This window comes from uncultured Zhongshania sp., assembly GCF_963975605.1.
Classification (GTDB): domain Bacteria; phylum Pseudomonadota; class Gammaproteobacteria; order Pseudomonadales; family Spongiibacteraceae; genus Spongiibacter; species Spongiibacter aquimaris.
This window is the reverse complement of the sequence record NZ_CAXBHN010000009.1, coordinates 57,672-115,342: the sequence shown is the minus strand read 5'-3', so window position 1 is coordinate 115,342 and position 57,671 is coordinate 57,672. Positions and strand designations below refer to the sequence as shown.

At 50.1% G+C, this 57,671-nt stretch carries 50 protein-coding genes (2 of these 50 cut by a window edge); 8 read left to right on the top strand and 42 right to left on the bottom strand.

The window, feature by feature from the left end:
- From AAC007_RS10015 to rluD, 4 genes are all read right to left on the bottom strand, one after another.
- A protein-coding gene (locus AAC007_RS10015; protein WP_339676413.1) for a DUF4331 domain-containing protein crosses the window boundary here: on the bottom strand, window positions 1–693 show its 5' end (the start). It extends 879 nt beyond the left edge of the window; the window shows 693 of its 1,572 coding nt (coding positions 1–693); the start codon lies at window positions 691–693; the stop codon falls past the left edge of the window.
- Between the two features lie 111 nt (window positions 694–804).
- Window positions 805–3,393: an ATP-dependent chaperone ClpB gene (gene clpB / locus AAC007_RS10010; protein WP_339676411.1), complete on the bottom strand. Its 2,589-nt coding sequence runs from the start codon at window positions 3,391–3,393 to the stop codon at window positions 805–807.
- 121 nt (window positions 3,394–3,514) lie between these two features.
- On the bottom strand, window positions 3,515–4,291 hold the full coding sequence (pgeF, locus tag AAC007_RS10005) for a peptidoglycan editing factor PgeF (protein WP_339676408.1): 777 nt from the start codon (window positions 4,289–4,291) through the stop codon (window positions 3,515–3,517).
- 51 nt (window positions 4,292–4,342) lie between these two features.
- The gene (gene rluD / locus AAC007_RS10000) at window positions 4,343–5,299 is read right to left on the bottom strand and encodes a 23S rRNA pseudouridine(1911/1915/1917) synthase RluD (RefSeq protein WP_339676406.1); all 957 of its coding nucleotides are present in this window, start codon (window positions 5,297–5,299) and stop codon (window positions 4,343–4,345) included.
- Between the two features lie 97 nt (window positions 5,300–5,396).
- Here rluD and AAC007_RS09995 point away from each other — a divergent pair, with 97 nt between their 5' ends.
- A complete protein-coding gene (locus tag AAC007_RS09995) occupies window positions 5,397–6,263 on the top strand; it encodes an outer membrane protein assembly factor BamD (protein WP_339676404.1) in 867 nt (288 codons plus the stop codon).
- A gap of 592 nt (window positions 6,264–6,855) precedes the next feature.
- Here the strand turns inward: AAC007_RS09995 and AAC007_RS09990 are convergent.
- Both AAC007_RS09990 and AAC007_RS09985 read right to left on the bottom strand, forming a co-directional pair.
- The gene (locus tag AAC007_RS09990) at window positions 6,856–8,481 is read right to left on the bottom strand and encodes an FAD-dependent oxidoreductase (protein WP_339676402.1); all 1,626 of its coding nucleotides are present in this window, start codon (window positions 8,479–8,481) and stop codon (window positions 6,856–6,858) included.
- Window positions 8,482–8,744: 263 nt separating this feature from the next.
- Window positions 8,745–10,373: an NAD+ synthase gene (locus tag AAC007_RS09985; protein ID WP_339676400.1), complete on the bottom strand. Its 1,629-nt coding sequence runs from the start codon at window positions 10,371–10,373 to the stop codon at window positions 8,745–8,747.
- Window positions 10,374–10,521: 148 nt separating this feature from the next.
- Here AAC007_RS09985 and AAC007_RS09980 point away from each other — a divergent pair, with 148 nt between their 5' ends.
- Both AAC007_RS09980 and AAC007_RS09975 read left to right on the top strand, forming a co-directional pair.
- Window positions 10,522–12,111 (top strand): ATP-binding protein, encoded by a 1,590-nt coding sequence (locus tag AAC007_RS09980; RefSeq protein ID WP_339676398.1) that lies wholly within the window; start codon window positions 10,522–10,524, stop codon window positions 12,109–12,111.
- Window positions 12,112–12,138: 27 nt separating this feature from the next.
- The gene (locus AAC007_RS09975; protein WP_339676396.1) at window positions 12,139–13,497 is read left to right on the top strand and encodes a sigma-54 dependent transcriptional regulator; all 1,359 of its coding nucleotides are present in this window, start codon (window positions 12,139–12,141) and stop codon (window positions 13,495–13,497) included.
- Between the two features lie 41 nt (window positions 13,498–13,538).
- Here AAC007_RS09975 and AAC007_RS09970 read toward each other — a convergent pair whose 3' ends face one another.
- The 12 genes from AAC007_RS09970 to AAC007_RS09915 form a co-directional block, all read right to left on the bottom strand.
- A complete protein-coding gene (locus AAC007_RS09970) occupies window positions 13,539–17,429 on the bottom strand; it encodes a hypothetical protein (RefSeq protein WP_339676394.1) in 3,891 nt (1,296 codons plus the stop codon).
- A gap of 38 nt (window positions 17,430–17,467) precedes the next feature.
- A complete protein-coding gene (locus AAC007_RS09965; RefSeq protein ID WP_339676392.1) occupies window positions 17,468–18,022 on the bottom strand; it encodes a hypothetical protein in 555 nt (184 codons plus the stop codon).
- The gene (locus tag AAC007_RS09960) at window positions 18,019–19,113 is read right to left on the bottom strand and encodes a PilW family protein (RefSeq protein ID WP_339676389.1); all 1,095 of its coding nucleotides are present in this window, start codon (window positions 19,111–19,113) and stop codon (window positions 18,019–18,021) included. Before AAC007_RS09960 ends, AAC007_RS09965 begins: the two co-directional genes overlap by 4 nt.
- On the bottom strand, window positions 19,110–19,682 hold the full coding sequence (gene pilV / locus AAC007_RS09955) for a type IV pilus modification protein PilV (RefSeq protein ID WP_339676388.1): 573 nt from the start codon (window positions 19,680–19,682) through the stop codon (window positions 19,110–19,112). Before pilV (AAC007_RS09955) ends, AAC007_RS09960 begins: the two co-directional genes overlap by 4 nt.
- On the bottom strand, window positions 19,682–20,134 hold the full coding sequence (locus AAC007_RS09950) for a GspH/FimT family pseudopilin (RefSeq protein WP_339676387.1): 453 nt from the start codon (window positions 20,132–20,134) through the stop codon (window positions 19,682–19,684). Before AAC007_RS09950 ends, pilV (AAC007_RS09955) begins: the two co-directional genes overlap by 1 nt.
- The gene (locus AAC007_RS09945; protein WP_339676386.1) at window positions 20,122–20,526 is read right to left on the bottom strand and encodes a type IV pilin protein; all 405 of its coding nucleotides are present in this window, start codon (window positions 20,524–20,526) and stop codon (window positions 20,122–20,124) included. Before AAC007_RS09945 ends, AAC007_RS09950 begins: the two co-directional genes overlap by 13 nt.
- A gap of 128 nt (window positions 20,527–20,654) precedes the next feature.
- On the bottom strand, window positions 20,655–21,101 hold the full coding sequence (locus tag AAC007_RS09940) for a type IV pilin protein (protein WP_339676385.1): 447 nt from the start codon (window positions 21,099–21,101) through the stop codon (window positions 20,655–20,657).
- Window positions 21,098–24,910: a PilC/PilY family type IV pilus protein gene (locus AAC007_RS09935; protein WP_339676383.1), complete on the bottom strand. Its 3,813-nt coding sequence runs from the start codon at window positions 24,908–24,910 to the stop codon at window positions 21,098–21,100. The genes AAC007_RS09940 and AAC007_RS09935 overlap by 4 nt, the downstream gene beginning before the upstream one ends.
- 28 nt (window positions 24,911–24,938) lie before the next feature.
- Complete coding sequence (locus tag AAC007_RS09930; protein WP_339676382.1) at window positions 24,939–25,481, bottom strand: PilX N-terminal domain-containing pilus assembly protein; 543 nt, start codon at window positions 25,479–25,481, stop codon at window positions 24,939–24,941.
- Window positions 25,478–26,521 (bottom strand): PilW family protein, encoded by a 1,044-nt coding sequence (locus AAC007_RS09925; RefSeq protein WP_339676381.1) that lies wholly within the window; start codon window positions 26,519–26,521, stop codon window positions 25,478–25,480. Before AAC007_RS09925 ends, AAC007_RS09930 begins: the two co-directional genes overlap by 4 nt.
- A gap of 10 nt (window positions 26,522–26,531) precedes the next feature.
- A complete protein-coding gene (pilV, locus tag AAC007_RS09920) occupies window positions 26,532–26,969 on the bottom strand; it encodes a type IV pilus modification protein PilV (protein ID WP_339676380.1) in 438 nt (145 codons plus the stop codon).
- Window positions 26,969–27,478, bottom strand: a complete 510-nt coding sequence (locus tag AAC007_RS09915) for a GspH/FimT family protein (RefSeq protein ID WP_339676378.1) — start codon at window positions 27,476–27,478, stop codon at window positions 26,969–26,971. The genes pilV (AAC007_RS09920) and AAC007_RS09915 overlap by 1 nt, the downstream gene beginning before the upstream one ends.
- Window positions 27,479–27,628: 150 nt before the next feature.
- On the opposite strand from AAC007_RS09915, the gene AAC007_RS09910 reads away from it, so the two are divergent.
- Window positions 27,629–28,132 carry a GspH/FimT family pseudopilin gene (locus tag AAC007_RS09910; RefSeq protein ID WP_339676376.1) on the top strand — a complete coding sequence of 168 codons (504 nt, stop codon included), beginning with the start codon at window positions 27,629–27,631 and terminating at the stop codon, window positions 28,130–28,132.
- Window positions 28,133–28,137: 5 nt separating this feature from the next.
- On the opposite strand, the gene ispH is transcribed toward AAC007_RS09910, so the two are convergent.
- The 13 genes from ispH to AAC007_RS09845 all read right to left on the bottom strand — a co-directional run bounded on the left by ispH (window position 28,138) and on the right by AAC007_RS09845 (window position 43,483).
- Complete coding sequence (gene ispH / locus AAC007_RS09905; RefSeq protein ID WP_295876849.1) at window positions 28,138–29,085, bottom strand: 4-hydroxy-3-methylbut-2-enyl diphosphate reductase; 948 nt, start codon at window positions 29,083–29,085, stop codon at window positions 28,138–28,140.
- A 62-nt stretch (window positions 29,086–29,147) separates the two neighbouring features.
- On the bottom strand, window positions 29,148–29,600 hold the full coding sequence (fkpB, locus tag AAC007_RS09900; RefSeq protein ID WP_339676375.1) for an FKBP-type peptidyl-prolyl cis-trans isomerase: 453 nt from the start codon (window positions 29,598–29,600) through the stop codon (window positions 29,148–29,150).
- A 24-nt stretch (window positions 29,601–29,624) separates the two neighbouring features.
- Window positions 29,625–30,146, bottom strand: coding sequence for a signal peptidase II (gene lspA, locus AAC007_RS09895; RefSeq protein WP_339676374.1), 522 nt, complete (start codon window positions 30,144–30,146; stop codon window positions 29,625–29,627).
- Window positions 30,139–32,961, bottom strand: a complete 2,823-nt coding sequence (gene ileS, locus AAC007_RS09890; protein ID WP_339676373.1) for an isoleucine--tRNA ligase — start codon at window positions 32,959–32,961, stop codon at window positions 30,139–30,141. The genes lspA and ileS overlap by 8 nt, the downstream gene beginning before the upstream one ends.
- Window positions 32,962–33,023: 62 nt before the next feature.
- Window positions 33,024–33,953, bottom strand: a complete 930-nt coding sequence (gene ribF / locus AAC007_RS09885; protein ID WP_295876365.1) for a bifunctional riboflavin kinase/FAD synthetase — start codon at window positions 33,951–33,953, stop codon at window positions 33,024–33,026.
- 136 nt (window positions 33,954–34,089) lie between these two features.
- Window positions 34,090–35,682, bottom strand: coding sequence for a murein biosynthesis integral membrane protein MurJ (murJ, locus tag AAC007_RS09880; RefSeq protein ID WP_339676371.1), 1,593 nt, complete (start codon window positions 35,680–35,682; stop codon window positions 34,090–34,092).
- Window positions 35,679–36,290 (bottom strand): NUDIX domain-containing protein, encoded by a 612-nt coding sequence (locus tag AAC007_RS09875; protein ID WP_339676369.1) that lies wholly within the window; start codon window positions 36,288–36,290, stop codon window positions 35,679–35,681. Before AAC007_RS09875 ends, murJ begins: the two co-directional genes overlap by 4 nt.
- Window positions 36,291–36,326: 36 nt before the next feature.
- Window positions 36,327–37,343 (bottom strand): aspartate carbamoyltransferase, encoded by a 1,017-nt coding sequence (locus AAC007_RS09870; RefSeq protein WP_296435939.1) that lies wholly within the window; start codon window positions 37,341–37,343, stop codon window positions 36,327–36,329.
- Between the two features lie 18 nt (window positions 37,344–37,361).
- A complete protein-coding gene (locus tag AAC007_RS09865; RefSeq protein WP_296435940.1) occupies window positions 37,362–39,167 on the bottom strand; it encodes an ABC transporter transmembrane domain-containing protein in 1,806 nt (601 codons plus the stop codon).
- An 85-nt stretch (window positions 39,168–39,252) separates the two neighbouring features.
- Window positions 39,253–39,516, bottom strand: coding sequence for a GIY-YIG nuclease family protein (locus tag AAC007_RS09860; RefSeq protein WP_295876380.1), 264 nt, complete (start codon window positions 39,514–39,516; stop codon window positions 39,253–39,255).
- On the bottom strand, window positions 39,513–40,952 hold the full coding sequence (gene sbcB / locus AAC007_RS09855; protein ID WP_339676364.1) for an exodeoxyribonuclease I: 1,440 nt from the start codon (window positions 40,950–40,952) through the stop codon (window positions 39,513–39,515). The genes AAC007_RS09860 and sbcB overlap by 4 nt, the downstream gene beginning before the upstream one ends.
- 107 nt (window positions 40,953–41,059) lie before the next feature.
- Window positions 41,060–42,577: a fumarate hydratase gene (locus AAC007_RS09850; RefSeq protein WP_219044301.1), complete on the bottom strand. Its 1,518-nt coding sequence runs from the start codon at window positions 42,575–42,577 to the stop codon at window positions 41,060–41,062.
- 114 nt (window positions 42,578–42,691) lie between these two features.
- The gene (locus AAC007_RS09845) at window positions 42,692–43,483 is read right to left on the bottom strand and encodes a hypothetical protein (protein ID WP_296435944.1); all 792 of its coding nucleotides are present in this window, start codon (window positions 43,481–43,483) and stop codon (window positions 42,692–42,694) included.
- 240 nt (window positions 43,484–43,723) lie between these two features.
- Between AAC007_RS09845 and AAC007_RS09840 the strand changes: the two genes are divergently transcribed.
- A complete protein-coding gene (locus AAC007_RS09840) occupies window positions 43,724–44,377 on the top strand; it encodes a urate hydroxylase PuuD (RefSeq protein ID WP_219044303.1) in 654 nt (217 codons plus the stop codon).
- Window positions 44,378–44,439: 62 nt separating this feature from the next.
- Here AAC007_RS09840 and AAC007_RS09835 read toward each other — a convergent pair whose 3' ends face one another.
- From AAC007_RS09835 to AAC007_RS09795, 9 genes are all read right to left on the bottom strand, one after another.
- Window positions 44,440–44,805 (bottom strand): CoA-binding protein, encoded by a 366-nt coding sequence (locus tag AAC007_RS09835; protein ID WP_339676359.1) that lies wholly within the window; start codon window positions 44,803–44,805, stop codon window positions 44,440–44,442.
- Window positions 44,806–44,869: 64 nt separating this feature from the next.
- A complete protein-coding gene (locus tag AAC007_RS09830; RefSeq protein WP_339676357.1) occupies window positions 44,870–45,415 on the bottom strand; it encodes a hypothetical protein in 546 nt (181 codons plus the stop codon).
- A 143-nt stretch (window positions 45,416–45,558) separates the two neighbouring features.
- Window positions 45,559–45,975: a potassium channel family protein gene (locus AAC007_RS09825; RefSeq protein WP_295876395.1), complete on the bottom strand. Its 417-nt coding sequence runs from the start codon at window positions 45,973–45,975 to the stop codon at window positions 45,559–45,561.
- Between the two features lie 14 nt (window positions 45,976–45,989).
- On the bottom strand, window positions 45,990–46,925 hold the full coding sequence (locus AAC007_RS09820; RefSeq protein ID WP_339676354.1) for a D-hexose-6-phosphate mutarotase: 936 nt from the start codon (window positions 46,923–46,925) through the stop codon (window positions 45,990–45,992).
- 39 nt (window positions 46,926–46,964) lie between these two features.
- Window positions 46,965–47,594 (bottom strand): class I SAM-dependent methyltransferase, encoded by a 630-nt coding sequence (locus AAC007_RS09815; RefSeq protein ID WP_295876401.1) that lies wholly within the window; start codon window positions 47,592–47,594, stop codon window positions 46,965–46,967.
- 250 nt (window positions 47,595–47,844) lie between these two features.
- Window positions 47,845–50,625 (bottom strand): thrombospondin type 3 repeat-containing protein, encoded by a 2,781-nt coding sequence (locus AAC007_RS09810; RefSeq protein WP_339676352.1) that lies wholly within the window; start codon window positions 50,623–50,625, stop codon window positions 47,845–47,847.
- Between the two features lie 237 nt (window positions 50,626–50,862).
- Window positions 50,863–52,518 carry a chaperonin GroEL gene (gene groL, locus AAC007_RS09805; RefSeq protein ID WP_339676350.1) on the bottom strand — a complete coding sequence of 552 codons (1,656 nt, stop codon included), beginning with the start codon at window positions 52,516–52,518 and terminating at the stop codon, window positions 50,863–50,865.
- Between the two features lie 58 nt (window positions 52,519–52,576).
- Entirely contained in the window at window positions 52,577–52,867 is a 291-nt protein-coding gene (locus AAC007_RS09800; protein ID WP_219044311.1) for a co-chaperone GroES, read from the bottom strand.
- 232 nt (window positions 52,868–53,099) lie between these two features.
- A complete protein-coding gene (locus tag AAC007_RS09795) occupies window positions 53,100–53,609 on the bottom strand; it encodes an FxsA family protein (protein WP_295876414.1) in 510 nt (169 codons plus the stop codon).
- A 179-nt stretch (window positions 53,610–53,788) separates the two neighbouring features.
- Between AAC007_RS09795 and AAC007_RS09790 the strand changes: the two genes are divergently transcribed.
- The 3 genes from AAC007_RS09790 to AAC007_RS09780 are packed head-to-tail and all read left to right on the top strand — an operon-like array spanning window position 53,789 to window position 55,829.
- On the top strand, window positions 53,789–54,808 hold the full coding sequence (locus AAC007_RS09790; RefSeq protein WP_339676344.1) for a phospholipase A: 1,020 nt from the start codon (window positions 53,789–53,791) through the stop codon (window positions 54,806–54,808).
- Between the two features lie 28 nt (window positions 54,809–54,836).
- Window positions 54,837–55,487, top strand: coding sequence for a carbonic anhydrase (locus AAC007_RS09785; protein ID WP_295876422.1), 651 nt, complete (start codon window positions 54,837–54,839; stop codon window positions 55,485–55,487).
- Between the two features lie 33 nt (window positions 55,488–55,520).
- Window positions 55,521–55,829 carry an MGMT family protein gene (locus AAC007_RS09780; protein WP_339676342.1) on the top strand — a complete coding sequence of 103 codons (309 nt, stop codon included), beginning with the start codon at window positions 55,521–55,523 and terminating at the stop codon, window positions 55,827–55,829.
- On the opposite strand, the gene rrtA is transcribed toward AAC007_RS09780, so the two are convergent.
- Together rrtA and AAC007_RS09770 are read right to left on the bottom strand one after the other, a co-directional pair.
- On the bottom strand, window positions 55,797–56,420 hold the full coding sequence (gene rrtA, locus AAC007_RS09775; RefSeq protein ID WP_339676340.1) for a rhombosortase: 624 nt from the start codon (window positions 56,418–56,420) through the stop codon (window positions 55,797–55,799). The two genes, AAC007_RS09780 and rrtA, sit on opposite strands and share 33 nt — an antisense overlap.
- 111 nt (window positions 56,421–56,531) lie before the next feature.
- On the bottom strand, window positions 56,532–57,671 hold the 3' portion of the coding sequence (locus tag AAC007_RS09770) for an MFS transporter (protein ID WP_339676338.1). 369 nt of this gene lie beyond the right edge of the window; the window shows 1,140 of its 1,509 coding nt (coding positions 370–1,509); its start codon lies off the right edge, out of view; the stop codon is at window positions 56,532–56,534.

Sequence of the window (57,671 nt, the reverse complement as noted above, 5' to 3'; positions counted from 1 at the left end):
AAAGCCTTCTTGACGCTGCCCTACAAACAAACGCCCCGGAGTCGAACAGCCAGGTATGGCGACGTCATAAATAAACTGATCGGCGTAACTTGCGTACTGAGGAATCGTGTTGGTCCCGATATTGTCTACTGGTTTAGTGAATGTGCTTACGCTGCCACCTGAAGCAGTAACTGGATTACTAGCACCTGTGCGTCGGTCACCGCTCACCACGTTGACTGTGTATGTTTCTACCACGTTGAGTAAACCAGTTCCATTACCAGAACCACGACCTACTGCTGCTAATGGCACCTGAACCTCGGCGCCATCTGGGCCAATTGCTATGCCGCCATTATTAATCAAATCCTCTGCATTGGCTTGGCCGTAGGCGTTATTGAATTTAAATTGGAAGGTGAGGTCTTCAACGGCATCGCCGTCGTTATCGATATGAATCTCGTAAAGCGCAGTGGGATCCATGGTGAAATAGTTGGGCCCGCCGTAAGAATCTTGTAGCGGTTGGTAGTTGGCGATCAAGGTCACAAAATCGCCACGATCCGCTTCATAGCTGCGGAACATATAGAAATCGGTGCCATCAACCTTGGGCGATCCCGCAATAAATGGCGCCTCTCGGTGACTGGATGCTAGGGCAAATGAACTGATGATACTTGCGCTGAGTAATGACAGTGCGAAAACCTGCCCCCGTTTAGATATTTTCATTTTTACACCTCGGTTATTATGTATTGACCGCCATTTGTACGCGGCCCCACACAACACAGATCACTAAAATAAAAATATCCTTGCGGCGGCAGTCAGCTCACCCGACAAAACCTACTGCAAGCGCGGCACCTTAAATACAATATTTTCGTCTTCCACCGTCGCCGTAATAACTTGCCCCGGAGTAAACTCGCCTTTTAATATCCGCTGCGCGAGGGGGTTTTCAAAGCGCTGCTGAATAGCCCGCTTCAATGGCCTCGCGCCGTAAACTGGATCAAAACCGACATCGGCAAGTCGATTCATGGCCTCATCGCTCACCTCTAGACGCAACTCGCGCTCAGCAAGCCGCTTATTCAAAATCTCTAATTGAATACCGGCAATCGCTTGCACCTGAGTTCTGTCCAGGGGCTCAAATACCACTAGCTCGTCGACTCGGTTTATGAACTCCGGACGGAAATGCCCGGAAACCACATTTAAAACGGCCTCTCTCATTTTATCGTAACCACTCGCCGCCAATGTCATTTCCTGAATCACATCTGAGCCAAGGTTTGAGGTCATCACTATCACGGTATTTCGAAAATCCACCGTCCGGCCTTGACCATCGGTTAAGCGGCCGTCATCTAGAACCTGCAATAAAATATTAAACACATCGGGATGGGCCTTTTCGACCTCATCCAATAGCAACAATGAATAGGGGCGCCTGCGCACAGCCTCGGTCAAATAGCCACCCTCCTCATAGCCAACGTAACCTGGAGGCGCACCGATTAAACGAGCGACTGAGTGCTTCTCCATAAATTCAGACATATCGATGCGCACCATCGCGTCTTCACTATCGTAAAGAAACATCGCCAGGGCTTTGCACAGTTCCGTTTTACCGACACCGGTTGGCCCTAAGAACATAAAGGAGCCGTTGGGGCGATTCGGATCACTCAAACCTGCCCGCGACCGCCGCACTGCATTCGAGACCGCATCGACCGCTTCAGTTTGCCCAATCACGCGGCGATGCAATTCGTCTTCCATACGCAATAATTTGTCTCGCTCCCCTTCCAGCATTTTGCTAATGGGAATGCCTGTCCAGCGCGACACCACCTCTGCCACCTCTTCTTCGGTGACCTTGTTTCGCAATAGCTGCATGTCACCGTGATCTTCCTTATCGGCGTCAAGTAGCTGCTTTTCTAAACCGGGAATAACGCCGTACTGCAATTCTGACATGCGCGTGAGATCGCCAGCACGGCGAGCGTTATCCATATCCATCTTGGCTTTTTCTAGATCCACTTTAATTTGCGCAGAACCTTGCAAGGCCGCCTTTTCTGCCTTCCAAATTTCTTCTAAATCAGCGAACTCTTTGCCAACCTTTTCGATATCAATATTTAATTTTTCTAATTGCTTACGAGCCGAATCATCGTCTTCTTTTTTGACCGCCTCGCGCTGAATTTTCAATTGAATTAAGCGTCGCTCAAGCCTATCCATCACCTCTGGTTTGGAATCAATTTCCATGCGAATACGGCTCGCCGCTTCATCGATTAAATCGATGGCTTTGTCCGGCAGCTGACGATCGGTGATGTAGCGCTGGGATAATTTCGTCGCAGCAATGATCGCCGAATCGGTAATATCGACACTGTGATGCACTTCATAGCGTTCTTTTAATCCGCGCAAAATAGCGATGGTATCTTCCTCAGAGGGTTCGTCTACCAAGACCTTCTGGAACCGTCGCTCAAGTGCCGAGTCTTTTTCAATAGACTGGCGATATTCATTTAAAGTTGTGGCGCCAACGCAATGTAACTCACCACGTGCGAGCGCGGGCTTGAGCATATTACCGGCGTCCATTGCCCCCTCCGCCTTACCGGCGCCAACCATGGTATGCAACTCATCAATAAATAAAATGACCCGACCTTCTTCTTTGCCGAGTTCATTTAAAACCGCCTTTAAACGCTCTTCAAAATCACCGCGAAACTTGGCGCCTGCCAACAGCGCTGCCAAATCCAACGACAGTACGCGCTTGCCCTTTAAGCCTTCTGGGACTTCACCATTAATAATACGCTGCGCCAAGCCTTCAACAATGGCGGTTTTACCCACCCCCGGCTCCCCAATCAATACTGGGTTATTTTTGGTTCTGCGCTGCAAAACTTGAATGGTGCGGCGAATTTCATCATCGCGCCCGATCACGGGATCGAGTTTGCCCGATGCGGCACGCTCGGTGAGATCAATCGTATACTTATCTAATGCCTGCCGAGACTCTTCTGCCGAGGCGTCGTTCACCGGCTGACCGCCGCGCACTTTATCTATGGCGGCAACTAGCGCAGGTTTAACAACGCCGTTGTCAGTGAGTAATTTTGCCGTCTCGCCGCCGACCTCGAGCATGGCCAACAAAACCAATTCACTTGATATATAACTGTCTTGGCGTTGCTGCGACAGCTTATCGCAAACATTAAATACTCTTGCCAAGGTTTGTGACACGTGGACATCACCGCTCGCGCCCTGCACCGTGGGCAAACGGTCTAACTCAGCGGCGACTTTCTGCTCCAACGCTGGCAAATTTGCGCCCGACTGCCCAAGTAATGGCCGCGTGCTACCACCCTGCTGTTTTAGCAGGGCAGACAATAAATGTACGGCCTCTATATATTGATGATCTTTCCCCAGCGCGAGCGATTGCGCGTCGGCCAGCGCGGTTTGCAATGAATTAGTGAAACGATCAGCACGCATGTCAGGTTCTCCAAAAAATCGATGAAACGACGAAGTGATACTTCGCCCTCCCTGAACTATAAATGGGGCGTTAACAAATGAAATTCAAGGCTAGATAGAATAAGGGGAATTAACTACGGGACTATTTGATATAGATCAAACTAAGCTGACGACCGGTTTGACCATCGCGACGAAAGGAATAAAAACGATTGGCATCTGCAAAGGTACACATATTGCTGCTACCGACCCAGGCTACACCCAACTTTTGGAGTTGAGCGCTAGCAAGCGCATTGAGATCGGCGTAAAAATGTCCCGCTCTTTGCACCGATGGCGTAAATGCTTGGGTGATTTGCTCCGCGGACACTGCGCCAAAATTATCAATAAATGCCTGATACACCTCAGCGCCAACTTCAAAGTGCGCGGCAGAAATCGCGGGCCCAATCCACGCCATAAGTTCTTGCGGCGGGCAATCGAAGGACTTCACCGTATTTGCCAACACACCTGCACACAAGCCTCGCCAACCGGCGTGTGCAGCGGCCACCTGACCACCATCTAGGCGACAAAATAAAACCGGCAGACAATCTGCCGTCATGATTCCGCATGCGAGTCCGGACTGCGCTGTAATCGAGGCATCAGCAATAATGGGAGCTGGGCTCGCGCCGCTGGCACAATGTACGTCAACGCCGTGCACTTGTTGCAACCAGCCAATGGATTGCAGTCCGTCGCAAACGTCGAGCAGTCCGGCACGATTTTGCTGTACGCTAGCGGCATCGTCATCAACATGATCGCCCAAATTGAAGCTCGCGTAGGCCCCACCGCTAGCACCAACAAGACCTGCTGGCGCTAGCCGTGTCGTTGCCAAGGCGACAATATTTGCGGGTGCCGGCCAATCGGGCTTTATGAAGTCGTCTATGATCACTTTTCTACTCGGCTCAAATTGAACGCGCCAGAACCCTAACGCTGAGAGAATCTAGCGGACATCTTCCGTTGCCAATACCGCCAACAGGGCTTTCATATCTTCGGGCAAAGGCACTTCCCACGACATGGTATCGCCACTGATTGGGTGTTCTAACTCCAATTTGCGCGCATGCAGTGCCTGCCGGCCAAAACCACGCAGCGTGGTGATCAGCAAATCGGTTGCGCCCTTGGGCAGGCGTGGACGCCCCGCATAGAGCGGATCACCCAATAAAGGGTACTTAATATGAGCCATGTGGACGCGGATTTGATGGGTGCGTCCCGTTTCTAGAAAACAGCGGATATGGGTGTGATTTAAAAAACGGCGCGTCACCCGATAGTGAGTAACGGCTTCCTTTCCACCCACTTGTGACACCGCCATTTTTGTACGTTGACGTGGATGCCGGCCCATGGGCTCGTCAACCGTACCACCGCCTGTCATGGTGCCAAACACCACCGCGTCATATTCACGGTGTACTTCCCTCGCCTGCAGTTGCGCAACCAAGCTGGTGTGCGCTTCCAGGGTTTTAGCGGCAATCATCAGTCCGGTGGTGTCGCGATCAAGGCGGTGGACAATACCGGCACGGGGGACTTTATCGATTTCCGGGAAATGATTGAGCAGCGCATTCAGCAGGGTGCCGTCAGGATTACCGGCACCGGGGTGGACAACCAAGCCCGCGGGCTTGTTAATCACCAGAACATGATCATCTTCATACACAATATTAAGGTCGATTGGCTCCGCTACCGAGCGAACCTCAACCTGCAGCTCCGCCTTCAATACCAGCGTATCGCCCTCCAGCACCTTGTCGCGGGTGCGGCGAACATCGCCATCTACGGTTAACTCACCGCTTTTTATCCAGGTTTGCAGCCGCGAGCGCGAATACTCGGGGAACAACTGCGCCGCCACTTGGTCGAAACGCTCACCATTGAGGGCGTCGGGGACGATTTCCTGTCGATCAATTATCTCGGTCATATGTGATTCTTTATACCATCATCCGGCTGTGTTTAAATAGCAGGCCCTCGCCATGGCAAGGGGTCGTCGGGGATCTTCCGCTATTTGGAAAAATTACATGAAAGCTGTCGTAAAAGTCGTTGTACTACTATTTATTACCGTTTTGATCGCCGCCTGCGCTGGCGAACAAGACCGCCCAGATTTGTCCGAACGGGAAATCTATGAAACGGCGCAAGGCTACCTGAAAAGCAAGAACTTTGCATTGGCTGTCGATAATTTACAGCTGCTGGAAAGCCGCTACCCATTTGGGCCCTACGCTGAACAAGCACAACTCGAAATCATCTACGCCCATTACCGCCGAGGCGATAATGAGGCCGCCGTGGCCGCCGCAGACCGCTTTATACGCCTGCACCCACAGCATCAAAAAGTGGACTACGCCTATTATATGCGCGGCTTGGCAAACTACACCGATGGCGAGGGCTTTTTAGAGCGTTTTATCCCCACCGATATGACCCAGCGCGACCCAGGATCGACCATTCAATCCTTTGATGACTTCCGCCAGTTGCTGCAACGCTTCCCAGACAGCGAATACGCAGATGACGCCAAAGCCCGCATGATTCAATTGCGCAACCGCCTGGCCCGTTATGAAATCAACGTGGCCAACTATTACTTCAAACGCAAAGCTTACTTAGCAGCAACTAACCGCGGTCGCTATGTCATTGAAAACCTACCGCAAACACCCGCAATACCGGACGCACTCGCGGTAATGGTACAGGCTTACTTGTTGCTGGGAATGAACGATTTAGCGGATCAGTCTTTATCTGTGCTGCGCAAGAATTTCCCTGATCACCCTTCACTGGACAAAAAGGGCAACTTTATCAGCCAAGTTGGTATTGAGCAGGAAGGGTCGTTTGTGAACAAGGCCACGCTGGGCTTGTTTGACCGTTACGAGCCGCCGAAATTTGATAACAGAGAAGAAGATTGAGACCTTGCTATACGCCGGAGGACTGACGTCTGGCGTCTGACGTAAAACCGCAAAGCCCGAGGTGTATTAATAATCTCGGGCTTTTTTTATAGATCGGTAGGGGCCTAGAAATAGCCCTTCGCCTAAACTGCGAGCCATTGCCCCGACGTCAGACTTCCACCCAGCTCATCTGCTTTTGACCTTTCGTCAGACTTCCGACCCCCGACGTCCGGCTATTTCCCCAGCAGCATCTCTCAGCTAGATGCCGTAGGACTGGCGCCGGACGTGTAAAACCGCAAAGCCCGAGGTGTATTAATAATCTCGGGCTTTTTTATTGACTCAGAAAGAAACCAAGAACAACCCCGCAGCCTGAACTGCGAGCTTTTCATCAGACACCAAACTTCCAGCCTGCTCATTTGCTTTTGACCTTGCATCAGGCTTCAGACCCCCGACGTCCGACTGTCTCCGCAGCAGTATCTCTCGGCTAGATGTCGGAGGACTGGAGTCTGGCATGTAAAACCGCAAAGCCCGAGGTCTATTAATAATCTCGGGCTTTTTTATAGATCAGTAGGGCTCTCGGAATAGCTGCGCCGGTTGAGCTACCGGCCGCTCGTCAGACATCCGACTCCCGACGTCCAGCAGTCTCCTCAATATACTCCTGCAATTTAGCCTCTGCCTCTTCGCCAAACAAGATCTCGCAGGCTTCTTTTAAACCTGGGGCCTTGATAATTTCCTCGCGACGCACCACCAGTGAAATCTTGGAGCGGCGACGTAAAAAGTCATCCAATTTGCTAATCATTTCACGCCGGGCGGCATGCTCAATCTCACAGCGCAGATACTCGGCGTTTTCAATCAACAGCTCAGCACAGCTGGGATCTTCGCGAATCATTTCCAACATTTCTATTGCGCTGCGACCGTAGCGCCGCCACAGGCGCTGGGTTAGCGGCTCGGACGAGGACGGATCGGTCATCTCATCCAGCCCCATTAACTTAGCCTGATGCATAAATTCTTCTTTAACGCTGTTGCTGGGCTCGCCATACCAGCACTTTTCCGGGTATGGCACCGCAACACCCAGCTTGGCAACAACATCAGACACCTCATCGCCAACATTCAGGCAGTCGGTCAGCTTGCCGCCAAAAATACTCAGGTGTTTGTCTTTGTGGCTTATGTCGATGGCGTGCTTGCGCGACAGTTTGACCCAATCCGCAACCCCGTCCTGACCTTTTAGCGCGAGAGGGCGCACCCCGCAGCGCTCGGCTATCACATCGTCCACCGTTAGCGGTCGCTCTAGATTTAGCAGGGCGTTAACGTTGTCTAGCACAAACTGACGATCCGCCGCCGTCATCTCTACCTCGGGGCTGGCCTCTTGGGTATCGGTGGTGCCAATACAGGTTTTCGGTCCCATTGGAATCACAAAAAATAGACGCCCATCACTGGCGAAGAAGGTAAGAATTCGCTGGGTGTCAGATACGCGGTCAACAATGAGATGAACGCCTTTAGAAAACAAGTGACGGTGTTCTGTGTGCTGCCCGGTGAGCTGGTTATGCGTGTCGACGTAGGGTCCGCAGGCGTTTATTAACACACGGCTGCGCACTGTAAATGTCTCGCCGCTGAGATTGTCTTTCAGACGCGTACGCCACAAGCCCCCTTTACGCTCAGACCCCAAGGATTCCACGTAATTCGCCGCAATACAGCCATAATTTAAGCTGCTGCGTATAAAGTTAAAAACAAAGCGCGCGTCATTGTCGTAAAGGTAACAATCGGAATATTCAAAGCCGCCAGCGGCCTGTGAAGTGTTAATAACACCTTCGCGCTTACTCAAGCCAGCAGCACTTAAATACTTTGGCGCACGGGTCACGAAGCGACCAAAAACCCAGTAGACGATGGTGCCGAGATAGACCAAAAATGCGGGAAAGCGAAAACCTTTTTGAATGGTGGTGAGAAAACGGATTTCTTTCACCGTTGACGGATAGCTGCGCATCAAATGATTGCGACTGCGGCAAAGTTTATCAACTAAAAAGTATTCGTGATTTTCTAAATACTTAATGCCACCCCAGGCCAGGTTTGAGGAGTTAGAGCTGGTTAAACCAGCAAAGTCACCTTTATCAACCAGCGCCACTTTTACGCCCTTGGCAGCCAGGGAGGCAGCCGAAACAGCACCGTTAATACCGCCACCTAAAATAAGTACGTCGAAATAGCCATCGCGTAGTTTACTGACGTTACTTGCCCGTAATTCCATTACAATCCTGACGTTAAGCCAAAGGGTTAGAGGATCAGTTCAATCAAATTTGACTGTGACTACTGAGGTGCTTTCTGACTCCAGCAAGATGGTTCAAATCAATACTGCGACTCTAGGCCCGCTCTTTAATCTGAAAACCAATGTTCTCAAAAGTACTTTAGAGCACTGTGGAGAATAGCAATACGGTGCCAGCCTCTCGCCGGATTAGCCTATATCAGCAGCGCACAATAAAAAACATTGCAAGCTCATTGCGTACAAAGAACTCAGTCGCCGATCACCCACTTTTGAGTAATCGGATAGCGACGATCTCGACCAAAGCCACGCTCGGTAATCCGCGTGCCGATAGGTGCCTGGCGTCGTTTGTACTCGTTCAGGTCCACGAGGCGCAATATGCGATAAACCATTTCCCGATCATAGCCCTCGGCAATGATCGCTTCGGCACTTTCATCTTGCTCAATATAGCGCTCAAGAACCTGATCTAGAATATCGTAGGGCGGCAAGCTATCTTGGTCTTTCTGGTCCGGTGCCAACTCCGCCGAGGGCGGCCGATCAATAACCCGCTGAGGAATAACCGGTGACACAGTATTGCGGTACCTTGCCAACTCGAACACTCGGGTTTTAACCACATCTTTTAATACATCAAAGCCACCGGCCATGTCGCCATACAGAGTAGAGTAGCCGACTGCCACTTCGCTCTTATTACCGGTTGTGAGAACCAAATACCCTTTCTTGTTGGAAATCGCCATTAGCAATACGCCACGACAACGCGCCTGCAGATTCTCTTCCGTTTTGTCGGCGGCCATGCCAGCAAACTCATCACTTAATGCCGCCATAAAGCTATCGTACATTGCTTCAATCGACATCACTTTATAGCTCACACCCTGCACATTGGCTTGGGATTGTGCGTCTTCCATACTCATAGATGCGGTGTAGCGGAAGGGCATCATCACCGCCTCAACTCGATCAGCACCCAGTGCATCAACCGCTATCGCCAAGGTCAAGGCCGAGTCGATACCGCCAGAAAGGCCCAGTACAACGCCGTTAAAGCCGTTTTTGTTAACGTAGTCTCGAACACCCAAAACTAGCGTCTCATAGATATCTTCTAGGACTGGGCGCAAGTCACTGACTTCACCATCGTCGAAGCGCAAACGCCGGCCATCCCAGCGAGCATTCACACAGTTTAGATATTCCACATAGGCGGGACTGCGCGCAATTAACTCGCCCTCAGCAGACACCACCATCGAGGCCCCGTCGAACACCAGCTCATCTTGGCCACCAACTAGGTTGCAATACACAACTGGCATGCCACCTTGCCAAGCGCGCTGCGCCAACAAGGCCTCGCGTTCAATTTGCTTGCCGGCGTGAAAGGGCGACGCACTCAGATTTAGCATTAACTGCGCGCCCTCTGCTTTGGCACCGGCAGTGGGTGCATCTTCCCACACGTCTTCGCAAATACTGATGGCAGTCGGCACGCCGAAGATATCCATTACCAGGGTGTGGCGACCTTCTTTGAAATAACGTTTTTCATCAAAGACGCGGTAATTTGGCAGGCACTGTTTGTGATATTCATTGACCAATTTGCCACCGAAAAACACCCCTGCGGCGTTAAATAAGTCGCCGTCGATCGAACGCGGGTAACCAACAACCACATAGCATTTGGGCGCGTGAGACGCGATGCGCTGCAGTGCGCGCTCAATGCGATGCGCTAAACTCGCACGCAGCAATAAATCCTCAGGCGGATAACCTGTAACCACCAGCTCAGGGAACAAAATCAATTGGGGGTCGTGGCGCGACACCGCTGTTTCGATTGTGGCAATAATCTTATTGGTATTGCCCTCGATATCTCCGACGACGGGATTTATCTGAGCCATTACGATACGCAGGGAGGTCATTAATGCAATTCCATCTATAAAAACGAGGCCTCGCCCAGTCGTCCCGAGCAAAGCACATGAATACAGCTGCATATTCTAGCAAATAAGCGGGAGTGCATCCCCCACTATGGACGTATAAACTACGCTTTGACTAACATCAGGGCATATTATGTCGTTTGCGCAAGAATTCTCCCAGCAACGGGCCATCATGCGAGTGTACAGCGCCTACCGCTTTGTACTCGCCGCAATGATTCTTATCGCCCTGATTTTCGGGCCCGCAAACTCCACCCTTGGCATCACTGCACCAAAATGGTTTGCCATCGCCGTTATTGGCTACGTTATTTTTGCTCTGCTTGCCTTATTTATTCATACCTTATTTAGCCAGCGCTATTCCCAGACTCAACTATTTTTCGAGTTCTTTGTTGATATCGGCGTCATTATGGTAATGAGCTATTGCTCTGGTAGCGCAGACTCTGGTCTACCACTGCTACTCATCGTCACCATCAGCGCGGCTAGCATTATCATGCCTAGCCAGCTCAGCTTGGCCATCGCCGCCCTTGCCACCATATCCACCATCAGCGAAGTTGCGGCGCACACTTTAAGTGAGCGGGTATCAGCCCAACGCTTTATCGTCGCTGGAATGACGGGCACTGCCTACTTCTCCGCCGCTATCGCAATTCGCTATCTAAGCGCTCGTATCGTAAAAGCCCAGCAGTTGGCCGAACTACGCCGCGCCGATATCGAACAACTATCGCGAATCAACCAGCGCATTGTTCAAAGAATGCAAACAGGGATTGTGGTGATGTCCCCAAGCGGACAAATCAAACTCATCAACGCCGCCGCTACTGAGTTACTCGATATCCCAACACCAGTAGTAAACAATAATCACTATGTACCGGCCATTCTTATCGACATGGCCCGAAGCGCAGAGAACTGCGCAAAGGTCATTTCTATTGGGTCTCGACATCTAGATGTGCACGTCAACATGAGCGTGCTTGAACAAAGCAAAGACAGCGATCGCCTACTTTATATCGAAAATATCAGCAAAATTACCCAGCGAGCACAGAATTTAAAGTTAGCATCACTGGGTAGATTTACTGCCAGCATTGCCCACGAAATCCGCAATCCACTCAGTGCTATTAGCCACGCAGCCCAGCTACTGGCAGAGAGCCCCGATCTACAAGCAGCGGACCAACGCTTCGCCGCTATTATTCAAAATCACGCTATGCGCATGAACGATATCATTAAAAATATATTGGAAATGTCGCGCGGCCGCAGCCCTGAGCCAATGCGTTTTAGCTTGAGCACTTGGCTAGAGAAGTTCCTAGATGACTGGCAACCTGTGAGCCACACGCCACTGGATATAGAGTTCGATAAGGCTTTGGAAAATGATGATGTGAACGTCGATCGCAGCCAGCTGATGCAAATTATTTCTAATATCGCAGAAAACGGCGCTCGCCACGGTGCGCAAACCAATGACAAAGCCGTGCTTACTTTTCGCTGCCTGAAAAATCCGAGTTCCGGTGCGGTAAGTCTTGATATCATAGACAACGGTCCCGGCATAAACTCGGAAGACGAAGACAAAATATTTGAGCCCTTTTTCACAACCCAAGAGCAAGGAAACGGCCTAGGCCTCTATCTTTGTCGAGAATTGTGTTTAGCAAATCAAATACATATTTACTATCGTCGAACCGAGTTAGGGGAAAGTTGCTTTCGGCTGCAATTCTCACACCCCGATCGCGGTACGCTTGCCGAATAAAAACGAATATTAAAAGAGCCCATAACAATGCAACAGACTGTGCTAATTATCGATGACGAACCCGATATTCGCGAACTGCTAGACATTACCATTAGTAGGATGGGCTTAAGCACTATCGCCGTCGGCACAGTCAAGGATGCGCTGCAGGCACTGCAATCTGACCCCGCAATCAATCTTTGTTTAACCGACATTAAGTTGCCCGACGGCTCAGGCCTGGAAATCGTCCGCCATATCCAATCGTCAGCCCCCTGCACCGCAGTCGCCGTATTGACAGCCTACGGCAGTACCGAAATTGCGGTAGATGCACTAAAAGCCGGCGCCTTCGACTTTATCAACAAACCAGTTTCCGTCGAACAACTTCGCAATTTAGTGAAAACCGCGCTAAAACTCGGACGCAGAGACACCCAATTTGATGGCAGTAGCAATACTCGCCTACTCGGTGAAACCAACAGTATCGTCACCCTTCGAGAACAAATTATCAAACTTGCACGCAGCCAAGCACCTGTTTATATCAGCGGAGAATCCGGCAGCGGCAAGGAAGTTGTCGCGCGACTTGTGCATGCAAATGGCCCACGCAGCGACGCCCCCTTCGTGCCGGTCAACTGCGGCGCCATTCCCAGCGAATTAGTAGAAAGTGAATTTTTCGGTCACGCTAAAGGCAGTTTTACTGGTGCCTACGATCACAAGGAAGGCCTGTTTGAGGCTGCCAATGGCGGCACGCTGTTTTTAGATGAAGTCGCCGACCTGCCACTAAACATGCAGGTCAAACTACTCCGGGCCATCCAGGAAAAAGCTGTTCGCCGAATTGGCTCCAATCAAGAAATACCCGTCGATGTTCGCATATTAAGCGCCACTCACCGAGACCTAGCCAAAGAGGTCAGCCAAGGGCATTTCCGCAACGACCTGTTCTACCGCATCAACGTCATTGAAGTTAAAGTCCCCAGTCTGCGTGAGCGCGCCAGTGACATACCGTTATTAGCTGAGTTCATGCTAGGCCAAATTGCGCGGGACTGGGAAATTTCTAAACCGAAACTCGACGACAAAGCACTCGCCTCCTTGCAAGCCTATTCCTTTCCCGGCAATGTCAGAGAGCTAGAAAATATTATTGAACGCGCAGCCACTCTCTGCGAAAAAAATATAATAAAAGTACAAGACCTCCAACTTCCGGAAAAACATGTGGGCCACGCAGGTCACTCCGAAAATAGCTCCGCTGCCCATTTACACTCGGCAAGCGGTGACTTGGAAGGTTACCTGGCGGGGATAGAGCAGCAAATCATCAATGAAGCCCTGGAACTTAATCGCTGGAATAAAACCGAATCGGCAAAAATGCTCGGAGTGACCTTTAGGCAATTTCGTTACAAGTTAAAAAAATATCAACTGGATTAAAAAAGGGCGCCAATGGCGCCCTGTCTATTCCGCACTACAGCTTATTTGTAATACCAAAACATACGCTTGCGACCACTGGTAATAGGCTTACCTTCACTTGGTTTAAAGATCGAATCCCCATCTCCGCCAAGCAAGAAGTAACGTATATCCCCATTCAATAAAACCAAACCTGAAATCGCTGTTGGTGGCAAGCCTCCGCCAGCAAACTCCGACTTAACCACCTCTCCTGACAAAATATCAACTTTATATGCAAATGCGCGACCTAGCCCATTGCTACACGTACCAGGAGTAGGTGAGTCCGGCTTATTAGTTGCAAAGTACACCGTCCCTGTTTCGGTCAACGGCGCGTTAACGCCTTTTTCCGACGCTGAATAATTCAAATAGTAGCCAAGGTAGGGCGAGGTACTGCCATCGAAGACATAGGTTTTATCATTGCTAGAATCACAACTAACGCTATTCCCCGTTAAATCACTACTATTAAAACAGGTTAGGGTCGTTTGATTTAACAGATCAGAATCAACAATGGCTGTAAATCCAGCGGCCGATGCCCCCTCGTTTGGATCAATGAGCATATAAAACCGATTCTGCACATTATGCGCAGTACCAGCGGTCGCGGAACCATTAAAAAGAGGATGCTCACGATCGCCAGTTGACGCTACCACAAGATCGAACCCCTCCGTCGGAACCACATCTGGCGGATAGAGCATTTTTCTCGCGTTATTGCCGCTGCCACCCAAGGTCGCAAACTTGGTAAGAATGATCTCCGATGCCGGCGTTGTGGGAACTGGATTCACATAGATATTAGTGGAATCCGATGGGTCAAGGTCGACACGCCAAATATTAGAGGCAACATCAGCCGCATATAGGCGATCTGTGAAGCCATCGCCATCTCTATCCAGCAAGGTTATATCCGCTGGAAATGCACTAGTCAGCGCGCTATTAGTGACACAAACACCCACAACGCCCTCTGTCCCAGAGGTACTGAAACTCGCAGCAGGAACCGCCGCACAATTATTCAGTGCAGCCCAAATTATTTTCCCAGTAATGCCATCCAAGATAACAATACCGCGCCCCATCGTATCTGCCGCAGCCACCGGATCAGCATCTTGCTCCGGAGCATTACCTGCTCCGAATATCAATACAGGTCTCCCGCGGCCACCAATTTTAGTAACCTTAGGCTGAGACCATGTAAAACCTAATTCTGGCAACTGTGTGGTGGTCAACTTCCACATCACCGTCGGAGCCATCGGGTCAGTCACGTTCATTGCGTAGAGTAAACGGCCCCCACGTCGTGCTGACAAATACAGATATTTATCCCCGGCCGTTGCGCCAGTGGTGCGACTGTCCTGGAAGAAAGTTGTCGTACCATCAAAGAAGTAATCCCTAAGCTCTGCGTTTGATGATGCTGGCGTATTCGGAAAGCGAATAGCGGGATCATCGTTAAACTGTCGCGGAAATTGATCAAGAAACTCTGGGGCCACGAAACTCCACAACTCACCACCAGGTCGAACTGTGACTGTGTTTCCGCTATTGCTGATGTTGGCACTACGATTTCCGTTTATAGCGCGGTAAAGCCCATCGTTCGCTCCGTAATACACAACAACACCGATACTCCCGCCGTAATTCACTACTGCAGGCCGCGAATGCAAGACATCACCGTGTATTGACCCGCGCACATTTAAGGAACAGCTGCCATCAGAGCACGGCCCGGCCATTTGTTCATTAGCCGCATTGTCTTCACCGCGCACCCAATTAATAATACTAGCGGTATTTAATGAACTGGTTGACGCAGAGCACTGCACATTGGCGGCAGAGCTGGCATAGACATAGGCGCCAGCGCCCAAGCTAACTGTATAATTATTCGCATCCACATTGGCAAAGCCACTTGTGGAGACGCTCGCACCGGTAATTAAAGACGCATTCAATACCGTCGCAGAACTATTTGTGCCGTTTAATGTACAAGACTGCAGGGCCTGCGCTGACGTTAAACCATGCGCAATTCTCCCCACATTTATCCGGCTTGATACACGAGTCACAGTCGCATTTGTAAATGTGGAATTCGCTGTATTACCGGTACTACCAGTCTTAACAACAAACTGAGTTGCCGACGAAGACTCCACCAAACACGGTGATGAGCTAGTGCAGTTTGAGCTTCCTGCAATACCTGCACCCAACACAACCCGGTCTTCGCTTGTAGAAAAACTAAAGGTCGGCGAACCCGCTGCGTAAGTATACGCACAAGTACGATTACCCGCGTTGCCTCTGGTCTCGCAAACAGCAGTACCTGATATTTGCGCCCGTTTGCCCGCAGTAATTGTGGAGGTCGCACTACTCGATGTAGAAGAAATTATGCTATCTAAGGTACTCACTAAATCACTATTAGACGTTTTAAATTCAGTTAATGCCGCATTAGCGACACAGCCCGAACTCGGACAGGTATAAACACGCCGGGCATCTTGGTTTGCTAAGAAGTCCACACGTAGCATTTGAGCCACACCACCCTTTTGCACCAAATCACCATCGGGTGCATCGAACGCAAAACCATCACCCTCGGGACTATTCTTCCAGAAACCGGTCAGCGGCCATTGTGCTTGATTAGTCGGTGAATTTGTCGTCCAAAAACTTTGCGCACCGTCCACCAAACCGCCGGTAACCGGGTTCACTATCGACTGTGAATTAGTTGTAGGATTGGTCGCATCGGTCAGTACAATGCCACCATTAAGATCAACGCCAAATTGGAATTGCTTTACATTGCCCAGCCAGCGCGGGCCGCCAGATGGATTAGGACGGAACATCGCAATATAAATCTGGTTTTCGAAAGTACCTTGGGTATTTGCGCTCACTGGCAGTGTTGCAGACGAAAAGACACTATTTACGTCTAGTACTTCATTAAAAATTTCGCGGAATATTGCGGCTAAATCTGCATGTTCAGTTGATCTGACTTGATAGGCTTTACCACCACCCACATCCGCAATTGCGCCAAGAAAAACCAGCTCCTCCGCGACCTGAGATTCGACCGCGGGGTCGTACACTGCAATAGAATAAGTGGTAACGTTACGATCAGCTTGAGCGCTATCATCCACATCTACTTTGTGCATGAAGTAAGCCCACTCATCTCCCCAAAAATCATTGGCTGGGTTTTTATTGAAACCGCTGATATTACGTATCGTAGCGTAATTATTATACTCCGCCGTTCCATTCGCATAGCCAAATGCTGAGGTCAACTGATTAAACAGAACTCCACTTGGATTGTTGTTGCCGTCTTTTACACTGGCATTCGCTGCAGTTGCATTGCCAATATAAACCAGAACAGAGTCTTTACATAAACCGCCAGCTGTTGCTAATGAGCTGTAATTTACCCCAGAACACGACGCTGAGGCCCCGAGACCGTTTAACGCCGCCCAACTTTCAGAGATCATATCTCCCATCTCCGACGCGTTAGCAGTGACGCCACTATCAATCGCTTTTAATTTTGCGACAAAGGCATCAATACCGGCAGACGTCAACAAAGTTGGAGGGATGATCAAATACCCACATCCATTGTTACCGTTTCCTAAACTTGTGCCATTCGGATAATTAGTGTCGATCCTGTTTTTGTTAAACACCATCAAACCGACTTTAAGACCGCCCAAATCATCAATGTCGTCTTTAAGCGACAGGACTGCGTTTACCATCGCGCACTGTTCCATACCACCAACAGTGGTCGCGCCAAGTGCTGGAATACCCGCGTTATCACTATAAACGCAGCCGTGAACAGCATTGGCATTCACATTACCACTTGTATGCCACGCCAAAAGGACCGTCTGTGCTTCAGACGACGGCGAATTTCCGACGAAAAGATCGATATCTTCGGCGATCGCTATGCCACCAGATACAAATAAAAATGTGACGGCGGAGATTAAAGTTCTCATCGTGTGATTGATTGCGTGCATGACTACCTCACCATTTTTAAATTCTTAAATGCGCGCCCTTAAAGACACGTTGTTCCTAATGCAGCACGAAGGTAGACACCTTGATGCATTTCTAAATTTGTGCCGGTTACGACATCAGTTACGTTAGCTTGCACATCCCACGTCATTTTGACGCAACCCGAATTTGTTACTGTGGCAATCCCTTCGTCGTCGCGAAAAATATTGGCATCGATATCCTGGGCGGTTCGAATGCAATCTTTATCTTTTGGATAACTCAGTTCAGTACGCAACACTGGAGCAATCCGCAAACAGCTAGGGGGCGGCACAACAGCAACCATATCGGCCACACCGTTGCCATCAAAATCGCTTTGGATATTCGAGTTATTTGTTGGCAGAGGCAGCGAAAAGTTAGCAGGGTTAGAAATATAGGTTTCCAAAGCATTACTGGCAGCCAACTTAGCTTCGACGCGATATTGCTGATTACCCGCAATTTTAAAATTGACATTGCTGCTAGTGAGCATACTAGCCACAATAACACTGAATATACCGAGCATAATCATCACAACAATCAGCACCACACCACGCTGTTGTTTTTCTCGAATCGCACCCATCACTCTCTCACCCCTGCGACGTTTGGCAACATAACGACTGTTGAATACACCTGACGCTTAACGTTGTCACTGTATGGGCCGAGTATCTCCCGCCCAATATTGTATGTTTTAGTATTACTAACATTGCTGCTGGATCGACTACCACGCACTAACATTTTAATTTGAATAGACACCACATTTTGCCAATTTAAGCTGTCAGTTGCCTCCCACTCATAGGTAACACCGGCCGGACACGCCGCAGGCTTGGTATCTACCGTTGGGTTTACAACGTAACAATCAGGTCCGCCATCACCGTCAAGATCGAGACCGTAGTCAAAATGAATATCTTCTACTCCCTCGACCAAGGTGCGAATACCACCACTGCCAGCCCTAAACTCATAACTCTTAAGGCTCGCAATGCCGTCACCCGCGCCAGAGCAGTCATTGCAAGGCGAAATAAAGTACGCATTCACCGTGTAGGGCCACGCTTCAGCCAAGGTCGACAGTGCACCGGTACAACCATTTTCACGAAGGGTTAAGTCTGCTCGATCAGTACTCATTCTGAAACTGAGCGAATCTAAATCACAGCCTGATATCTGAAGATACGGTGTGGTATTTCCGGTGGGAATATTCGCAGCAGTTACTGCTACCGAGTTTGGGTCAACATGACGAACAACGAGAATTTCAGATTTATCCCGTACTTCAGCACTGAAGCAACTAGGTATTGTCAGACCCGGTGCCGAGCTTGCGCTATCATAGGGAAAGGCATTCACCGCTAAGGGCATCTGCACCGGCGTCAATGTGCTATTAAACCCCAAATTCGCCGCCGTTGTTTCACAGGGGCTTGGCGAAGTATAAGTGACCGCGCCGATACCGGGATGGTACTTACCGAAAAAGCCACCTAACGCGACGTCTTCATTAAAAACCTGCAGCGCATAACGCCCGTTCTCAATTTGATCCGAGGTGTTTGCCAGCTCTGTTCTCGTGGTACTCACAGAGGCAACAAGACTAATAATGCCTAGCAGCATAAATGCGCCGAGACCCATGGCAATAAGAAGCTCGACTAAAGACAGACCTCGCTGAGAAGCCTCGACATGATACTCACGCCTAATCATGACAGGTCTCCAATACGAATAATGGCGCTCACAATGCGCCGCAATTTCTCATCGCCGTAGAGATCCTTGCCACAGGTATTATTTTCTGTCGCAGTGACGGTTTCGCTTAAACCTTGCCAAGCGACGGTAATTCGATATGTCTGATCTGCGGCACTTATTTGCTGGACGCAGCCTCTCGCTCCGACCATTGCCCCTACCTTGGCACTGCCAATTTGTTCAGCTGCACCCTGCAGTAAATTATTCCACGCAGTAAGATCCGCATTTGCGATAGCCTGCTGAGAAGCATCGCCAAGTGTACAAGACGTTAAAGCGCTCACGTTATAACCCATGGTTGATCCCGTTGCGCCGTAAGAATAACAAGCGGCGACGGCACGATTAGCATTGATCCTATCGACCATATCTTGCAGGACATTCAAAGCTTGCAAGCGCTGATAGGATTCCGCTTCCTGCTGCACAGTACGCACCATTAAACCGGCCGCGCCCATCAAGCCGACGAGTAATACAACCAAGGCCACCAATATTTCTATTAGTGTAAAACCTGCATTTGTAGAGCGATGACATATTGCCATTAGCAGCTCCCATCATCGGTGATCGTGCTACCGCTTAAAGACACGCGAACACATTTAGCGACACTGTTGCTAGCGGAACTAACTAAGCTGAAGGTGACTGCGCTATCGATACGACCATTACTTCTGAATGCAAAGCTGTCTGCGCTGCCGGTAATATTCACGCCAGAAACTGCGTCTTGCGAGCGTAAGGTATTGCCAGCTGAGATTACTGTCCAACCCTCTACCCAGCCACTGCCCACACGGCTAATTGTGACATCAGCATTTCGTTTGACAGCTTCACTGCGGGCCAGCTGAAATGTTGTGTTTAAATCGCTGGCAACACTGCGCAAGCGTTGGGTACGAATAAAGTCATTAAATGACGGCACCGCAATGCCAGCCAGTATCGCGACAATGCCAAGAGTGACCATTAACTCAAGCAGGGTATAGCCTCGCTGCCGACCTAATCCCAACATCTTGCGCCCCCCGCTGCATGTCCCTTTTGCCCCTGACTGTTCAGAGTGAGCGTGCCACAGCTATCATCACTGGCTTGACCGCTTTTGGGTACCGCTGACACGGTGTAGGTTGGCGGTGTCGCCGCGTTATTCGCCGTGGTGCTAATCGTGAAATTGCTGCTTACCTGGGTAGGCGTCGTTGCCCCCAAATCCGCCATACTCGTCGCGTAGCTGCGCTCATCAAGAAAGTTGCGCTCTTGCATATTTGCCACTTCCATCACATAGCTAGCCGCCGCCGAGCGGTTAGCCCGAACGGTATAATCGCGATAGGAAGGCAGCGCCACCATGACAAGAATGGCAATAATCGCCGCCGTGATCATTACTTCGATTAAGGTGAAACCTTTTTGATTCATGCAAATACCGTCTTGGCCTAGAGCTTTAACCTCAGCTTAGACTAGATGATATTGCGAAGAAGTCAGCAGCACGCTGACAAACGGTAGGTTTTGCCGACGAGCGGCAAAATAACGAGAGATACCGGGAACTAGCGTCGCCAGCAATCAGAGACAGTCTTGCTCGAACCACTTGGCTTGCTAGTCAAGCCAAGCTGTCCTGTTTCATCTACGGTCAGGTCGCCACAGTCATCACCGACCATCGCCCCCGCGCGGCTTGCCCTTAACGTAAAGGCATTGGCAGAAGCAGAACTAGAAGCAATGTTGTAGTAGGCAGCGCCATTCTCTGGCACCTTGGTCAAAAATACCGACGGCAATGTCGATCCTGCAGCCGTCGTGGTATAGCGCCCATTCGTCGTATAATAGCGCTCTAGTGCCTGCGCAGCAGAGAGCAGCGCGCCACTTGCTTCGGCGCGCCGAGATTTCGCTATCTGCGCTTGATAAGAGGGGTAAGCGATAGAGGCGAGAATCCCGATAATCGCGACCGTTATCATTAGCTCCATTAAACTGAAGCCCGCCGATTTTGAAAACCGTATCACTGCAATTGCCTCCATGACTGCCTGCCGGAAACATCGCTTCCGCCACCGGTTTCTGTAATTACCCCGATAGTGCCACTGGTTCCTGAGGTGTATTTGTACTCAAGTTCACCAGCGCCGATAATGCCGGGGGTTTTTATCATTTCCGGACTGCCAATACCACTCGCCGGATAATAATCACCTTGGTAAAGTGCCACGTCTAGCGCATTCACTTTGCCATCGCCATTGATGTCCAAAACAGGGTCACCAATACGACCGCCTGTATCTGCGTCTAACTCCATCAACCAACTATTCCCACCAAACCCACACACACTTTCAGAGGGTATTATTGTCGCGAAAATGATTCTGCCATTGCGAAGTATGGGTTGCGAAACCACTCGCTCTCCTGTCCTCGCTTTAGACGGCGGGTACAAGGGCAAATGCCAGCCGTAAGTCGGCGGTGTGCCGATACTATTATTTGAAACGATACGAATTTGATTCGTCGACGTTGAACCGTTAGCGGTCGTCGCCGCACCCTCAAAATCAATACTTTGAGATAGCAGCTTATCTCTCCCGACAAAGCTCGCACCGTTATCTCGAATACCGTAAAAATCCTGTACGGCAGGCGTAGCAGGTAGTAGTGCATCGCTATTTTCAAAATACTTGCCGGTTCCGAAATAAACCATATAGCCACCCTTGGGGTGAATCCCCACCGTCGGCCTTGAGGTAATCGGCTGGGGATTGCCATCTAGGTCTTCTACTTTATAAAGCGGCGTTGGGACACTGCCGGTTTTATAGGCAACATCCCACTGATTTGTATTGGCACCACTTAAATCAAATTTCCAAAGATTGCCTTTCAAGTCGCCCGCGTAAACAAAATCAGTAACGCGATCATTATTCACGTCCACAGGCACCGGCGTTGCCAATCCATTATCAGTGCCACTCACACCGGTATTGATCGCTTTAATCAAGGCACCGGTCTTTAGATCAACCACAAAGAGTTTTACAGTGTCGCCAGAGTTGTAACCATTGCCAAAGACCGCCACCCACTTATTTGCCCCAGCCGCTACCCTCGCTATAGCGGGCTGACTCATTGCCACACCCAGCTTGTCGGTCGCATTGCTTGCCGTTGCAAACTCCCACAATAAATTTGATGCGCCCATGCTGCCAGGATTCGTTACGTCTATGGCAAATACTGACTTGCCGCCTGCCGCAGTTGAACTTACCAATATAGATTTCCATGTATTGTCGATATATGCGTCAAGCACACGCGGCGAACCATCTACAATATAAGTATGCTCATACTCACTTTCAGTCAATTCGGCTAATTTCGGATACGCTGACACCGGAATATAGGCGAACTTCTCAACGCCGGTCGCCGCATCAAAACCATGCAACATACCGTCATTAGCCCCAACATAAATCATTGCTGTTCGTGACGCCTTGCTGCTCAAAAAGGCCGCATAGCTTGAACCTTCAAGACCGGGCAGCTTGTTATAACCAAAATTTTCGCTAGTGCCGACAAAAAATGGATCTGAATTAATAATATCGCCAAGAATGGCTGTTCGCTCTCGGAACTTGCTTCCTTCATTAGACTTATCACCACGCAGCCATGATAAGCGATCCTTCCCCTCGTCAGCCGCTTGCCCTGCGCGAAGACTATTTTGCTGACTAGTTGCCAATTCATTCCAGTTAGCGAGGGTAAACGCAACCGCCTTAGTCACCTTAGAGCCTTGCTCCCCCACTCCGGTAATAATGTTCCGCGAACCCGGTGCGGGAATACCGCCCTTATTGGTGTCCCAAACGACATCGTTAAGACTACCGTCGCCGTTTAGTGAGTAAGCAATAATTCGACCCGACCATTCCAAACTATTAAAGCTCGCCTGATAGATTAAGGTCCCAGAATCCAAACGTGTCGAGTTGGCGGCGACTGATGAAGCTGACGACTTACTTTCATTGGCAATTGTTTGCAATATATTGCCAAGCTTATTGGCAAAAACCTCCGGTTCAGACGCGCTAAAGAATCCACCTCTCGAGTTTACCGCCGCATGCAACAAGTCATCTATTTTATTAACTTCACTAGAAGTTGGCTTAGGCCAGGTAATGGAAGCACCTGACGAAATTGCATTAAAAGCGGTGTCTGGGTCGATAGTACCAAAGACACCCAAACCCACACCAAAAGTGGTCATATGCTGCCAAAAAGCGGGAGATGTTTTCGACACAGACACGACGTTCGCCATATCAGTACGCAAATCATTTTTCCAATAATACATGGCAACATCAGCCAAGGTACTGGACTCACCATCGGTGAAAGGTGAAACCTTTTTATAGGTATAACTTGCCCCGGTTGGGCCGGTTAGGGTTGGCCCTTCGGTACCGTCATTATTATTGTTTGGACCACCGCTTGTTGCGTTTCCCGACCAGTAGCCATCCGTCATTAATACCGTATAGTTTCTTCTGCACTGCAACTGGTCAGAATTATCATCGGTTCCGGGATCAGCTCCCCAGGGGCCCTTATTGTCCTTACGCGAAAAGTATTTACCGGCGTAATCAATGGCCAAACGCAATGGTGTTCCTGCATTGGGAATTTCACGCTCATATAAAGACTTATAAAATTCCGTCCTTGCCGCCCCGTCAAAGGCACGCACACCGTTCACAATAACCTTGGTTTTCTCGCCATCAATTGTCGTTTCGCCCTGGTTAATGCTACCAAAACCAACCCTTATCCCAGCACCCTGCTCAGCAAATGCATAGCCACTGCCGCCGCGGGCTGTCAGAATTCGTGAGCGATAATAGGTATACCAGTTAGCGAAATTCTGCATTTCCTGCTCATATGTGCAGCTTACTGGGTCTTCATCATTACAATCGTCTCGATTCTCGCGGCCATCCCCGGTGTATGTTTGACCCGAACGAATCTCAACTTCTTTAAAATTACTCCATACCCAATTACTGCCAGTACCTTTGTACCAAAAATACTTCGCAGGCCAATATTTTTTTGCCGATGTTTCATAGCTACATGAACCGTCGCTACTGCACTTATACCACCTGACGCTATTGTAATTATCATTGGCTTCGACATTTAATTTTCGACAGAATTTCGCATCATAGCTGTTTGTAGTTCGATCTGGATTATGCAATGCACACGACGGGTTTGAATTAGGATAGTAACTTCCATCAGCCTTAATCCAAGGATAGTAAGTTGTGCCTGGATTGTAGTAAACGGCATTGACTTGGGGAGAGCGGGAGCGGGCATTAAACCCAACATCTTTCTCAACAGTAGGCACATAATTATTATAATCACTGCCTTTGTAAACACCGTCAGCACGTGGAAATATATATCTTGCGTCGCTGTAAATAATACTGTCTGGCATTAACTCAAACTGCATTGAACCTGAGTCGTCCAATATATACATGACATTCGGCTCTGCAGCCTGCGTCAAGAATAGCGGCTTTTGGGCAATATCATCGTTTACGGGCTCATCAGAGTCGCAATCTTTCTTTTCCCCTTTTACTGTAAATTTAGCCTTACACTTTGTGTTATCAAACTTACTGTTATAAACAGTCAATTTATTGTCATTAAAGCCATATTTTCTACTCGGGCACTGCTTATTTTTATCAACGTCAATATCGACTATTTCCGTAATCTTACTTAAATCCGAAAAGGTGACGCTCTCATTTGACTTTTTCTTACCTATAGATTTATTCGTGGTTCGCTCGACAATACAACTATCTGCGGCATAAACAGCAGGCGCGTACCCGACACTGAAAAAAATCGAAGCAGATAACATTAGAAATAAGCTTTTACGCAAATTAAAAACCTTACTTTTATTCATAATTTCTCTCAGTAGAATATTCATAGACTTAATTGCTGCGCTTAAATGTTGTACTCAGCACTACCATACTTCGGTTACTTGCTCCGTAACCACGCGCCGTTACGCGGTAAAATATCAGTGGTGAGATGGGTTTATCAGCATCCAAAACCGCATTCTCACTACTTATGCTCACCAGCTCTTCAATAATGTATTCTGGCGGTTTTACTGAATACGGAATAACATCAGCAGCCATCACTTGCCACCCAAGCGATGTATCATTAGACCAACTTGGTTCAACACACGCCGTTGCTGTGTTCGTGGGATCCGCGCATTGCAGATAGAGGCCATTAGTGCCATCAAAAGGGCCTACGTTAATTTGGGATAGCACAGCCTCGGCTTCGCGCAATCCTGCTTCTGCAGCCTGAAAAGCCAAATTGGTGTCCTTAGCATTGCCAGTCATTCGCTCTTGTAACGTAGACGACTGCATAGATGCAGATGCAATAATGGTCAGGATTAACATAAACACCAGACTGACAATCAATACGGCGCCGCGCTGCCGACGGATATTGCTATTCTGCAGAACATACATCATGGCAATTTATTCCTAATCGCAAATACATTGGTAAATATTTGTCTAAAACGTCCGTCCGTATTCGCAACCACATTTCCATTTATATCAATAACTGACTGCGCATTTTCAGATCCGGTTTTACCAACAATGTTCTCTTCCGTTGCCACCAGCAATAGTGATATGCGGACACTCAATACATCCACCCAATCCATAACCGCAGCGCCGCTGCGATACTCATCTACAGCGCGATCATCATTGGTATCTACGCCGTAAGAGATTTGCATATCCTCTACACCTTCAACCAACTCAACCGCGGCAGCTGTTACGCCACCTGAACCAGCCACCAATCTCTGCATATAAAGCGCATTTATAGGCCGACCACCAGCCGTATCTCGACCGGTATCGCGTATAAAGTAATCGACACTTTCAAACCCAAATACCTCAGCATCCGTTTGATAAAGTTTGCTCAGATTATTGCTAGAATTAAGCCCCTGCCCGACAGAATGCGCTAAGGTTGTTGCGGCATTGCCGTTTCCGTTATTGCCAGGGTTATTAACAATACGAAATACATCTGCATTTAAACAATCGCTAACCATGACATAGTCACCTGTTGCGAAACCAAGGCTGTTATTTTCTATCTGTAAATTGGCATTATTACTCGCCATATTGCCCGTGACATTAACATCGTTTTCCGACGCTTTTTTGATGTGCAAAACATCGCTGCCCACCACCGCCGATAAAGCGTTACCGGCCACTACATTGTCTTCACCGACTAGTGCAGTCGCCAAACTAAAATCAACTACGTTGGCAGGAACGGCAATCACGTTCACACTAATATTGCCAATAGAACTGCAGCCCATATAGCCCGCCATGCGGATTTCTTTGCCAAAAAAACGCATCGCAAACCGAGCGTTTTCTTGTATTTGGGCCAGTGAATCCTGAACTTTTGAACTCGCGTTAGTTGCCAGGAATACCTGAATCACCGCCGCACTTAAAAACAAGCCCAAGGTGATCGCAATCATTAATTCAACTAAACCAAACCCACGCTGTGATCCCTTCATAAACTCTCCCTCACAGCCTAGTTTGAAAAACGAAGGTCTGGTTGTCACCGGCATTTGCCTCTCTGGTCTTCGACAGCCGGCTTTCGTCCCACTGAATAGTGATAGTGAAATTATTGTCATCGCGAGCCACAGATGCGTCGCCGGCGGGCAGTCGCAGCGCGATTTCCTGCAGCCATTCCTGAATATCAATTTGATATATAGCGGCACCGGCAGGCGCATCGTCATCGATCGCCAAATCATAACGCCCCGCAAGAGCGTCGGATCGATTGGCACGCATTCGGTCAGACATATCATTCGCCAAGAAAACTGCAGTAGAGCGGGAGGTGGAAGCCTGATTAAACTTAACCGCATTTAGCTGCATTGCGGCCGCGCCGAGCACACCTGTCGCAGTTATTAATACGGCGACAAGCACTTCAATTAAGGTTGCGCCTCGCTGTCGACTTCTCATTACGGGCAGCTCCTTTCGCTGAGACTCACTTGGCCGGTGAGACCAATAGTAATATTGCGATCACGAGAACAATACTCGGGGGATGTGCGATATGAAATCGCGATCGCAGCAGTATCATTAAGGAAGCCATCGCGGGTAAAAGCGACATTGGTAATTGCCGTGCCACCGCGATCGCCGGTGATTCCCGCGCCCCCACTGCCTGAGGTATTTGTCTGGATGGCTTCGCCATCGTCATAACTGCCACTGCTGTCGGCATCAACCCAGCTCCGCCAGCCATTTGCCCAACTCCCGTTGATTGCGCTTACCGTCACGGTCGTCCCGCGCACCACCGCCTCTGAGCGCGCGGCCATAAGCGACCTCACAAGCTGCTGAACCACAGCGCGATCACGGGATTCATCCATAAACTTTGTAAAGCTTGGCGCCGCTATGGCTGCCAAAATAGCGGCAATCGAGACCGTCACTATCAGCTCGATTAATGTAAATCCATTGTTTCCGCTCTTAAGCCGCATTTTGCGTATCCGTTTTAAGCTTGACTTTTCTTTCCATAGCCCTAGATTAAACGAGGGGTGTATTCGATTAAACCTAAAATCAGCATGGAAGCTGAAAAATCGAAATGAGAACCACTCCTGAGTGTAACCCAATATGGAAAGGAGTCCATAATGGAAAATCGAGGGTATACTTTATTCGAGCTAGTTGCTGCTCTAGCCATAACGGCAATACTCAGCGTCAGCGCCGTTCCAGCCTTTTACAACCTTCTGCAACAATATCGTCTGCGCTCCGCAGGTCAGCAATTGTTCCATTTTCTCACCAGCGCGAGAGCGACCGCAGTAATGCGTAGCAAACAAATCACCGCAGAAAATAGCGATGGCGATTGGTCTACGGGCGCGACACTGTTCGAAGACGACAATGGCAATGGCGCACAGGACAACGGCGAAGCCGTTTTGCTACGCTTGGGAAATCAGGGAAATGTGCAAATACAAGGAAACCGCTGGGTTGCGGATTATGTCATGTTTGCGCCCGACGGCAGCGCTCAAACCACTAGCGGTGCCTTTCAGGTCGGCACAATTACCGTCTGTCAGGCCGGATATAACGAGGCATATCAGTTAATTATTAGCATCGGTGGTCGGGTACGAATGATCAATACCGAGATTGAAGAATGCTGACTGGCCTAAGAAACGTCGACTAAGCGCAGCTCTTTAGGTAGCGAGAAGGTGATATTTTCTGGCCGACCGTCTAGCTCCACGGGTATGGAAGCCCCCAGCTCACAAAGTCGGTCAATCACCGCGCTCACTAGTACTTCCGGTGCGGAGGCACCTGCGGTAATACCAATTTTGGGTTTACCTTCAAGCCATTCGGGTCGAATATCTTCTTCGCTGTCAATTAAATAGGCCCGGCAGCCAATGCGTTCTGCTAATTCACGCAAGCGATTTGAATTTGAGCTATTCGGTGAACCTACCACCAACACAAGATCTACCTGCTGCGCCAAGGTCTTAACTGCGTCTTGCCGGTTTTGGGTGGCATAGCAGATATCATCTTTGCGCGGACCTTCTATATTTGGAAACTTTCCCCGCAGCGCTTTAATCACCGCAGCGGTATCGTCCATCGATAAGGTGGTTTGAGTCACATAAGATAGGTGGCTGGGATCTTTCACCTCGAGGGCCAGTGCCTGCTCGACATCTTCAACTAGATATATTTCGCCACCTTGGGAGGCGTCGTACTGCCCCATCGTACCTTCTACTTCGGGGTGGCCCTTGTGCCCAATCAAAACGCACTCGCGACCCGCGCCACTAAAATTGACCACTTCCATATGGACTTTGGTCACCAGCGGGCAGGTGGCATCAAATACTTTCAAGCCACGACGATCAGCCTCAGTACGCACGGCTTGCGACACACCGTGGGCACTAAATATAACGATTTTGTCGTCTGGCACTTCGTCTAACTCGTCGACAAATCTCGCGCCGCGCTGACGCAAATTTTCGACCACAAATTTATTGTGAACGACTTCATGACGAACATAGATTGGGGCGCCAAATACATCCAGGGCGCGATTAACAATTTCAATCGCGCGATCAACACCAGCGCAAAAACCACGGGGGTTCGCCATTTTAATTTGCATTTTGTCGCCAGCGTCACTCATTACTTCATCACACCCAGATTGCTGCTTCGCTAAAATCTCTATTAGTTTGTATCAGCCTGCGCGCTGACGCTTAAAATTTCAACTCGAAAATTTAGCATTCTCCCTGCCAGTGGATGGTTAAAATCCACCATGACAAAGTCATCATCTACTTCGCTTACGACACCTGGCAATTCGGCACGGGCTGCATCGGCGAAGGAAATCACCAAGCCTTCTTCTAATACCATGTCGGCGCCAAACTGGCTGCGCGGGAAACGCTGAATATTCGCGGGATTGCGCTGGCCAAAACCGTCTTCCGGCGCCAGAGTAAAGTTCTCTTTTGCACCGGCCTTTAATCCCAGCAGTTTAGCTTCGACGCTCGGCAACAAATTACCATCGCCAAATACAAAGCTTGCCGGCTTGCCGCCGAAGTTAGAATCCACTTCATCGCCGTCAATTATACTTAAAGAGAAATGCAGGCAAATTTCAGTGCCCGGTGCTATGCAAATATTCGTCATGATGTATTTATTTCCAGTCAGCTTTTAGGCTGATTTTTTCGGCTCGGGGTTCAGAACCATATCGAGTAATAGAAGACAGGCGCCCACACTGATGCCCGCGTCGGCAATATTAAAGGTTGGAAAATAGCTTGTGCCCCAGTGTACTGAAATAAAATCAATAACATGGCCGTAATACATACGGTCCCACAAGTTACCTACCGCGCCTCCTAACACCAACGCCAAGGCCAGTGACAGCAACCATTGTTGACGTTGCAAGCGCATCAACCATACACAAATATACGCACTTACTGCCAAGGCGATCACCGAAAAAAACCAGCGCTGCCAACCACCCGCATCACTCAAAAAACTAAACGCAGCACCGCGGTTATAGTGCAGCGTAATGTCCAACACCGGCAGAATTTCTATTGGGCTGGCATAGTCCAAATTGCTGTCAGCAAAATATTTACTAATCTGATCCAGCACAATTACCGCGACGGCTATCAGCAACCAAAACACGCGGCTTCGGCGCTGTGCCGCAGTTTCGCTATCCACTCCGGCATCATGCATACAGACGCACTTCCCCATCGCCATCAACGTTGTCGATGCAACGGAAACACAACTCTGGGTGCGCAAGCGACTGCCCCACATCCTCTCGGTGATGCCAGCAGCGCGCGCACTTACTGCCATCACTAGCCGCGACGCGCACCTGCAAACCCTCTACATCCGTTTCAATTGCTTCATTAACAGCAGACAAAGGTGCCAGGCGTGCCGCCGAAGTAATCAACACAAAGCGCAGCTCATCACCGAGGGCATTTAAAGTGTTCATTAATGACTCATCACAGAACAAGGTCACCTCAGCTGCTAAACTGCCGCCGACAAAGCCCTCTTTTTTAGCGCCTTCAAGCACCTTGTTCACCGCCGACTTAACATCTTGAACCGTGTCCCAGAAGCCATCGCCCATCTTGTTATCGGCAGGCATTTTATCCAGCCCCAAATACCATTCTGCGGCAAACACGGTACCTGACCGCTGGCCTGGTAAATGCTCCCACAATTCGTCTGCCGTAAAGCTCAAGATGGGCGAAATCCACCGCGTGAGTGCTTCTGCAATATGGTAGAGCGCGGTCTGCGCAGAGCGGCGCGGTAAACTATTCGCCTTGGTGGTGTATTGACGATCCTTGATAATATCCAGATAAAAACCACCCAACTCCAAGACACAGAAGTTATGCAGCTTTTGATACACCAAATGGAATTGATAGGCATCGTAGGCCGCCACAATTTCGTCTTGTAACACCGCGGCACGATGCATAATCCAACGGTCTAAAGCCAGCATCTCCGAAGGCTCAACCGCATGTTCCGTCGGCTCAAAACCCGCCATATTCGCCAGCAGGAAACGCGCGGTATTACGAATGCGACGATAGGAATCCGCGGTGCGCTTGAAGATCTCATCCGATACCGTCATTTCATTGCGGTAATCGGTGGCCGCCACCCATAGGCGCAGGATATCAGCGCCCAAGGTATTCATGATTTTCTGCGGCGCCACCACATTGCCAACAGACTTAGACATTTTGCGCCCCTGCGCATCGACGGTGAAGCCGTGGGTCAACACCCCCTTATACGGGGCCACGCCACGCGTTGCGATTGAAGTCAGCAATGACGACTGGAACCAGCCGCGATGCTGGTCAGACCCTTCAAGGTATAAATCGGCGGGAAACTGAAGGCTCTCAAGCTGTGACAGCACCGCGTAGTGGGTTACACCGGAATCAAACCACACATCTAAGGTGTCGTTTACTTTACTGTATTGTTCAGCGTCGTCACCCAGTAATTCCGCCGCGTCTAAATCGAACCAGGCTTGAATACCGCCTGCCTCGACAAGCTTGGCAATTTGCTCAATCAATTCAGCCGTGCGGGGATGTAATTCCGCGGTTTCGTTGTGGGCAAATAAGGCAATCGGCGCACCCCAAGTACGCTGACGAGAAATACACCAGTCTGGCCGCTCTTGCATCATAGATTCAATGCGTGCGCGTCCCCAGCCCGGCGTCCAATTCACCGTATCGACGGCCGCCATCGCCATATCAAGCAGGCCATTTTGCTTCATGCTCACAAACCACTGCGGTGTGGCGCGGAAAATAATTGGGCTTTTATGACGCCAGCAATGCGGATAGCTGTGTTCAAAATGCTTGCAGTGCAACAAGCGGCCGCGCTCAGTCAGGGTGGCAATGACGTTATCGTTGGCCTTGAAAACGTGCTGCCCCTCAAATAACTCGGTGCCCTCTAAAAACGTACCGTTGGCCGCGACCGGATTATAAACCTCTAAACCGTATTGCTTGCCTACCACAAAGTCGTCTTGACCGTGCGCTGGCGCCGTGTGAACAGCGCCGGTACCGGCATCGGTAGTCACGTGATCGCCTAAAATAACGGGAACCTGACGGCTGTAAAACGGATGTTGTAACAGCAGGTTTTCTAGCGCCGCACCTTTGCAGCGACCGACAAGCTCAAATGACTCTACTTCGTAGCGCGCCAGAGTAGATTCGTGTAGCGCTTCTGCTAGTAGCAACACCATCTTGGCGCCGCTCTCACCGGTGAAACTCACCCAAACGTAATCAAGCTCTGGGTGCAAGCACACCGCCATATTAGCTGGCAGCGTCCACGGCGTGGTGGTCCAAATCGCTAGATTCAGCTCGCCGTCGATATCAGCGGGCAAACCGGTTTTTACGATCGCCGCGTCGCGATCTACTACCGCAAACGCCACGTCGATAGCGGGCGAGGTTTTATCTTTGTATTCAACTTCCGCTTCGGCTAGCGCTGAGCCGCAATCCATACACCAATGCACGGGCTTAAACCCCTTATGCATATGGCCATTTTCAACAATTTTGCCCAAGGCGCGGATGATATTCGCCTCGAAATGGAAGTCCATGGTGAGATAGGGTTTATCCCAATCGCCAAATACGCCCAAGCGCTTGAAGTCTTCGCGCTGACCATCCACCTGCTTATAAGCGTATTCACGGCACTTCTCGCGGAAGGTCGCCGCGTCGACTTTGTGGCCGGCCTTGCCGACTTTCTTTTCAACGTTTAACTCAATTGGCAGACCGTGACAGTCCCACCCCGGCACATAGGGCGCATCAAAACCACTGAGGGTTTTTGATTTAACAATCATGTCCTTGAGGATTTTGTTTACCGCGTGACCGATGTGAATATCGCCATTCGCATACGGAGGACCATCATGGAGAATAAATTTCTCGCGGCCTTCGCGCGCATCGCGAATTTGCTGATACACACCCTCGTCCTGCCAGCGCTTTAGCATGCCGGGTTCGCGTTGCGACAAATTCGCCTTCATCGCGAAGCTCGTCTCGGGTAAATTCAGGGTGTGCTTATATTCACTCATATTGGTGTTCTGTATATTCCAAAGTAATCAGTACTGTTAATTAAAGCCGCAGCTTAGCTAAACTAAATATCGAAATAATTTTTCGCTTGCTCAACATCTCGTGCTATTTGCGCTTTAAGCGCATCAAGCCCATTGAATTTGTGTTCTTCCCGCAGCTTTTTGCGGAACACAACCGTGATATTGCGACCGTAAATACTCTGTTTAAAGTCGAGAATATGCACTTCTAAAATAGCCTTGGACAAATCACCCACTGTTGGTCGCACCCCAACATTGGCAACTCCGGGCCGCACGACACTGTCTGCGCCATGCACTTCCACCGCAAATACGCCCGACAAGGGCGAACGCAAACGATGCAATTCCATATTTGCCGTGGGGGTACCAATAGTTCGCCCCAACTGCTGACCGACAATAACCCGCCCAGAAATACTGTAGGGGCGGCCCAGCAAGCGCTCCGCCAAATCAAAATCAGCGCTACCCAATACCTCGCGGATTCGCGTGCTGCTAACGCGCTCGCCGGTCACTTCAAGCGTTGAGGTATCGACAACCTCAAAGCCGTCGATCTTGCCGGCCTTACGCAGTAGGTCAAAATCGCCACTGCGATTGCGGCCAAAACGCAAATCGTCGCCAACCACGATGTACTTCACACCCAGCCCGACAACGAACAACTTATGGATAAACACATTGGCGGTCATGTCGCGAAAATCTGGCGTGAAGCTAATTCGCACAACGCGATCTATGCCCAAGTCGCGCAGCGCAATAAATTTCTCTTTGAAGCTCATTAAGCGCGCAGGCGCTTCGTCGGGGGAAAAAAACTCACGCGGCAGCGGTTCAAACAAGACAACCGTAGACGGCAGGCCCATTTCACGACCCTTGGCAATTAACTGGCGCAACACGGCCTGGTGTCCTAAATGCACACCGTCAAATGCCCCAATCGTGGCGACGCAGCCACGATGACGAGGTCGAAAATGTTGAAATCCGCGGATTAACTCCATGGCAGCCGTCTTGTTACCCAACAAAGCGAGGGATTATAGCCCAGGAGTAGGCCTGACTAAAACGCTAGTGTTCGCTAGTCTTGCCACTCCCGCCGGCCGGAAACAGATCATGACAGTAAAAACAGGCTAGCGATCACTAGTGTGCAGCAGTTCCCTTGATGTCTCGCAGCCGTAAACCACCTAACAACATAACAAGAATGTAGGCACCACCGCCGGCTAGACAAAGCGCCAACAAATGTAAAGAGCGCTGCCACACACTCCAAACCTCCCAGTCATTAAACCACTGCAAGCCAAAGTACAAGCATGCGCTCATCGCCGCCACGCCGCAGAGCAACTGCAGATAGTAACGCCCCCAGCCAGCCAGCGGCGCAAAGCCCGCATTGCGACGCAAGCCCCGATACAACAGCCCCGCATTAAGCCAAGCCGAGCCCGCCGTCGCCAGCGCCAAGCCCGCGTGACCGATCTGCCAGTAGTGATGCAGCGGAACAACAAAAGCGATATTCATCACCATATTTGACACCATCGCGATAATACCTATGCGCACCGGCGTCTTGGTGTCCTGACGCGCATAAAACCCCGGCGCCAGTATCTTGATTAACATAAAGGGAATGAGGCCGAGGGTGTAGGCACGCAAACTCAAGCTCGACATTTCCACGTCGCGCATTTGCAGCTCGCCGTACTGAAACAGGGTAATTAAAATTGGCTCAGCTAATAGCATCAACGCCACCGCTGCAGGAACGGCCATGAGCAATACACTGCGCAACCCCCAATCTAAGGTCGCGGAATACGCGACGTCATTGCCGCCAGCGCGCTGGCGGGACAGGTTGGGCAATACCACGGTGGCAATGGCGATGGCGAAGACGCCCAGTGGCAACTCTACCAAGCGATCAGAGTAATAAAGCCAAGAGATACTGCCCGTGGGTAAAAATGAGGCCAAAATTGTGTCTAGCAGCAAATTAATCTGGCTGACCGACACCCCAAACAAAGCTGGGATCATTAGGGTGACGATCTTTTGCACGCCTTCGTTGTGCCAGTCCCAGCGCGGCCGCGGCAGCATTTGAATCTGCTGTAAAAAAGGCAGTTGAAATACCAACTGCACCGCACCGGCCATCAACACCCCCCACGCCAAGGCCATCGCCGGCTCGGCAAAGTACGAGGACATATAAAGCGCGGAGACAATCAAACACACATTCAATAGCACTGGGGTAAAGGCCGGCACGGCGTAGCGGCCAAAGGTGTTTAATATGCCGCCAGCAAAACCGGTCATCGAGATCAAAAACAGATACGGAAAAGTAATCCGAATCATGTCAGAGGTCAGCGCAAACTTGGCTGGATCATCCCGAAAGCCGGGAGCAAATATTGTCGCGACCAAGGGCGAGGCTATAACTGCGACAGAGGTTACCAATAGCAGCACACCGCCCAGCGCACCGGCGGTGCGGTCGATAAGCAGCTTAACCGACTCTTTGCTGCCTTTTTCATTATATTCAGAAAGCACGGGCACAAAGGCTTGCGAGAACGCGCCTTCGGCAAACAAACGCCGTAGGAAATTGGGAATTTTAAAGGCGACAAAAAAACAGTCCGCATTACTGCTGGCGCCGAGGAAAATTGCGATGACGACATCGCGAACAAGCCCCAAGACTCGCGACATCAGGGTCATCACGCTGACCAGCAAACTCGATTGCAGCAAGCCGCGTTGCTTGGCTGGCTTTACTGTCGCCGGCTCACTCATGCTCCCCACCGCTGACGCAATGTATCTCGATGCTGACGCAGCCACTGCATGGCGATGATACTGTGAGCATTATTTATTTTGCCGGTATCGAGCATGGTCATCGCATCCGCAAAGGGAATAACTTGGGCGTGAATATCTTCCCCCTCATAGGCAAGTCCAAAATAGCCACCCGCCGCACTTAGGTCTGCACGACCACAAAACAAATAAAAGTATTCGTCACTGCCACCTGGCGAGGAGTAGTACTCAGCTATCGCCTCCATTTCGCCAATGTCTATACCCGCTTCTTCCTTGGCTTCGCGGCGCGCTACCTCGGCGGGGCTTTCATCGGTATCAATAATACCGGCGACCAGCTCCAGCAACCACGGACTTTTGGCGCGATGTAATGCCCCAACCCGAAATTGCTCCACCTTTAAAATACAGTCATTGACCGGATCGTAAGGCAGCAGCCCCACTGCCGGGCCGCGCATAAACAACTCGCGGCTCAGCCAGTTTCCCCAGCCACCACCAAACAAACGATGACGTAAACGCAATGCCCGCACCTGAAAAAAACCGCGCCATGCAGCGCGGTCTTCATCAATTTCTACATCCTTACGTTCAAAATCTGCCATTCAAAAAATCCGCTGTCGCCGAGTCAAAAACGAATATTAAAAACGTCTTTCGGTATACCAATTCACGTCCCGAGCGGCTTTATCGACCTGATCGGCAACGTCGAGGGTGAGCGCAAACAAGGCCATGCGCACCAAGACACCATTGTCAGCCTGCCTAAATATTGCCAAATTCGGGTTGTCGTTCAGGTCATTATCCAGCTCATTGGCCTCGGTGCGAGAATCCCGCGGCAAAGGATGCATGATGACGGTATTGGGCTCACAGTAGCGGGTGTATATCGATTGATTTAACCGGTAGCGGCCGCGGTATAAATCCGCCTCAGCGGGGCTGGCAAAGCGCTCTTCCTGTATCCGTGTTGAATAGGCGATATCCACCTTTGAAATACTGCCTTCCATCACGTCAGATTCTTGCACCGTGTGACCAGCTTGCCGCAACTGCTCAACAATCGCTTCCGGCATTTTCAATTCATCCGGAGAAATAAGTACCACAGTTACGTTTTTGTATAAGCATAGTAATTTACACAGGGAGTGCACCGTGCGGCCGTATTTTAAATCGCCAATCATGGCGATACGCAGTCCGTCGAGATCGCTACGTCCCTGATGCTGCAGTTCTTTACGAATAGTATATAAATCTAATAAGGCTTGGCTCGGATGCTCATTCGCACCATCCCCACCATTCATCACCGGCACTCGACTCGCCGCCGCAAACTCAGCAACCGAGCCCGACACGGGATGTCGCATCACAATCACATCGCTATAACCGCTTAACACCCGTGCGGTATCGTAGAGCGATTCGCCTTTGGCAATGGCCGAGGTTTCAAAACCAGTGGTCTCACGCACCTCGCCACCCAAAAGATTAAATGCACAACCAAAACTCACACGAGTTCGGGTAGAGGGCTCAAAAAACATATTGCCTAAAATGGCACCGTCGAGCACCTTGGTAACGCGTTCGCGATGAGCGTAGGGCACCATGCGATCGGCAACCTCGAACACCCGCTCAATATCATTGCGATCAAACTGACTGATAGAGAGAATATGACTGCCAGAGAATTTCACTTCTACCTCTCCAAAAAATTAAACCGTCGCTACCACGTCGGGTGCATTAACGCCTTCATCAAATTGCAAACTCGCCCAACGTGCATAGAGCGGCGAGCTCTGTAAAAGTTCGGTGTGACTGCCAGTCGCAACCAACTTGCCATGATCCAGCACCGCAATAATATCAACATTCACCACCGTGGCTAAACGGTGGGCAATCACGATGGTAGTGCGCCCCTTCATCAATAGCTCTAGCGCCCGTTGAACTTGGTATTCGCTTTCGGCGTCCAGCGCACTGGTCGCCTCATCCAGCAATAATAAAGTCGGGTCAGCCAATATCGCTCGCGCAATGGCGATACGTTGACGCTGACCACCGGACAGGCGAATACCACCCTCGCCCACAAAACTGTCGTAGCCCTCGGATAGACGCTCAATAAACTCGTGGGCGTAGGCCGAACGCGCCGCCGCCTCAATTTCTTCCGCACTGGCGTCCGGTTTGCCGTAGCGAATATTGTCAGCCACGGTGCCGGTAAATAACACCGGTTGCTGGGGAACCATGGCAATTTGGCTGCGAAGATCGTCAAGGCTCAATTCACGAATATCGATACCGTCAAAGCGAATAGCGCCTTGCTGAACATCATAAAAGCGTAGAATCAAATCCACTAAGGTCGATTTACCAGCGCCTGAACTGCCAACTAAAGCCACGCTACTGCCAGGGGAAATATTCAAATTTAAATTATCTATGGCGCGCTGTTCAGGTCGGGACGGATAACTAAAACCCACATTTTCAAACTGCAAATACCCCTGAGGAGCTGTCGGCAACGATTGCGGTTTTTCGGGTGTCGGCACCAAATTTTCAGCTGCCAGTAATTCAAGTAGGCGCTCAGTGGCACCCGCCGCGCGCTGCAAATCGCCATAGACTTCTGAAATAGCGCCTACCGATGCCGCGACCATTACCGCGTAAAAAATAAACGCCGCTAACTCACCACCACTGATTTTGCCCGCTAGCACATCTAAACCGCCGACCCACAACATCGCAGTTACCGCACCCAAAACCAAGGTAATCACGGTGGTCGAAAGCCATGCACGCTGATTTATTCGCCCAATTGCCACAGTGAAGGCAGATTCCACATGGCCGTCAAATGCTTGCTTATCCAGCTTCTGATGGTTAAAGGCTTGAACCATTTTTATATTTTTAACTGCTTCGCCAACAAAACTACCGACGCCGGCAATACGATCTTGACTGGTACGCGACAGCGTGCGAACGCGACGCCCAAAAACAATAATCGGCACCACCACCAGTGGCACGCTTAGCATCACTAGACCCGTTAATTTGGGGTTGGTGATAAACAATAAAATAAGACCGCCGACGAACATTAAGAAATTACGCAGCGCAATCGATACCGATGACCCAATTACGGTTTGCAGCAAAGTGGTGTCGGTGGTGATCCGAGACTGAATTTCGCCGCTGAGATTGGTTTCAAAATAGCCGGGATGAAGATGAATAACGTGGGCAAAAACTGCTTTGCGCAAATCTGCACTCACCCGCTCGCCAATCCACGACACCAAATAAAATCGCACAAAGGTGCCGGCAGCAAGTAGCAAAATCATGACCATAAACAGGAGCAAGGCCTGATTCAAAGCTGCTTCCGAGGCGTTGCTGGAGAAACCCTGATCAACCAACATACGCAAGCCTTGGCCGATGGACAAGGTAATGCCCGCAGTGCAAATCAAGGCAATACTGGCGCCGACCATCTGCCAGCGATAGGGCTGCAAAAATGCCATCATCGCTTTGAGTACGCCGACGTTCGTGCTTTTTTCGCGCTCTGAACCGGTATCCGTCATAACTCTCCCCTGCTTAGCCGCGCATTATCGCTTTTATATGCAACGCGGGAAAGCGGCGTTTGCGGGCTTTTGCTATTCAGGTAAATTATCCCTTGGATTCAATGATGAGAGACTCTTTTTCACTTCTGCGCATTTTTTTGATTGCCGCTTCGCGCTGCGACGCGGTGGAGCGATTTTCAGCGGGCTCGCGATAGACGATGGCATCGGCGGGGTCTGTTCGGAAAAACCGCGCACCGCGACCACCTTCGCCGCAGTGTTCTCTAAATCGACGCTCAGGGTCTGTGGTGATTCCGGTATACAGCTTGCCGCTGCGGCTGCGCACCATATATACCCACCAAGCCGAACTCACAAACCTTCTTGCTCTAAGGCATCGGCGTAGTCGTTTAATTCACTCAATATCATTGCGTCAGTACTAGATGTCCGCTCTTGTGCAAGCTCTGCTAAACGCTGACGAAAAGCAGCCAAACCCAGCTGCCCCTGCTCTGGCTCACGCAGACAGCGACGGCAGAAACTGCGCCAATGCTCGCGCTCTGAATCCGACAAGCTCATGGGGAAATTACGCGCACGATAGCGCCACAGTAGTTCCGGCAAGCGCGCGTCGCTAAAGTGATAGTTTTGCATAGCGAGAATATCCGGCGTGGCGCGGCGAACCTCATCCATCATTTTTTTATCGTCGCCGCTAAAAAATCCGCCGCCATAAAGCATGACGTCTGGATCATTGCTCTGCGCAAACTCCCGCGCGCCGAATATAATCTGCAATTTCTCAGCTACACCGCTGGCCTTATGGAGCTGCGCCCAATGACGTCGACATTGAGTCATATCAATCTGTAGTCGCTGGCTCACCGCCTCGTCAACGAGTTTTGCGGTGGCGATGATAGGCGCACGATTTATATGAATTTCCTTTAAGGGAATTCGCTCGGTGCCCTCCGGTAAATCTGCAGCTGCGCTGAATACCCGCGCTGCAATTTCCTCGGCCGACAAGTCAATTAAAGGCGTGGGATCGACGCTAAGATCATAGACAATAACACTGTTTTTATTATCGGGATGCAATGCGAGCGGCATCATCAGTGCAGAACAAAACTTGGCCGCTGGCAGACGGCCCGAGACGTGCAACACCGGCACTTGCGTCACCACATCTAACATGGCGGCGACTGTCCGCTTGTCGCGCAAGCTCAACGCGTAATCAAATAGTTTTGGCTGACGTTGCTTCAGCAATTTGGCCAGATCGATAGTCGCGTAGACATCGGACAAGGCGTCGTGAGCAGACTCGTGACTGAGACCGTTAGCCGCACTCAATTCTTCTAGTTTAAAACTGGGGGTACCGTCTTCACGCAGCGGCCACTCTATGCCTTCTGGCCTTAAAGCGCGGCACAGGCGAGCGACATCAATAAGATCCCAGCGCGAATTACCGTTCTGCCACTCCCGCGCATAGGGGTCATAAAAATTGCGATACAAGGTATAACGAGTCACCTCATCGTCGAATCGAATACTGTTGTAACCGACGCCGCAGGTGCCTGGCTGCGATAACTCCGCGTGCACGGTAGCAATAAACTCTGACTCAGGTACACCCTCTTGCAAGGCTTGCTGGGGCGTGATCCCGGTAATCAAACACGCTTCGGGATGAGGGAGATAATCGGGACTGGGACGGCTGTAAACCATCAATGGCTCGCCGATTATATTTAAATCAGCATCGGTTCGCACACCGGCAAACTGCACCGGTCGATCGCGGGCGGGGTTAGCCCCCCAGGTTTCGTAATCGTGCCAGTAGAAGGTTTGATTGGCCAAAGTTTACCCCTATACGCGAAAAACGCTTACTGTCGGGCGTCAGATGTCTGGCGTCAGACGTGCAACCAGACATCTCCCGTTCTTCGTCAGACGCCAGACGCTCGACGTCAGACTACCTCAATCGCCTGCTCTTCGATTTTAGCCTTCCAAATCTGAGGACCAATTTTGTGTACCGATTCGCCGCGAACATCTACTGCCACTGTGACCGGCATATCTTCAATAGTGAACTCGTAGATAGCTTCCATGCCTAACTCTGGAAAACCAACCACTTCAGACTTCTTAATGGCCTGCGCCACTAAATAAGCCGCACCGCCGACCGCCATTAGGTAGGTTGCACCAAACTCTTTAATCGCCTCGATAGCAACATCACCGCGCTCAGATTTACCAATCATGCCCATTAAGCCGGTTTCAGCCAACATAGTACGGGTAAATTTATCCATTCGGGTTGCGGTAGTTGGACCAGCGGGACCAACCACTTCGTCGCGCACCGGGTCTACTGGGCCAACGTAATAAATAAAGCGGCCTTTCAAATCGACCGGTAATTTTTCGCCTTTGGCCAACATATCGACCATTTTCTTGTGGGCGGCATCGCGACCGGTAAGCATTTTACCGCTCAACAATACCGTGTCGCCGGGCTTCCACGTTGCCATTTCTTCTTGAGTAACGGTGTCTAGGTTGACACGCTTTACATCGCCACCGGCTTCGCGGGTCACTTCTGGCCATTCATCCAAAGACGGCGGTGTCAGTGCCGCTGGGCCACTGCCATCAAGAGTAAAGTGGGCGTGACGCGTCGCTGCGCAATTCGGAATCATCGCAACAGCTTTGTTCGCTGCATGGGTTGGGAAGTCTTTTACTTTTACATCTAAGACCGTGGTTAAACCGCCTAAACCCTGCGCACCAATACCGAGCTTGTTTACTTTTTCAAACAGCTCAAGGCGCAGCTCTTCAGCGCGATTACTCGCACCACGCTTTTGCAAATCATGGATATCGATAGGATCGAGCAACGCTTCTTTAGCGATAATCATCGCCTTTTCTGCCGTGCCGCCGATACCAATACCAAGCATACCCGGCGGACACCAGCCGGCACCCATGGTGGGCACCATTTTTAAGACCCAATCCACCACCGAGTCAGACGGGTTCAACATGGCGAACTTGGATTTTGCCTCAGAACCGCCACCCTTAGCAGCGACGTGAACATCAACCGTATTGCCAGGAACAATCTCATAGTGGATAACAGCTGGCGTATTGTCTTTGGTGTTGGCGCGAGCACCGTCTGGGTCGGCCAAAATGGAGGCACGCAGCACGTTATCAGGCAGATTGTAGGCGCGGCGAACGCCTTCATTCACCATGTCGCTAACACCCATATCGCCCTGCCACTGCACATCCATACCGACAGTTAAGAACACAGTAACGATGCCGGTATCTTGGCAAATGGGACGTTTACCTTCAGCACACATACGGGAGTTAATTAAAATTTGCGCCATCGCATCTTTGGCAGCGGGATTCTGCTCGCGCTGATAGGCTTCATCCATTGCACGGATGAAGTCGACGGGATGATAGTAAGAGATGTATTGCAGCGCGTCGGCCACACTTTGAATAAGGTCATCTTGACGAATTACGGTCATTGGAAGACTCCGGCTAAATGGTTGGCGACAGCGCCCAGAAAGGCGGCAGAGTATACACCAGCAGGAGGGCGGTAGTGTAGCGCAAAGGGCCGCACCACCGCATACCGACACAAATTAACGCAGCGCGGGACTACCGGAATGGTACTGTGTCATGGTCTGACGCATCGATTCAATATCGCGGTTAACTTGTTTGCGGAAGGCATTCACCGAATCCAGCCACTCTTCATTTTGTGTAATGCGACGCTCAACATCTTTAACTCGCGCATCCAAGCCGCCACCTGAAGCAACCTGCTTACCCATATTCAGCAACTCTTTTTTATTTACCTCAGCCTGAGCAATAACCCTGTCCAATTTACCCGACATTGAAGTAAAAGATTCGCGATCGCTATTATATGACTTCGCAATTTTATTTAGCTGCTCATCGCTGGTTTTCAATTTGGCCTCTAAAGCCACAATGCGTTTAAGCGATTTATCCATCTCGGACTGCTGCTTAGCTAAGGTCGCTTCGTGCTGAGCTAACTCATCCTTCTGCTTTTTCCACACATTGTCCCAAAGCTTGCGAACTTCTTGATCTAGCTCATTAAGCTTAACGGAGGTGGTCACAGTGCTTTCGCTAATGCTCTCATCGGCAGAGGACAAACGCATTTCCAAAGCATCGAGTCGATCTTGACTCGCCAAAAGCTGCGTTTGGGTTGCGCTTAATTGGTCGTACAAATAGTAAGCAACCCCTGACAGCAGCAAAACCAATACTGTCAGCATGAACATAACAAAACCGCCACCGCCAGCCTTAGCGGGCTCACCTTGCGGCATCGATGCCTGGGCGGGCTTCTTAGGTGCCGCGGGCGGAATAATATCCTCATCATCAATAGAGAGTGAAATTTTTGGTTCCTGTCTGTCCGTACTCACGGTTATAAACTCACTGTATTTGAAAGAGGTAGAAGTGGTGGCATTATGACACCGGCATGTCAGGGGTTAAAGCACCTACCGGCTCATTTGAGTGTTATTCGCTACCCAAGTTCATAGGCTTTGCTATACTTTAGCGGTTTTAGTGTTGCGCATTATGCTCAAACCGCACCCTGTGCGATATTGAGCAAAGGAACAACAATAAAAATCCACGACACAAACACGCAAAATGAGGGTAATTTAATGGATGCATTTATTTCACCAGACCTGCTACTCCGATGGCTTCACGTCCTATTCGGCATCACCTGGATCGGTCTACTTTACTATTTCAACTTCGTGCAAACGGAATACTTCAAAGAAGCTGAAGCGGCTGCAAAAGCAGATGCTGTCAAAAAACTAGCTCCTAGAGCACTCTGGTGGTTTCGCTGGGGCGCGATGTTTACCTTCCTAACTGGCCTCGGATTGCTGCACTTTACTATGGCGCGCGGTTTAAACGGCTACATCATTATCGGCGCACTGATGGGCACCTTAATGTTCTTGAACGTGTGGCTGATTATTTGGCCAAACCAAAAAATCGTCTGCGGAATCGTCCCTGGTGACGCTGCGAAAGCCGCCCCGAAAGCAGGCTTAGCCTCGCGCACTAACACCCTGTTCTCTGCACCCATGTTGATCGGCATGCTTGGTTCATTCCACGGCGCTGGCGCTGCAGGTGCCGCCGCTGTCAGCAAAGCAGGCACTTCCATCAGCTTAGGTTTGTGGATTTGTATCGGTTTAATCGTAGTACTTGAACTGAATGCGATCTTCGGTAAAACCGGCCCAATGACAACAGTGAAAGGCGTTGTACATTGCAGCATTGCCTTAACAGTGGCCATGGTCGCCTTGCTACAATTCGTTTAAGAAAGTTTTAAAAACAAAAAAGGGAGCCAATTTGGCTCCCTTTTTTGTTTTTGGCTGCGAACTTAATACTGGCCAGTTCGCAGCAACACCAAAGTGCAGGCTTCCTCCGCTGCGATTCCCGCACTTTCCAAGCACTCTGCCATCTCTGCAGACTCGGTGCCCGGATTAAAAATGACTCGCCGGGGCGCCAATTCAATAATCTGTGCAAGATCATTTTTCAGTAATTCTGCGCGAACATAGACGGTAACGGTATCGACCTTTTCACACACCTCAGCCATCGACGCAATGCATGACACCCCGCTTACCGCTGCGTGATACGGATTTACCGGTAAGACTCGATGGCCATATTCACTCAGTAGCTGCACAGCTTTAAAGGAATACCGCTCTGATTTCGGGCTTGCACCTAACACCACCACCGTTTCAGCCATTACATACTCCACACATACAAAAACCGGGCGACAAGCGCCCGGTACAAATCAAAAAGCGAGTAAACTACTTCTCGCTTTTGCCCATCCAACGACGCAGGGTAGAGGCAAGCTCTTGCGCATTATAAGCCTCGGCGTCATCTGGCATAGGGTTTTTACCCATTTTAATTTCTAATGACGCTTGGTAATTCGTGCGCGTTGTAGTCGACGAAACACCTCCACTTAAGCGCGACGGAGTCTGGGTCACTACCGTGTCACAGCTCACTAGACCGCAGCGCTGATAAACAGCGGTGTGCCCACCAAAGTCATTTACACCAGAAATACTGGTACTGCTACGACTCTTGCTTTCAGTATCGCGGTTTACCAAGTGAAACCAGTTATATCCATTCTGCAAAGTCAGCTCAGCCGCGCGCAGCATCGCGTAGTCATTTACTGTTTCTTTATCTGTGCGACTATTGCCGGTAAATGTCACTCGGTAACGATCACTACCTAATTCTGTTTCTGTATAACCGTAAGCACCGCGCTCGTCAGCCGGTTGGTACGTTGTCCCTGTGCTGCTACAGCCCACAATAAGTCCAGACAACATAACGGCAAAAATCAACTGTAAACGCATAATATTCCCCTTAGATATTTTAGTTAATCGCGACAGCGCTTATCTACACTTGCCGCCTAACTTTTAATGTAAGTTCATGTTACGCCACTGGAGCTGAACTGAAACTTAACCAAATACCTCACCGCTAAATTCGGTCGAAAATGTCACCAGTTTTTCCGCATTTCCATATACATAAACGACGCCGACCACGCGATCATCACTAAGCCAATAAGAGACTCTAAGCCACACAAAAAACGTAAATCGCCAATCGGGACGATGTCGCCAAACCCCAGCGACGTATAAACCGTAAAGGAAAAATACGCACAATCGAGCATGGTAGCGCTGAAATTACCGCTTAGGCTTCCAAAGCGACCATCAGTATTGAGCTGATAAAAAGCCAATGCAAACAACCAAATCTCAACCGTATGGGCCACCAATACACCAATTAAGCCGACCAAAACCTGATGGCGAGGCGTCGCTAAGCGAGGTAAGAATTTAGACAAGTTAAACAGCGCTTCGTGGTGAATCAATACCACTAGGGAAATCACGACGATGTTAATTAGACAGAGAATAATAAACATATAGGCACCTCTGATTAACCGGAGGAAAGCTGCATCTCGGCAGCTACCATTTCACCCGCGGCCAACTCTAACTCATCAGCAAAGGCCATACCGCGTTCAACACAAACATAGCGCTGATATTGCGAACCGACATCACTCATCGCTCCAGCAAGCTCAGCTCCCGGATTCCAGATCACCACCGTATCGCAGCCTTCACCCTCAATTGTAATTTTGCGATCCCCGTCAATAATAGCCTGCTTGCCAGCCGCTGATTCAAAAACTCGATCTATTTCCCTATCAAAAACCAGACTATCATGCTGTACAAACCGAGCTAAGCCTTGGCAATTATCCAGATACTCCCGACCATCAATGCCATCAATACTTACCGATTGCACCTCACCAACGGAAAAGTAGCTGTGCAATGCAAAGCTGAGCGGCATCGCTTCCTGCCCCTCGTTGGTAACACGTAAGCTAAGACGCAATTTATCACCAAGCTCTACTGTCAGCTCGGCAAGAAATGAATAGGGAAATAACGCTAAATCATCACTCGCTGGACGAAAAGTAAAACGTAATTTAATGACCTCATCGTCACCCTGATGAACATCGTCCAAGGCCCATAATTGGGTTCTAGCTAAACCGTGTTTTGGCAGATCAGCTTGGTGACGATTAACACCAAACCACGGCAAGCACACGGGAATTCCGCCACGTATAGCCTGACCCGGCTGAAAGTTTGAACGTGAACTCAGCCATAGAAGATCACTTTTACCCGCAGGGCAAAAAGACAAAACCTGCGCGCCTTGCAAGGAAATAATTGCGCGGCACTTTGCACTGACACACTCCAGCATCGGCAAATCTGAATTTGATTCTGAAAAGCCGTCTTGCTGAGTAAATACCGCACTCGCAGGACGCAAATATATTTGAGCATTTTGTAATTCAAGTACATCTATGACCGCGGCGGTATCAGCGTCCAATTTAATTTCTCCTTGTTGTTTAACTGTTCAATCAACTGGCTATACACCTTGTCTTCGCAAGACCAGCATGTCATTGGCGCCTTTTTGAAACTGATAGGCAACCGGCTTTAACTCCGCCACATAGTCGCGCTCATTAAAGTAACGCAACACCCCCGGCACATGTTGCGAAAGGCGGCCATCTAAACTTAGCAAAGGATATACTCGCACCTCCTTGGCGACTCGACACATTTCTGTCAGCGCTTCTATGTGCTGAGCAGCATCAATTTGTTCGCTGTACAAAAATAGCAGATGGGAGCACAGCGCCAGATCAAACTCGCCATCAAAGAAAGGTAGCTCGGGTAAGCTCGCCTCGATATATCGCCCCTCATCTAAGCCCTTTTCAAAATCATCGAGAAAACGGTTCATTGCCGACATTCGAACAGACCCCAAATGGCCAGGATCTTTAAAACTAGTCCAGTAATATTGCGCGGCATTGCGCGCCAGCTCAGCGATCATTCCAGGATAAACCCGTTGAATGCGACCGTGAATTTCATCCGCTGAAAATTGATAGACGGGGTCAAACGACATGATACGACCGCCGCGCTGCGTCAGCTCAGCATTAAAGCTAGCTGGGCCGTCGCCGCAACCCAATATATGCCCTTCTAGATCTCGCTCTGACAGTGAAAACATACGGCAGTATTCACCGTAAGATCGCCCCCATGGAACAATGGATGACAGCTCCAAAACATCCTCGCTATTAATGTCAGCCTAGCGGCCAGCTGGTCAGAAAATCATAGCGAACTAAATTCGCCTCACCGCAAAGCAAGTATAGAGATCGCAGTGGTCGCAGCACAAACGGTTTACATTTTACCCAGAAAATTTACGGCCAAAATGCAAAAAGGCGACCCTAAAGCCGCCTTCCCATCACCCTCACCTTAACTTAGGGGGCTGGTAGCCCACCACCCAAGTCAGTCAGATCTGGAAGCCCACCCAACCCTGATCCGCTATCCGCTGCAGGAGCCGCAAGCGACTCAGCGACACTGCGTTCAAAATCTGGCTGGCCATCTGCTTTAACGGCAAACAGAGGCAGACGGAGATTGGCAGCAACGTTTACTGCAACAATAGTCACGTCGCGAGAAAAGGCTTCCAAATACTGCGGGTGGTAACCGCTCAACCACAAACCTAGCTCATCGCCCTGCTCAAGGCGCTCGGCGATACCCACCAAATCAACTTCCGAGCGCTCGCCCAAGCCCCGCACTGGCGCAATCTGATCATCTAATAATCGCCACTCGCCACCGGCGCTGCGAATTGCCACACCCGCGAACAAGATACTATCGCAACCCGTGCGAAGGGTCGGCACGCTACCCATGGCACACACCGCATCGTTAATTAGCTGAGGTGTGGTCACGGCAATATCTAGCTGAGGAATACCCGCAATGATTAAACCATTGCTGTCAGCAACGCTAAGCACTGGCACAACCACCACATCCTGAGCGAGCAAATGTGCCGATTGCGCAGCCACACCATTTAAAACATTGCTGGCCGCTAGGTCGTTAAATTCACTAAAGGTAACGGCGGTGTCATCATTAGCAGAGCGTCGAGCTTTAAACTCTGCCACCGGAATCATCACCGCATCATCGTCCGCCAACGAGGTGCAAATGGCGTTTTCACCACTCAAATACTCAGCCGCAGGCAATCCGCGCAACTTTTCATCAAACCAAGCAATGGTCGCATCGCGCTGATCGATCTCACCGCAGGCGAACTTGCCACCGGGCGCTTGTAGATATAGCGGCTCTGGGGTTTCACCAATAAAGCTAGAAATAATATGCCCACTCTCATGGGTCATCATGCGCACTTCGTGGCCGGTATTTTCTGCGCGCTCACTCAAGCACTGAAAGTTCCACCACGCCTCATTGAAATTAAATAAGGTGTCGCGAATACCTTGAGTGAGCAATATATCAACACCAGGTTGGCCACTGTAAGTATTGCTACCCGGCGCCTCGTTAAACTCACTGGTAATATTATTATTTAGGTCGCTCGCCGCTACGCTATACGGCATAGTCGCCTGGCCATTCAGGCCACACCAATAGCGAGGGCTATGGTAGCTAAACCAATCTAGCGCATCGCGAGGAAACTCATTCGTCGCCAATCCCCGCACCAAGGTTTCAAGCACAAAGGGATCAAGACCTCTTGCTAAAGGGGACTCCTGATTTTCCAGGCCAGGCTGATAACTACCCGCCGATCCACCCGCTACCAACAACAAGGACCAAGCCGACTTAACTACGTCGCCCTGATTAAGACTGTAGGGTAAATTGTGCCAAGTAATATCTGGCACCATGGCATCCAAACGCTGTTTTTCATCAACGCCGTGAATCAACATTTGGTAACCACCGCCGTAGCTAGAACCTACCGAGCCGGCCAGCAAGTTAACGCCACCAGCGACGCTCACCGCCGTCTCTGGGCGGGCGGCAAACTCACCGGTGCCTTCGTCGCGCCAAGCCAAATAATCTAAATTAGCTTCTGCCCAATCTAAAATCTGCAACAGATCCAAGCCTTCAAAATCTGGATCTAATACCCGCACCGTGCCGCCGCTATCACCAAAGCCACGTAAATCAATACTAATCACGGGATAACCACCTGCCACCAAACGGTCAATCGCATTGCCAGTATATTCACCACCGGTATCGCTCACCCTTGCGCCGCCAAAACCATGGCTATGCAATACCAAGGGGTGCGCACCCAGTGCAAGCTGCCCGCAATTGATTTCTGCCGGCTCAAACACTTCAAAACTAATGTTTTCGCCACTCGCTGATGGCAATATCACCTGATAGTGACGATTGGCGCTAACGGAGGCGAAGCTATCTCCACAGGACGCATTGGTCTGCGTGGCAGCACATCCGCTGCCATCAACATTCGCACCGGCGGGCGTATCTGCGCAGAGGTCTAGCTCATTGCTCAGGCCATCGCTGTCGCTATCGCGATTGTCCTCAGGATCACAAACATCGCCAACCGTGTCAGCATCTAGGTCTTGCTGATCTGCGTTGGCCGTCATCGGGCAATTATCAACTGAGTCTATTACACCGTCGCCATCGGTATCGCGATCATCCTGTGGATCACACACATCACCTATACCATCGCTATCAACATCATGCTGACTAGCATTGGCGTCAGCTGGGCAATTGTCTAGACCGTTGTTGATACCATCGTTATCTGCGTCGTTGTCACAGACATCTCCCAAACCGTCGCTATCGGCGTCAGCTTGTCCGGCGTTTGCTACCGCAGGACAATTATCACTAGCGTCAGCAATACCATCCTCGTCGGTATCCGTTGGCTCGCCACCACCATTATTCCCGCCGTCATCACTATTGTCTTCCGGGTCACAGGCATCGCCAATGAGATCGCCATCGGTATCGAGTTGATTGGCATTTGCCACCGAGGGGCAGTTGTCACTGGCATTGGCGACACCGTCGTTGTCGGCGTCGACATCACATGCATCACCCAGCCCATCAAGATCAGCATCGGCCTGACCTGCATTACTATTCATGGGGCAATTGTCGACGTCGTCGGCTATGCCATCGGAATCGGCATCTTGAAGCTGGTTACCGCCGCCTCCGCCATTGCTAGGCGGCGCCGCAGAACGAGAGTCCGACCCAGAACTGCCGCCACAGGCTGACAAAGCGGCGGCAGCGAACAGAATACAAAGGTAACGACTGAGACTCATGACAAACACCTGCACAATTATTTTTATGATTTGAATCAGGCAGCGAGACAAGCCAATCAAACACCCTCTACTGCACATTATTTCAAATATATGTCAATACTACACATGTTAGCAGCGACCACACAAGGCAAAACTAAGATATATTGTTAGATTAAAGACGGGCTTGGCAACGGGGTCAAAATTCAGGCAAAAAAAACCCCGCCGAAGCGGGGTTTTAGATAGTGCGAGGTGGGAAGCTTACATCATGCCGCCCATGCCACCCATACCGCCCATACCACCCATGCCGCCCATATCAGGCATGCCACCGGCTTCATGCTTTGGCGCATCAGCGATCATGCACTCGGTGGTGATGATCAGACCGGCAACTGAACCCGCTGCTTGCAGAGCAGTACGCGTTACTTTGGCAGGGTCAAGAATACCCATTTCCATCATATCGCCGTATTCGCCTGTACCTGCGTTGTAACCGAAGTTACCGGTACCGTTGCGAACTTTGTCTAGCACAACAGAGGCTTCATCGCCTGCGTTGGTCACGATTTGACGCAAAGGAGCCTCAAGTGCGCGCAGTGCAGCGTTAATACCCGCTGTTTGATCCAGGTTGTCACCTTCGATTTTGCCGATATTCGCAATAGCACGAACCAGAGCAACACCACCGCCAGGAACCACACCTTCTTCAACCGCAGCGCGAGTTGCATGTAGCGCATCTTCAACGCGGGCTTTCTTCTCTTTCATTTCCATTTCAGTCGCGGCGCCAACCTTGATAACCGCAACGCCGCCAGCCAATTTAGCTACGCGCTCTTGCAGTTTTTCACGGTCGTAGTCAGAACTGGTATTTTCGATCTGAGTGCGAATCTCGCCAACGCGAGCCTGAATAGCAGCAGCTTCACCAGCACCGTCAACAATCACAGTGTTTTCTTTATCCATGGTGACGCGCTTAGCAGTACCAAGGTGCTCAAGAGTTGCTTGCTCAAGATCCAAGCCTACTTCTTCAGAGATAACAGTACCGCCAGTCAGAATAGCCAAATCTTGCAGCATGGCTTTACGACGATCGCCGAAACCAGGTGCCTTACAAGCAGCTACTTTGACGATACCGCGCATGGTGTTAACAACTAGCGTTGCCAGGGCTTCGCCTTCAACGTCTTCTGCAACAATGATCAGCGGACGGCTAGACTTAGCAACTTGCTCCAGCAACGGCAGCATTTCGCGGATATTAGAGATTTTCTTGTCCGCCAACAGGATGTATGGGCTGTCGTGCTCAACACTCATGTTCTCAGTGTTGTTTACGAAATAAGGAGACAAGTAGCCGCGGTCAAACTGCATACCTTCAACAACGTCTAATTCGTTGTCCAGGCCCTGACCTTCTTCAACAGTGATAACGCCTTCTTTGCCGACTTTTTCCATTGCTTCAGCAATGATATCGCCAATATTTGAATCGCTGTTTGCAGAGATAGTACCTACCTGAGCAATCGCTTTAGTGTCAGCACATGGGCTAGATAATTTTTTAACTTCAGCAACAGCAGCTGCAATCGCCTTGTCGATGCCGCGCTTGATATCCATTGGATTCATGCCAGCAGCAACAGATTTCAAACCTTCGTTCACAATCGCCTGCGCCAATACGGTCGCAGTGGTAGTGCCGTCACCAGCATCGTCAGAAGCGCGTGAAGCAACTTCTTTAACCATCTGTGCGCCCATATTTTCAAGCTTGTCTTCTAGCTCGATTTCTTTCGCCACAGACACACCATCTTTAGTGATGGTTGGTGCACCGTAAGACTTCTCAAGTACCACGTTGCGGCCCTTTGGCCCCAAAGTCACTTTTACTGCGTTAGCCAGAATATTGACACCAGCCACCATACGCTGACGCGCTTCATTGCCAAATACTACGTCTTTTGCTGCCATGATCTTATAACCCTTTTATTAACTAATTCGTTGATTCAAAAGAAATCTTGTGTCGGACTTAAGCTTCTACCACACCAAAGATTTCTGATTCATTCAGAACGATCAGCTCTTCGCCGTCGATTTTTACCGTGCTACCGGAATACTGACCAAAAATAACCAAATCGCCTGTTTTAACGCCAACCGGACGCAATTCACCACTCTCAAGCAATTTACCTTCACCAACAGCCAATACTTCACCTTGGTTCGGCTTTTCTTTTGCAGAACCTGGCAACACAATACCGCCAGCGCTGGTTTTTTCTTCTTCCTTACGACGGACTACAACGCGATCGTATAACGGACGAATTTTCATTTTTATCAATCTCCATTAAATCAATGATTTAGAATTTATAGACCGGCTAAACCGGCATCAGCCCAAACACCTAAGACTCTTCGCCCGTAAGCATTTTGACTTAAACCCCTTTCATACGGATCAGAACAGGCTTATTTGTTCCGACTGGGAAAACCAAGTGCAATCACCAAGTCACCGTGGGCTGTGCTGTAAATGGGGTTCACGGAAAGCATTTCAAGAGCACGGACAAAAATTATTCTTCTTTTTTGTATTCACCCTCGATAATTACCGAATCCTGAGATTGCCCGTCACCAGGCTCGCGATGAACGCCAGCATTGGGACCGCCACTGAAACCCTGAGGGTCGGCACTAAAGGGGCTGGCACCTGTGTGAAACTGATTCATCTGTACCTGCATGACACCGCGCTTGATCAGCCCTGCAATCAGCATCCGGCGCAATGGTGCAATGAGACACACAAAACCAATTGCATCGGTCACAAAACCAGGGGTTAGCAATAGGGCGCCGCCTACCGCCAACATCAAGCCCTCTAGTATTTCGGTAGCGGGTACCTGCCCCGAATTTAAACGCTGCTGAGCGCGGGTTAAGGTCTCTATGCCCTGCTGTTTAAGTAGGGCTGCGCCAATAAGTGCTGTCGTCACCACCATGGCAATCGTTGGCAGCGCACCAATCACAGCGCCAACTTCTATTAACAGCCACATTTCAATAATCGGTAGGCCAATAAACAACAGGAATAACAATCGCATCAGAGGATCACTCAGCTCAGGCTTTCTAAAGATGTTGGGGTGTTAGCAGTAAATTCAAGCACCCGCGCCAAAGTCAGGAAGGCAATGTGTCATAGCGTGTAAAAATCCGGTCACGAAAAGCCACTTTAGTTTACAATCGGCCCCGTCATAATAAATGTAACAAGGGGACTACGCACACCATGCGACTTGGCAAGTACTTCGCGCCGATACTCTTCACGGTGAGCCTGCTTGGCGTACATCAGGTTCAGGCACAAAGCACCCGCGAAGAAGCCGAATGCCTACAGCTGGCCGCGCAATCCGCAGCTGAGTCCACTACGGTAGGCGAGCTTCGTCATTTTTGTAATACGTCTGCCCTGGAATCAGATACCGAACCAAGCCAAGAAAATGAGCAAACCGGAATTCGACACAGTGGCGTCGTAGAAGAGCGATTTGCCCTAGAGCAATTCACGGTCGACAATCCCTTCGTGCTCACACCGCATCGCAGTAATTACATTTTAGCGGCGTCATACCGCGATGACATTTCTGACAACAGCAGCCTTCTTCCCAACAACAGTGCCGACGCCGACCGCGTCGAGCTTGAATTTCAGCTCAGTATTAAACTCACTGTTTGGCAACAAATTTTTGAAGACAATGGCTATCTTAGCGTCGGCTACACCAATCGCTCATTCTGGCAGGCTTATAACAGCGCCGCGTCAGCCCCGTTTCGCGAAACCAATCACGAGCCCGAACTGATGTTCACCCTAACGAACACCTGGGAGTGGATGGGCATTCGCAACGTTGCCAACCAAATAATTTTTAATCATCAATCCAATGGTCGCGGTGAACCTTTATCGCGGAGCTGGAATCGTATTATGCTAAACATGGTCTTTGAGCGGGATCGCTTTGCGATGACGTTCAAGCCCTGGTATCGACTACCGGAATCATCCAAAGACGATGACAACCCCGACATCGAAAAATACCTTGGCCATTTCGAATGGATGGGCATATATCAATGGCACAACAGAACCCTTAGCCTCATGCTGCGCAATAATTTGCGCAGCGAGAACAAAGGCGCCATCGAATTAGGCTGGAGCTTTCCGATTAGCTCGCGGGTCAAGGCCTATGTTAAGTACTTTAATGGCTACGGAGAGAGCCTGATTGAATACAATAACGCCATCGAAAGCTTCGGTATTGGCGTACTGATCAGCGACTGGCTATAAGCAAACCTCACATAACGGGAATCTACACATGATTACAGCTCAAGAAGCACTCGCGAGGCTAAAAGAAGGCAATGCCCGCTTTGTCAAAAATGTAAACAGCGACTTCGCCACCGTCATTCATAACAAGCGCCCAGAACTTGTCGAAACTCAAGCGCCTCTGGCCATCGTGCTAGGCTGTTCAGATGCCCGTGTGCCCGCCGAATTAGTTTTTGACCAGGGCCTTGGCGATCTATTTGTTATCCGCGTTGCCGGCAATGTCGTAGCGCCATCAGGCATTGGCAGCGTCGAGTTTGCAGCGCTTAGCTTTGGTACACCGCTTGTTGTCGTACTAGGTCACTCAAGCTGCGGCGCCATCTCAGCCACCGTTGACGTGCTCACCGGCAATAGCAAAATTCCGTCGCAAAACCTGCACTCGATTGTTAAACGTATTCGCCCTGCGGTTGAAACTCTGCTTTGCACTGAGTTGCGTCACGATCACAAAGCTTTAATTGAGCAGTCTGTGCGCGCCAATGTGAGAAGCTCAGTAGAACACCTGAGCAGCGGCTCACCCACACTGGAAAAATTAATTAGCGAAGGTAAGCTGATGGTAGTCGGCGCTGAATACTCCTTGGAAACCGGTGAAGTAGACTTCTTTTACGAAGATTATTGGGAGCGCACGCGCAACCTCGAAGCGGAATAATTCGCCCCTCGCGCGATTGCACGGAGGGCAGCAGTGAACGACGAAGCCATTCAACAAATCTACGCGGTGATTCACGGCGTCCCAGCGGGGCGCCTGTGCAGCTACGGCAAAGTTGCTGAACTTGCCGGCTTACCCGGTCAAGCCCGCTACGTTGGCCGCCTGCTAAGCCACCTTCCGAAAGACACCCGCCTACCCTGGTTTAGGATTGTGAATAGCCAAGGCAAAATTAGCTTACCACCGAACAGCGAGAGCTATCGACGTCAGCTGACGCACCTAATTGAAGAATCCAGTGCCGACGAATCTGGCAAACTATTTTGGCGGCAATGCCGCTGGCCTGATTAAACCCAGCGCAGCTTCACCCACACCAACCAGCACTCCGGCAAACACCCCCACAAAATGCGCTTCGACCGCCACCGGAACACCAATGCGCTCCGACACACCATCAACAGAATCAGGTACAAGATAATCTAATGATAATTTAGCGATAATGAGCACAAATAAGGACGCGCCCGCATAGGGGCGTCCGCGCCACATAGCCAAAGCACCTGCAATCAATACCCCATAAAGTGCCGCCGACACGCCTAAATAATACTCATATGACGGCAACAAAAAATGAATTAACACGCCAGTCATAAACGCGCAGCTCAATAAACTGAGGATGAAATCACGCTCGCCATACACAATCGACAGTAAGACTCTGCACAGCAGCAGCGCCGCCATATTCGAAAATAGATGGGAGTTATTATTGTGAACAAACTGCCCGCTGAATAGACGCCACCATTGACCGGAATCGACTAAATCACGCCGGTAAGATAAATCAACATACGAATGGCAAATATACAGCGCTACAAAAGCAACAATCAGCAGCGCCGTCGCCCAAAAACGAAAGCCGCCAAAACGGGAATGACTATTTATTATTTTTCCCTTTAACAAATTGGCACCCCATAAAGAATAATGACAGAACGCAATAAGTAGAATTATGTTCTCGCCGCTATTTCAATAAAAGCCCAGAGCTAATCGGCAGCGTCACGGGAAATGACAAGCCTACGCCGACGTCTCAATCCGCCGATTCAAATACCAAATCAGCACAATAACTGGCAGCCCCATCGCACCCGCAATCAAGAAGAACGACGAGTACCCCACCGACTCAACCACCGTCCCTGAATAACCACCCAACAACTTGGGAAACAGGGTCATAATCGAGCTAAACATCGCGTATTGAGTAGCGGTAAACGAGATATTGGTCAGGCTGGATAACCACGCGACGAACGCGGCAACAGCGACACCACCACTTAAATTATCGGCGGCGATGACCAGTGTTAATGCAAAAATATTCGCATCAACTCCCGCCAGCCACATAAACATTAAATTGGTGAGCGAGACCAAAATCGCCCCCAGCATTAGCACCCGCATCACGCCATACTTAAGGGTGAGGAAGCCGCCAAAGAAACTACCAACAATCGTCATCAGTACACCAAATATTTTGGTGACACTGGCAATTTCATCTTTGCTGTATCCCATGTCCTGATAAAAAACATTGGCGATAACGCCTAACACAATATCGGAAACACGATAGAATCCGATCAGTAGCAATACCCATATCGCCAGACTGCCATAGCGTTGAATGAAATCATTTATCGGTTGGGTATAACTTTCAGACACCAAGCTGCGATTCACAAAGCCGAACCCGGTCAGCACGCGAAATACCACCAAGGCAGCAGCTGCCGCCAAGATCAAACTCAATGCCCCATAGACAAAACTCAGTAAATACTGGCCAGGTCCCTCAAACCATTGGGGTGACGGCGGCACGATAAACAACACCGCTACAAAGGCCGCGACAGAGAGGGCAAAACCAATAAAAAACCGCAGGTAATCGCCGGTAGGATAATGGTACGGACTCCGACCCGACTCCGGCTCGGCAATCAACAAGGTGGTAAGCACCCCCACGCCCATCACCGCCGCCATACACAAGTATGTGTTGCGCCACGCGTCGTAATGATACACATCGCTGGTACTGCCAAAAAACTGGGCCAGATATAGTGCACCCGCGCCGGCGGCAATCATGCCAATCCGGTAGCCGGCGATATACGTCGATGAAAGTAAGGCCTGTAAACGGGCATCGGCAGATTCAATCCGAAACGCATCGATCACCACATCCTGTGTCGCCGCAGAAAAGCCCAGCAA

Excerpts from the sequence above, each read along its gene's own strand:
- AAC007_RS09950 (WP_339676387.1), bottom strand. The coding sequence starts at position 20,134 with ATGTTGGGATTAGGTCGGCAGCGAGGCTATACCCTGCTTGAGTTAATG.
- ispH (WP_295876849.1), bottom strand. The coding sequence starts at position 29,085 with ATGCAAATTAAAATGGCGAACCCCCGTGGTTTTTGCGCTGGTGTTGAT.
- AAC007_RS09825 (WP_295876395.1), bottom strand. The coding sequence starts at position 45,975 with ATGTTTATTATTCTCTGTCTAATTAACATCGTCGTGATTTCCCTAGTG.
- clpB (WP_339676411.1), bottom strand. The coding sequence starts at position 3,393 with ATGCGTGCTGATCGTTTCACTAATTCATTGCAAACCGCGCTGGCCGAC.
- pilV (WP_339676388.1), bottom strand. The coding sequence starts at position 19,682 with ATGGCAATATGTCATCGCTCTACAAATGCAGGTTTTACACTAATAGAA.
- AAC007_RS09795 (WP_295876414.1), bottom strand. The coding sequence starts at position 53,609 with ATGCGATTGTTATTCCTGTTGTTTATTGGCCTACCGATTATTGAAATG.
- AAC007_RS09830 (WP_339676357.1), bottom strand. The coding sequence starts at position 45,415 with ATGCGTTTACAGTTGATTTTTGCCGTTATGTTGTCTGGACTTATTGTG.
- AAC007_RS09810 (WP_339676352.1), bottom strand. The coding sequence starts at position 50,625 with ATGAGTCTCAGTCGTTACCTTTGTATTCTGTTCGCTGCCGCCGCTTTG.
- AAC007_RS09990 (WP_339676402.1), bottom strand. The coding sequence starts at position 8,481 with ATGGAATTACGGGCAAGTAACGTCAGTAAACTACGCGATGGCTATTTC.
- AAC007_RS09800 (WP_219044311.1), bottom strand. The coding sequence starts at position 52,867 with ATGAAAATTCGTCCGTTATACGATCGCGTTGTAGTCCGTCGTAAGGAA.
- AAC007_RS09930 (WP_339676382.1), bottom strand. The coding sequence starts at position 25,481 with ATGATGTATGTTCTGCAGAATAGCAATATCCGTCGGCAGCGCGGCGCC.
- AAC007_RS09980 (WP_339676398.1), top strand. The coding sequence starts at position 10,522 with ATGTCGTTTGCGCAAGAATTCTCCCAGCAACGGGCCATCATGCGAGTG.
- AAC007_RS09875 (WP_339676369.1), bottom strand. The coding sequence starts at position 36,290 with ATGGCAGATTTTGAACGTAAGGATGTAGAAATTGATGAAGACCGCGCT.
- AAC007_RS09910 (WP_339676376.1), top strand. The coding sequence starts at position 27,629 with ATGGAAAATCGAGGGTATACTTTATTCGAGCTAGTTGCTGCTCTAGCC.
- ribF (WP_295876365.1), bottom strand. The coding sequence starts at position 33,953 with ATGGAGTTAATCCGCGGATTTCAACATTTTCGACCTCGTCATCGTGGC.
- AAC007_RS09935 (WP_339676383.1), bottom strand. The coding sequence starts at position 24,910 with ATGAATAAAAGTAAGGTTTTTAATTTGCGTAAAAGCTTATTTCTAATG.
- pilV (WP_339676380.1), bottom strand. The coding sequence starts at position 26,969 with ATGAGAAGTCGACAGCGAGGCGCAACCTTAATTGAAGTGCTTGTCGCC.
- AAC007_RS09850 (WP_219044301.1), bottom strand. The coding sequence starts at position 42,577 with ATGACCGTAATTCGTCAAGATGACCTTATTCAAAGTGTGGCCGACGCG.
- murJ (WP_339676371.1), bottom strand. The coding sequence starts at position 35,682 with ATGAGTGAGCCGGCGACAGTAAAGCCAGCCAAGCAACGCGGCTTGCTG.
- AAC007_RS09985 (WP_339676400.1), bottom strand. The coding sequence starts at position 10,373 with ATGACCTCCCTGCGTATCGTAATGGCTCAGATAAATCCCGTCGTCGGA.
- AAC007_RS09790 (WP_339676344.1), top strand. The coding sequence starts at position 53,789 with ATGCGACTTGGCAAGTACTTCGCGCCGATACTCTTCACGGTGAGCCTG.
- AAC007_RS09975 (WP_339676396.1), top strand. The coding sequence starts at position 12,139 with ATGCAACAGACTGTGCTAATTATCGATGACGAACCCGATATTCGCGAA.
- AAC007_RS09995 (WP_339676404.1), top strand. The coding sequence starts at position 5,397 with ATGAAAGCTGTCGTAAAAGTCGTTGTACTACTATTTATTACCGTTTTG.
- ileS (WP_339676373.1), bottom strand. The coding sequence starts at position 32,961 with ATGAGTGAATATAAGCACACCCTGAATTTACCCGAGACGAGCTTCGCG.
- AAC007_RS09835 (WP_339676359.1), bottom strand. The coding sequence starts at position 44,805 with ATGGCTGAAACGGTGGTGGTGTTAGGTGCAAGCCCGAAATCAGAGCGG.
- fkpB (WP_339676375.1), bottom strand. The coding sequence starts at position 29,600 with ATGACGAATATTTGCATAGCACCGGGCACTGAAATTTGCCTGCATTTC.
- AAC007_RS09960 (WP_339676389.1), bottom strand. The coding sequence starts at position 19,113 with ATGATTAGGCGTGAGTATCATGTCGAGGCTTCTCAGCGAGGTCTGTCT.
- AAC007_RS09925 (WP_339676381.1), bottom strand. The coding sequence starts at position 26,521 with ATGAAGGGATCACAGCGTGGGTTTGGTTTAGTTGAATTAATGATTGCG.
- AAC007_RS09945 (WP_339676386.1), bottom strand. The coding sequence starts at position 20,526 with ATGAATCAAAAAGGTTTCACCTTAATCGAAGTAATGATCACGGCGGCG.
- rluD (WP_339676406.1), bottom strand. The coding sequence starts at position 5,299 with ATGACCGAGATAATTGATCGACAGGAAATCGTCCCCGACGCCCTCAAT.
- groL (WP_339676350.1), bottom strand. The coding sequence starts at position 52,518 with ATGGCAGCAAAAGACGTAGTATTTGGCAATGAAGCGCGTCAGCGTATG.
- AAC007_RS09785 (WP_295876422.1), top strand. The coding sequence starts at position 54,837 with ATGATTACAGCTCAAGAAGCACTCGCGAGGCTAAAAGAAGGCAATGCC.
- AAC007_RS09840 (WP_219044303.1), top strand. The coding sequence starts at position 43,724 with ATGGATGCATTTATTTCACCAGACCTGCTACTCCGATGGCTTCACGTC.
- AAC007_RS09865 (WP_296435940.1), bottom strand. The coding sequence starts at position 39,167 with ATGACGGATACCGGTTCAGAGCGCGAAAAAAGCACGAACGTCGGCGTA.
- AAC007_RS09915 (WP_339676378.1), bottom strand. The coding sequence starts at position 27,478 with ATGCGGCTTAAGAGCGGAAACAATGGATTTACATTAATCGAGCTGATA.
- AAC007_RS09970 (WP_339676394.1), bottom strand. The coding sequence starts at position 17,429 with ATGCACGCAATCAATCACACGATGAGAACTTTAATCTCCGCCGTCACA.
- AAC007_RS09815 (WP_295876401.1), bottom strand. The coding sequence starts at position 47,594 with ATGTTTTCACTGTCAGAGCGAGATCTAGAAGGGCATATATTGGGTTGC.
- lspA (WP_339676374.1), bottom strand. The coding sequence starts at position 30,146 with ATGCATGATGCCGGAGTGGATAGCGAAACTGCGGCACAGCGCCGAAGC.